Below are 57,671 nucleotides of genomic sequence, written 5' to 3' on the forward strand. Positions count from 1 at the left end.
TTATATCTGGAGTATTAGGCCAAAAATTCGGTCTATAAAACTCTTTTTGAGAAGATTGCGTCAACTCCGTAACATACTCTATTAATTCATATTTGGTATTTCTCCAAGTAAAATAGGTATACGATTGACTAAATCCTTGTTTTGCTAATTCATTCATAATTTTAGGTCGCGTAAAAGCTTCGGCCAAAAACAAAACATCAGGATGTATTTTCTTAATTTCACCAATCAACCATCCCCAAAAATAAAACGGTTTGGTATGTGGATTATCTACACGAAATACTTTGATATTACATTCTTCAATCCAAAACAAGGCCACATCTAGTAACTCTTTCCAAAGGTTTTTCCAATCTTTTGTTTCAAAATAAATAGGTTGAATGTCTTGGTATTTTTTGGGTGGATTTTCAGCATATTGAACCGTCCCATCGGGTCGCCACTTAAACCATTGTGGGAATTCCTTAACATAAGGATGATCGGGAGCCGCTTGTAAAGCATAATCCATGGCAACCTCAATACCTAAATCTTGGGCTTTTTTTACTAAAGATTTAAAATCTTCTATAGAACCTAATTCGGGATGGGTTGATTTGTGACCTCCATATTGCGAACCAATCCCCCACGGAGAACCGACATCACCTTCTTGTGCATTAGTGGCATTGTTTTTCCCTTTTCGATTGATTTCTCCAATAGGATGAATCGGCGGAAAATATAAAGTGTCAAAGCCCATAGCAGCAACTCTAGGCAATAATCTTTCGCAGTCTTTAAAAGTACCATGTTTTCCTTGTTCTTGTGATGAGGATCTAGGAAAAAACTCGTACCAAGTACTGAACAACGCTTTTTTTCTGTCCACATAAACCTTTAATTCTAAGGATTTATTTTCGATGTAACGAACAGGATATTTTTTGAAAATACTCTTCAATTCATAAGAAGTAGCCTCTTTAATGGCTTCATCGTAGTCCGCTTCGGACTTGAAAAGCTGAATTAACTTTTTTAAATATTCTTTCTCTGATGCCTCTACCTTTTTTATGATAGCTTCTATATATTCAGCTCCTTCAAGTAATTCAGATTTTACATATTGATGATCTTGAATTTTGCGCTCGGTCCCATGTTGCCAATTGAGTGCATAATCAACCCATCCTTCAACAAAATAGCTATAAAAACCTTGTTTTTCAACTTTAAAACTTCCATTCCATACATCATTATGAGTAGGCCACATTCTGACTTCTTGCCATTTTTTTTCCGATTCATGTTTGTATTTGATACAACATTCAATTACATCATGACCATCCGAAAAAACATCAGCTGTAAGGGCTACTGTTTGTCCCACTATTCTTTTGATAAAATGAGCACCTCCATCAAGTTGGGGCATCACATTTTCAATAACAATTCGAGTTTGCTTTTGCATAATATTTAAAAAAATTAACTCATTTTCTATTCTCTAGAAACTGATACTATATTCATAAATTTATAATACTTTGCTGTATTATTCGATTCTAAAATTATCAGGTAAGGTTTTTCCTTTTTTGATTACCACAATACCATCTTTGATAGCGTACAACTCCTCAGAACAATTGGCTAGATGTTTTCCTCCATTAATATATACGTCATTACCAATTCTACAATTCTTATCTACTAAAGCATGATTAATGTAGCAACGTTCGCCAATACCTATCAGTTGGTTGTTGTTTTCGATATCGTCTTTCATATCAGTTAGACTTTGATAAAAATCATTACCCATAATATAAGAATTCTCAATTACGGTCCCTTCCCCTATTCTGGAACGATTGCCAATGACTGATCTTTTGATAGCTTTGGCATTGATAATACACCCTTCTGATATCAACGAATTGTCCAATTGAGTGCTTTTAAACTTCGATGGGGGTAATAATCTTGGTCTGGTGTAAATTTTATTATCGTTATCGAATAAATTAAAGTCCGGAATATCATTTGTCAAACCAATATTGGCATCAAAAAAAGACTCAATATTTCCGATATCCGTCCAATAACCCTCGTATTGATAGCTCAGTATTTTTTTATTACCAACTGCTTGAGGAATAATTTCTTTTCCAAAATCCTTCGTTTCTGGATTTTTCATCAACTCGACCAATAGTTTTTTGTTAAAAATATAAATTCCCATCGATGCCAAGTAATGCTTTCCTTGTTGTTTCATTTCATCGCTAACATCAGATTCCCATTGTGGCAAAAGTTCGGCGGCTGGTTTCTCGATAAACGCTTCAATAAAACTTTGGTTATTGGTTTTTAAAATTCCAAATTCTGGAGCGTCTTTGGCATTTACGGGTAATGTCGCTATAGAAATATCAGCATCATTATCGATATGAGCCTCAAGCATTTCATTAAAATCCATTTGATACAATTGATCCCCCGATAAAATCAAGGCATATTCAAAATCATGATTCAAAAAGTGAGGCATGCATTGTCTCACGGCATCAGAAGTTCCTTGAAACCAAGTAGGGTTATCTGGAGTTTGCTCTGCTGCTAAAATATCAACAAAAGCATGACTGAAAATACTAAAGTTATAGGTGTTTTTAATGTGAGCATTTAAAGATTTGGAATTGAATTGCGTTAAAACAAACATTCTAAAAATATCCGAATTCATACAATTCGAAATAGGGATGTCAACTAAGCGATATTTCCCAGCAATAGGGACCGCAGGTTTTGAACGAAATTCCGTCAATGGATACAATCGAGAGCCTTGACCCCCTCCCAAAATAATAGCAATTACATTCTTTTTTTGCTGTTTCATTTTCTTTTAGTTAAAAATATTACACCTAATAAACGCTTGAATAAGAAATTAATAATTTGAACAAAAAAATCATACAAATCCTAGTTATCCAGACATTCATCAAAAAAATGGGAGATAAATTAGATTTTATATTACTTTTATGTTTCTTAAATTTAGTAAAAAAGAACGTCACTACAACTTTTTAAAAAAAATTAGTAAAATGCCAAAAAGAAAGACTAGTTCGCCAAAAAATTTGCGAATTCCAAAAGTAATTTTATCAACCGCTAAAATATTCGCTTTTATTTCAACAAAATTAGTCACACGTTTTGCTGCCAAACTTTTTGTAACCCCCATCAAACATAAGACTCCAAAAAGAGAACATGAGATGGAATCCAAATCCAAAAAACAAATCATAAAAGTTGCAACAATTGATAAAGAAATAATGACCTACCACTACGGAAATGCTGACAAAAAAATACTATTGGTACACGGCTGGTCAGGGAGGGGTACTCAGTTATTCAAAATAGCCGATGAACTATTAAAACATAACTTTGCAACAGTAAGCTTTGATGCACCTGCGCACGGAAAATCACCCGGTCGAACTTCTATCATGACCGACTTCATTGAATCTATATTAGAAATCGACAAACAATTTGGTCCTTTCGAAGCAATTATTGGCCATTCTTTAGGAGGCATGTCTACATTGAATGCAATAAAAAAAGGTCTAAAAGTAAAAAATGCAACCGTTATTGGAAGTGGTGACGTGGTTCAAGATATCGTTGATGACTTTGTTTACAAACTAAAAATTAGACCAGAAATAAGCAACCATCTCAGAGATTATTTTGAAAAAAAATATGGCAGTGTCATGGATGATTATTCTGCTTACAAGGCTGCTGCTAGTATCGAACTTCCAATTTTGGTCATTCACGATCACAACGATTTAGAAGTACCCGTTTCTGCTGGAATCCATATCCATGAACATTGTAAAAATGGGACGCTTTTGTTAACCAATAATCTAGGGCATCGCAAGATTTTAGGAGATAAAGATGTTATCGATACAATAGTTGCTTTTATAAACAAAAACTGATCAAAGAAGCAGTAATTCACCTCATAACCATCAATATTCTTCTTCAGGAATAAGACCTTCTTGATTTTTCTTGGGTTTTTCAGGTGCTGGTTTTTTTGATTTATTAAAGTTAATATAATCAGGGCTTAATGAGGAATCATCATCCACATGTGTTGTTTTGGATGGGATAACCAATTTATGCTTTTTAAATATTTGCTGAACAAACTCTTTGAACGTATCAAAATCGACATCATACGAAATACCGACACCTTGGGTATATCCTATTCCTTGTCCAATATAATTGATATCATTCTCTTTATTGAACAATCTCAGATTAAAATTACCCGCTTCATTTACTCTATATAAAATTTCTACGTCACCTATAATCGCGGATTCATTTACTCCCCCAAAAGGCACCCCGACTTTACCGTTAATGGTTATTCTTTCATTCAATTGTGAAGAAAGGGTAGCTACAAAACGCCCGTCTGTCTCCCGCCCTGCTCTTCTATCAGCTGTAATAACATTTACACCAACTTTAAATTTATCATTATCGGATTTAATTATATCTCCCAAGAGTCCAGAAGCTGTTTCAAAAAGACTCGTTGAAAAATCTGACTGACTTATACCTTGGGCACTCAAAAAACTTCCCGAAGACAACAAATAAAGTGCTTGCGTTTGTCTGGTGTCCTTGTCATTCAATTTATATTGGATTTCGGATTCTAAAACAGAACTCACCGTTGGAAATACAATATTAAAATCGGGCTCAGGTCTTGCTAAATCGCCTCTGATACCTACTACCACTTCAACAGGTACTTTGGTATTAAATGAAGAATTTTCTAGTAACACCGAAGGATTTGCTGTTGTTTTGTACACCGCTTCAAGATTCAACTGTGCTTTCATAGGGTTTCCTTCCCATATGATTGAACCTCCTTTTTTAACAGCAAACTTTTTATCGATTAGTCCTCCATATTTAAAATTATAGGTCCCTTCGTACGCTTGAAAATCACCCCACATATTGAATTTTCCTAAAGTATTGATTTTAAAAAGTAAAGAACCATAACCCTTACCTTTCATTCCATGCCCCGTATTTCTATCCAGAATTACTTCAACTTCAGCGTTGGGGTTGATATCAAAATCAAATTCTAATTCAAGTCCGTTATAATCTCTTAAACGTTCCGTAATTCCGTTTTTGCTATTGCTTTTTTCTTTTGCAGTAACAAAATGAATGAACCCATTTTCACTAACACTTTCGGCATTATTTATCGGAATTTTAACCGAAGTACCTTTCTCAGATTTCGCTTCTACTTTTATAAACAACCCATCAACGGGTCCTTTTATCAAAGCTGAACCATCTATAAAAGCTGTTCCAAAGTAAGCTGCGTCTTCGCTATCTTTTGTATCTAAGGCCAAAAATCGTTTAGAATCAATTGTCAAATCTAATTTCCAATCCGAAAATTGATTGTGCTCCACCACGCCATTCAAAATCCCTTTGGTATTGAATTTCGTATCTATAATAGCATTATTTCGGAACAAAAACTTTTCGTTAGATAAATCAACAATAGTTCTGTCTGCCAATTCATAATCAACATTTAAATAAGGAATATTCATTCCTGCTCCTTCTAAATACAAACGTCCATTTATATCTGGCTTAGCGGTTGTACCTTGAACTTTAGTGTTTCCAGAAGCTAATCCTCTTATATTTTTAATAACCTCACCGCCTACTGGACTCAAAAAAGCCAAATTAAATTTATCCAATTTAATATCTAGATCAAGAAGAGTTTCATTATTTACAATTTCAAAGTGACCATTTGCACTAAAGGATTCGAAACTATCGTTCTCTAAATTAGATTGTATGGTAAACTTTTTAAAACTCTGATCACCCTGAATATCAAAAGCTAAATCTCCAAAAAAAGTATCATTTATTTTCAATCGTTCCACAAAAACAGAAGCTGTTGGCTTATAAATAGCGACCTCTTGCTCAAAATTCACCTCTCCACTAATATTTCCATTAAAAGCAAATTGATCGCTCGAAGGGGTTATCTTTTTTAAATCAACTCCCTTAAAATTAAGATGCAGGTCTTTATAATTACTTCCTTTGATAAAACCACTTAAATCTATCTGCTGATCTTCATGGGTCAATACAATATCATTTATGGCAAAATTCTTTAGTGCTTTATCAAAAATAATTTGGTTACTTTTGGTATCCACTTCATTCAGATTCCACACATAATTTTTGAATTTTATATCTGATTTACTAAAACCAATAACATTATTTTTACTCTTATCAATAGTATGATAAAGATTAAGATTAAAAACATCTTCTCCTTTTTCGCCCCCTTTAAACTCAGTTCTTATTTTCAAAGAATCCTTCATGGTAACATTGATCAAACTGAAATCTCTAATTTTATAAACACCTGTTTTAATGCTATCCAATTCAACAAAGGTGTTGAATAAAGGGTTTTTATTATCGATTGCAAGTCTAACATTATCTAGAGTTGTTCCGGAGGCTGTAATCTTCTCTGCATTTAAACTCATTTTGAATTCTTTGTTATCTGCATTGATTAATCCCTTTACTCTTGCATCAGAGGCTAAAGCGACTTCAGGATACAAAACCTCGACTATTTTATTAAATATAGTAAAATCAAATTTCAAGTATTGTCCTTTTGCAACAAGTATAGGCTTGTAATTTCCATAAAGGCTTCCTAAAGAATTTTGAACTAAGGCCTCTAATTGATTAAACTTAAATTTACCTATTACTTGTCCTTGACCAACATCCGTAGAATTAATACTTAACGTTCTTACATTATCAGCATCAAATACTGAAGAAACATGCACATCGTCAAAAACATAGGTTTTTTTTGAATTTACATAACTGGCATTTCTTAAATAAATATCCCCCGATGTATTATCTATAGAATTGCCTTTGGCATTCACCACTACATCTCCTTTGAAATTAGAAATTACATCTTTATCAAAATGCAATTGATGCAGATGAGCTTTATCAATGGCAATATGAAAATCATAATTGTTTTGTTTGCCACTTAAATCTACTAAACCGTCAAATTTCAAGACCAAATTTGGATCGTTTACAGTTGCAGTACCCTTATATAAAGGCATTTTAAAATGACCATCCAAAACCACATTACTGTAGTTATAATTATTATACTTAATTTTTGTAACTGTACCTTTTACATCGGTATCAAGGCTTTTTTCAGTAAAACCTAAACCGTCAATCGCAAGATTCAAAGTAGTTTGCCCCATATCTTTCTGTTCGAACAAGGCGCCCAGATCAAAATTAAGCAAATCAACATTTCCTTTATACTTGGCTATATCAGATTGATCCATATTCAAAATAACCAAGTCTGATGTAACAGTTCCAATAGAGGTATTCATCCTAAAATTGGCCTCAATATTTTGCGTTGTCAATTCGGTATCACCAACCAAATCAACTTTCCCTAATTTTTGTAAAACAGTAGGGAGACTTTTGCCTAAAACATTAGGCAAAATTGTAACCAAATCATCGTAGCTAGTAGTCAATGATTTGAACTTCCCCTTCATATAAAACTCTTGCCCTTTTGAAGGAAATAAATTTTTGAAATTGATACTTCCAATTATCCTTGAACCTTTTTTGTCAAAGAGAAAAAGATCTGTCAAACTCAAATTGTTTAAAGTTCCTTCAATTCTAGAACGTGCTTTAAAAAATAGGTTTTGTCCCAATTCATTGTAAAAAAAACGGATATCATTAGAAGCAATCGAGGAAGATTTCAACTTAACATCAAACTTTACTTTGTTATTGAAATCTGCAAAATCCTCAATCTTATAATTTAATTGTACATCAGCCTTAAGCGTTGACTCTTTTGTAGCCAAATCTAGATTCTCTAAACGAATGCGTTTTTTGTTGTAACTAAATTTAGCACTTAACCTTTTTACAAAAACGCCGCGATGGTCCTTAAAAGAAAGTTGATTAATATTAGTATGCACTTCGGGCCCAAGAATTTGAAAATTACTGATCTGAGCATACAGTTTTGTAAAGTCTACATCCTTTGGAATTGCTCTATTTTCATCGATCATAACAAAATGCCCGTTAGCAATAAAAACTTCCCTAGCAGTCATTAAAAAAGGCTTAGTTGAAGGTTTTCCTGTTTCAAAAGCTTCAATGAAAACATCTAAATTGGTAAATTTTTCTTTTTTGTAGGTCTTTAAATTAAAAAGCAATCCGTCCAAACGGATATCATTAAAAATCAAATCGCCATCTAGGGCTTTTTTCATCCCTATAAGATTTGTTTTAATTCTATTGGCATAAATCAAAGTGTCTTTATGATGGTCTAGAATCAGTACTTTTTTCAATTTTACTCCACCAAAAATAGAAATTGCTACTTCGTCAATAACAATAGAAGTACCATAAGAGGAATTGATTTTATTCATTACCTCTTTGGCTATGCTTGTTTGAACTACAGGAAGCGAAAGAGCAATTCCTGCTACTAACAATAGAAGCAAAAGAGCCAAAGCAGCACGTAATAGTATTTTTTTTATTTTTTTGATAACCGAAATATTAAATATTCATTTGGTAAACCGCATAGCACTAGAGAGACCTAAAGACACTCATAGACTTAATAAAGCTATAAAACTAATGACTTGAGGTGCCATTTCATAAAAAATAGCTAATTTTGACCAAGCGGTAAAATTAAAGAATTTTACTGCCATTAATCAAAATAAATTTAAAATTTGTCCCTTTTTATGCAAAATCAAGACGTTTTTATTCTTGCTATTGAAAGCTCTTGTGATGATACCGCAGCAGCGGTTCTTTATAACGACAAAGTCTTATCAAATGTTGTAGCCAATCAACTTATACATAATCAATATGGAGGTGTGGTTCCAGAATTGGCATCAAGGGCACATCAACAAAATATAGTTCCTGTTATTGATGCTGCGCTAAAAAAAGCCAATATTACCAAAGAACAACTGTCAGCCATTGCCTTCACGCAAGGTCCTGGATTGATGGGTTCATTACTTGTAGGGAGCTCGTTTGCTAAATCTATGGCGACAGCTCTTTCAATCCCTTTGATTGCTGTAAACCATATGCATGCTCATATTTTAGCACATTTTATTGATGAAGAAGGATATCAAAAGCCAAAATTTCCGTTTTTGGCTTTAACGATAAGCGGAGGACACACTCAGATTGTTCGTGTTGATGGCTTTTTTGATATGACCATAATTGGAGAGACAACAGATGATGCCGTAGGAGAAGCATTTGATAAAAGTGCAAAAATTCTAGGATTACCCTATCCTGGAGGTCCTTTAGTAGATAAACTAGCACAATCTGGTAATCCTAAAGCCTATACATTTACCAAGCCTAAAGTTGCTGGATTAGATTTTAGTTTTTCAGGTTTAAAAACAGCTATTTTGTATTTTATTCAAAAGAATCAAAAAGATAATCCGAACTTTATTGAAGAAAACAAAAATGACATTTGTGCTTCTATACAATACACAATCATTGCTATTTTGATGGACAAACTAAAACAAGCCGTCAAAGAAACAGGGATAAAGCAAGTAGCAATTGGCGGTGGTGTCTCTGCCAACTCAGGAATTAGAACTACTTTACAAGAAGCAGAAAAAAAATACGGTTGGAAAACCTTCATTCCTAAATTTGAATACACCACAGACAATGCCGCAATGATAGGAATAGTTGGTTATCAAAAATATTTATCGCAACATTTTGAAGCAGCTTCGGTTGTTTCAAAAGCAAGAATCCCATTTTAATCATGCAACTATTTTACAATTCCTCGATAAACGAAAACAGTACTTCTTTTGTATTTGACAAAGAAGAAAGCAAACATATCATCAAAGTCCTTCGAAAAAAAGACGGCGATATTCTTTTTGTTACCAACGGATTAGGTTATTTATTTAAAACAGCTATCACTTTAGCTTCAGATAGCAAATGCAATGTTTCGATTTTATCCTTCGAAAAAATTCCGCCTTCGCTTCACCCCTTGCATCTAGCTGTAGCACCTACCAAAATGAATGATCGCTTTGAATGGTTTCTAGAAAAAGCTACTGAAATTGGTATTCAAGAAATAACTCCTATCTTTTGTGATCGCTCTGAAAGAAAAGTAATCAATAAAGAACGATTTGAAAAGATAATCTTGACAGCAATGAAGCAATGTAATACTTGCTATTTACCCAAATTAAATGAGGCGATTTCATTTAAAGACTTCATAAAACAAGAACACGATGGGTCTTTATTGATTGCACATTGTGAAGAAACCGATAAAAAATCATTAAAATCTGTTTTAAAAAAGAATACAAAAACAACCATACTTATTGGTCCTGAGGGAGATTTTTCTGAAAAGGAAATTGAAACTGCACTAGCCAATAACTTTATTGCTGTGACATTAGGCAAAACTAGGTTAAGAACAGAAACAGCGGCTGTTGTAGCTTGTCATAGTGTAGCTTTTTTTAATGAATAACAATATTTGAGATAAATTCTCTTTTAATAATTTTGATAATGATAAAACCTCTTTTATTATTTATTTTTTTAATTTCTTTCGGAAGCAATGCGCAAGAAATTGCACTACTGAAGTACAATGGCGGAGGCGATTGGTATGCTAATCCTACCTCCTTACCCAATTTGATTCGGTTTTGCAATAACAACATCAATACCAAAATAAAAAACAAACCAGCTACTGTTGAGCCCAATAGTCCTGATTTATTTTCCTATCCATTTATTCACATGACAGGGCACGGAAATGTTGTTTTCAATGATTCGGAAGCAGAGAATTTAAAAAAATATCTTGAAGCGGGTGGCTTTTTGCACATTGATGATAATTATGGAATGGATCAATACATTAGAAAAGAAATAAAAAAATTATTTCCTAATTATGATTTGGTTGAGATACCTTCTGGTCATCCAATATTCCAAAAACCCTTTGTTTTCAGTTCTGGCTTGCCAAAGATTCACGAACACGATGGCAAAAGACCTCAAGCCTATGGAATATTTATAGCCAATCGTTTAGTGTTACTTTATACCTACGAATGTGATTTAGGCGACGGTTGGGAAGATGCCGAAGTAAACAATGACCCAATAGAAGTTCGACAAAAAGCACTAAAAATGGGCGCAAACATCATTAATTATATTTTCAATAATTAAAACTATTTTCATGCAATTAAATCATGAATCGGTTCCTTTTCAAAACCAAGAATTTCCTATAATTTTAGTGTGTGACCACATTATTTTTCAGCCCAACATTGGTTCCTTATTTAGAATAAGTGAAGCTTTTGGTGTAAAAAAAATTATTTTTCTAGGCATGGGAAACCAAATGAATCCAAGAAAAATTAATAAAACCTCTCGAAATACTCATCTTCATGTACCCTATGAATTATTCGAAACAAAAGAAGCTGTTTCGGATTACTTAATGGCAAATGATTTTGAAATTATTGCTTTAGAAATAACAGCAAACAGTAAACCGTTAGCTGAAATTGAAATTCCAAAAAATAAAAAAATAGCAGTACTAATTGGAAATGAAATTGATGGAGTTTCAGATTACTTTTTAAAAAAATCTCATCAAATTGCTCATATTGAAATGTTTGGCAAAAACAGCAGTATGAATGTAGTTCAGGCCACTGGAATTGCGCTATACGAGATAACTAGAAAAATAACACAACAGCTAAACTCCTGAATAGCAAACAAATATTTTAAAAAATTTTATTCAAAAAATTGGTAGTTTAAAAAATATGTTATAAAATTGTTAAACAATTAACCAAATTAACTTTTTTATAACAATTTAACAAAACCCAAATTATGAAAAAAATTTTATTAAGTGCAGGGCTTTTATTAATGCTTTTTTCTTGTCAAAACGAGGAAACATTAAACACTAGTTCAAATGGTCAAGCAGTAGCTAGAAGAGGATGTGCAACAAACGAAGTGTTTCAAGCACAATTAGCAGCTGATCCATCTTTAGCAATTCGAATGAACCAAATCGAAGAGTTTACACAAAAAGCTAGACTAACAGGTAAATTAGTAAACGGGAAAGTGGTAATTCCTGTTGTTGTAAATGTACTATATCGCACTGCAGCAGAAAACATTTCTGATGCTTTAATTCAATCTCAAATTGATGTTTTGAATAAAGATTTTACAGCTACAAATTCTGATTTTTCTAGTACCCCTGCTTTATTTGCGGGCGTTGCTGCTAATGTTGGAATAACTTTTGAATTGGTTAAAATCAACCGTAAATCAACCACCAAAACATCTTGGGGAACTAGAGATGCTATGAAAAAAACCAATCAAGGCGGTATTGCTCCAACTTCTCCATCAAACACGTTAAACTTATGGGCTTGCACCATTGGTGGAGGTATTTTAGGATATGCACAATTCCCTGGAGGTGCTGCGGCAACAGATGGAGTTGTAATTGATTCTAAATACTTTGGAGTAACAAGTAACTCAGGACCAAGCTATCCATACAACTTAGGAAGAACAGCTAGCCATGAAGTAGGACACTGGATGAATTTGAGACATATTTGGGGTGATGCTACTTGCGGAAGTGATTTAGTATCTGATACACCTACACATGACTCTCCAAACTACGGAGTTCCAACTTATCCACACTTAAGTACTTGTACTGGAACACCAGTAGAAATGACCATGAACTACATGGATTATACTGATGACAGAGGAATGTACATGTTTACCAATGGACAAAAAGCTAGAATGGCTGCTCTATTCGTAAGCGGAGGTGCAAGATCTGGATTCGGAATCTAATCCTAAACAAAATAATTGTATTTAAAACTCGCTAGACCTAGCGAGTTTTTTTTATATTTATGAACAAAATTACCCCAATATGATTACTTCAAAACTAATTGCCAACGGAATAATTAGAGCATTAGCTATCATAGTAGCTTCTGCATTAGGTCTTTATTTTTTATATCAAATACAATCCGTTTTAGTTTACCTTGTGGTCTCCTTAATTTTGACCTTGATTGGTAATCCCTTTTTGGATTTTTTCAAAAAGAAATTAAAATTTTCACATAACCTCGCAACTATTACAACCATAGTAATTTTTGTGGCGATTATATTTGGGATTGTTATCTTATTCGTTCCTTTAATTACCTCACAAAGCCAAAATCTTTCTCTTTTAAATACGAAAGAAATAGAGAAAAATGCCATTGCACTCATTAATCAAATCAATGCCTTTTTAGAAAGTCATCACATTAATGCCAAAAAACTCCTTAATTTCAATAACATTACTTCAAAAATAAACTTTGGCATCATTCCAAATTTTTTAAACTCAATTCTTGGGACCATCAGCAGTTTCGGGATGGGATTAGCTTCAGTTCTATTTATAACTTTTTTTTTCTTAAAGGATCGAGTATTATTTATAGTAGGCGCTAAAAAATTAATTCCTGACAGCCATGAAGAACAAATATTGAATTCATTAGAAAAAATCAACCATTTGCTCTCACGCTATTTTATTGGTATATTACTACAACTCTTTATAGTGTTTCTTTTGTATTTGATTGTATTATTAATTTTTGGCATTCCAAATGCAATAATCATTGCATTTTTATGTGCTGTCTTAAACATCATTCCTTACATTGGACCGCTAATCGCGTCTGTTTTAGCAGCAATTCTTTCTATGATTAGCCATCTTGGTAGCGATTTTCAAACCGAAATTTTACCTACAACTATTTATGTCTTGATTGGGTTTTGGATCGTACAACTTATCGACAATAACCTATCGCAACCTATTATTTTTTCGAAAAGTGTAAGCTCACATCCATTAGAAATCTTCTTAGTAATACTTATAGCTGGTTTTTTGTTTGGTATTTTGGGAATGGTAATTGCCGTACCTTTGTACACTATTTTAAAAGTAATTGGGAAAGAATTTTTTCCAGAAAATAAAATCATTCAACTGTTAACCAAAGACATTTAAACTTGGATTTCGACTTTTTACACATTGACGTTCAAAATTTTATCAACGATCAAGTAGAACAAAATATTACTAAACTCGCTTTACAAAAAAATCCATTTCCGAATATTGAATGGAAAACAATTATAGGTCAAATTGAAAGCAAAGCCAAAGCTAAAGAAAAACTTCCAACTTGGTTTTCAACGACAAACATTATATACCCTCAAAAAATTTCTATTGAACAAACTTCCTCTGAAGTTACAGCAGCTTATAAATCTGATTTAATTTCTGGAACAAGCTTAATAGATTTAACCGGTGGACTTGGGGTAGATGATTTTTATTTCGCTAAAAAGTTCAAAAAAGTAATGCATTGTGAAATAAATCCAGAACTTTCAGCAATTACATCGCATAACTTTCAGCAATTAAAAAGCTTAAATATCGAATGTAAAACAGGCGACAGTCAACAGATCCTTATTAGTTCTGACGTAACATGGGATTGGATATACATCGACCCCTCAAGAAGAAGCGAAAGTAAAGGAAAAGTTTTTATGCTTAAAGATTGCCTTCCTAACGTACCCGAAAATATTGATTTATACTTTTCAAAATCAAAATCAATCCTAATAAAAACAGCTCCATTATTAGACATAACAGCTGGTCTAATAGAATTAAAAAATGTAAAAACTATCCATATTATTGCTTTAAATAACGAAGTAAAAGAACTTTTATGGGAACTTCATAAAGGATATTCTGGACACACCTTCATTAAAACGGTAAACATACTTAAGGATAAAACAGAAATATTTGATCTTCCCGAAAATAGTAGCCAACCAAGTTATGGTTTACCAGAAGAATACCTTTATGAACCCAATAGTGCCATTATGAAATCTGGCGGTTTTGATGCCGTTGGTTATGCATACAATTTAAAAAAATTGCATCACCATTCCCATTTGTATACAAATAAAGAACTAATTGACTTCCCTGGCAGACGATTTAAAATAAACAAACAACTGAATTACAATAAATTAGAATTAAAAAACAATTTAGTCAATCAAAAAGCAAATATTACTACCCGAAATTTTCCTGAAACCGTAGAAAACATTAGAAAAAAATGGAAAATAAAAGATGGTGGAAATACCTATTGTTTTTTTACAACGGATGTAAATAATAACAAAATAGTTTTAATTTGCAGCAAAATTTAAAAAAACATGAAACATCTATTACTTATCATTTTTACCCTTTCTAGCTTTTCTTTATTTGCACAAAAACAATGTGAGTATAGCACCAATGTTGTAGACTCAATTGGAAGTTATAAAGTCACAAAAGAATATATGATTAGTGAAAAAAATTTCGCTGGTACCTCGAGTTACATTTTCTTGTCGTTAGCTTTAACAGACGGTGTACCCACTTTAAATATTCAGTTAATACAAAAAAGCAAAGGCTTCATCAAAGCCAACTGTTTTGATAAAAACTCAAAATTATTCCTTCAATTAAATGATGGAAATATTATTACTTTAATCCATAAAGATCAAGAAAATTGCGGAACACTTCTGAGAGACGATAAAGGTTTTGACAATAGAGTTACTACTGGAGAATTTTACTTTTTGAAAGATAGCTTTGAGAAGTTAAAAAACTCACCTTTATCACTGATGCGAATAAAATATTTGACAGATTTAGAAGATTATATCATAAAAAAAGAATTCACATCCGAATTAGACAACAAAGTATACCAACCTGAAAACTATTTTATCAAAAATATTTCTTGCATAGAAAATTAATTACAATTCCATTTTGTATTAGCGACCTTATCAGTCATAGCCGATGCTAAGTTGTAATGCCACCACTCTGACTCAAATGCTTTAAATCCATTTTGAAGCATTATTTTTTTTAGCATTTTGCGGTTATCCATTACTTTTTTATCAGGAAATGGATAACTGTGACTAGCTTCTTTACCAAAAAAATCAAAAGGCGTTCCCATCTCCAATTCTTTACCCTCCAAAGTTACAAGAGTTATATCAACTGCCCCTCCTCTATTATGAATAGAACCTTTAGCGGGATCAGCCACATATTCTGGATTAGATACTATGGTCCACATTTTTCTTTGAATATCCAAAGGACGATAACAATCAAACAGTTTAATTCTATATCCTCTTTTTACAAACTTATCATTAGCCTTAATAAGGGCCTTTACCGTTTTTAATCTCAAAAAACACTCCGCACAATCATATACGTTTGACTTCAAAAAATTATCGGTTGTTGCATACTTCATGTCATACACAAAACCATCACTATAATCCTTGAGATTAACAAATGTTGTATCAGAAGCTTCAACTCTGACAAAATCTTTTTCTTTAGATTTAGTTGACTGAGCATGAATAGATGAGGATAAAAAAAAGAGTAAAAAATAGTACTTTAAGAGATGGCGCATGATCAAATGTTTTTATAAATATATACGATTTGAATCAAAAAAACATATAAAAACAAAAAAACGATACTATTTCTAGTATCGTTTTAAGTGAACGCAGAAGGATTCGAACCTTCGACCGCCTGCTTAGAAGGCAGGTGCTCTATCCAGCTGAGCTATGCGTCCATTGTTGTCGGGGTGGCAGGATTCGAACCTGCGACCTCCTGCTCCCAAAGCAGGCGCGATAACCGGGCTACGCTACACCCCGAGTGCAAAATTTGCGGAGAGACAGGGACTCGAACCCTGGCGACGGTTACCCGTCGACAGATTAGCAATCTGCTCCATTACCGCTCTGGCACCTCTCCCAAACCAAGAAAACTTTCCTGTTTTTCGGTTGCAAATCTAAGTCAACTTTATGTTTCTCACAACTATTTTGAAGGTTTTTTTAAAATAAAATTCAATATTTTCCTAAAATACTTCACTATCAAATAAATAGACTTTATCAAAATTTCATATCAACAAACCAATGCATATTATTTGATGAAAATATGAAATAGTAGCAAAAAAGATTAAATTTGCTAAACAAATCAACATATTTTTACATTATGAACAAGAAAGTAGTTATAGTTTCAGCTGTAAGAACACCAATTGGTAGTTTTATGGGTGGATTGTCTAATATTAGCGCACCAAAATTAGGCGCTGTAGCCATAAAAGGAGCATTAGAAAAAATTCAATTAGATGCCAATCTAGTTGACGAAGTCTACATGGGAAACGTGGTTCAAGCTGGAGTCGGACAAGCGCCAGCTAGACAAGCTGCATTGTTTGCCGGTTTATCAAACGAAGTTGCGTGTACCACAATCAACAAAGTATGCGCATCTGGCATGAAAGCTGTAATGCTAGCTTCGCAAGCTATTCAATGTGGAGATGCTGAAATTGTTGTAGCTGGAGGAATGGAAAACATGAGTTTAATTCCACACTACATGAATCTACGTTCAGGAACCAAATTTGGCCCTAATACTATGGTTGATGGCATGCAAAAAGATGGACTTACAGATGCTTATGACAACAACGCCATGGGGGTAAGTGCTGATTTGTGCGCCAGTGAATACAACATTACACGAGAGGAACAAGATGCATTTGCTATACAATCTTACAAAAGATCTTCTGACGCATGGAATTTAGGTAAATTTGATAACGAAGTAGTTCCTGTTTCTGTCCCTCAAAGAAAAGGCGAGCCAATTATCATCAATAAAGACGAAGAATACACCAATGTCAATTTAGATAAAATTCCAGCTTTAAACCCTGTTTTTACAAAAGACGGAAGCGTTACTGCTGCAAACGCATCAACAATCAATGATGGCGCAGCGGCTTTAATTCTTATGAGTGAAGAAAAAGCGTTATCATTAGGCATAAAACCTTTGGCATATATAAAAAGCTATGCCGATGCCGCACAAGAACCAAAATGGTTTACAACTGCCCCAGCAAAAGCACTTCCAAAAGCTCTTGAAAAAGCTGGATTAACTATTGCAGATGTTGATTATTTCGAATTCAATGAAGCTTTTTCTGTAGTTGGCTTAGCTAATGCTAAAATTTTAGGTTTAGACAATGAAAAAGTTAACATAAATGGTGGCGCAGTCTCTTTAGGACATCCTCTGGGTTGCTCAGGAGCAAGAATAATCGTTACCTTACTTAATGTTTTAGAACAAAACAATGCCAAAATTGGCGCTGCAGCAATCTGCAATGGCGGTGGTGGGGCTTCAGCAATAGTGATAGAGAAAATTTAAAACAAAAGTTAGATTGAGGTTGTTAGAAAAACAAACAACCTCAATCTTTAAATCAAAAAAAAATGTTTGGAATCTGTAATTTAGCCATCATTCCTCTTCGCTTTGAACCTAGTGATAGAAGTGAAATTGTTTCTCAAGTCCTTTTCGGAGAGCATTTTCAAATTATTGACACCCACAATCAATGGTCCAAAATAAAACTTCAATATGATGAGTATGAAGGCTGGGTAGACAGCAAACAATATCAAATAATTTCCGAACAAAATTACCATCAACTTTCTAACGATAGCATTGTTTTGAATGCTGATTTGATTGAATATATCACAGGACCAAACAATCTATTAATCCCTATACCATTAGGCACAAGTTTATCTTTTTTAAATTATCCTGAAATCAATATCTCCAACTTTAGTTTTGAAGGAACCAAAATAAGCGGCGTGAAGAAAAAAGATAGCCTAATCAAAACAGCATACATGTATCTACATGCCCCTTATCTATGGGGAGGCAAGACTCCTTTTGGAGTAGATTGCTCTGGATTTACTCAAATGGTATACAAACTAAATGGACATCGTTTACAACGGGACGCTTCTCAACAAGCCATGCAAGGAGAGGCCTTGAGTTTTATTGAAGAAAGCGAACCGGGTGATTTGGCTTTTTTTGATAATGAAGAAGGAAAAATTATTCATGTTGGCATTATTATGGCTGATAATTATATCATACATGCAAGCGGAAAAGTACGTATCGACCGCCTAGACCATCTTGGTATTTACAATACCGAAACTCAAAAACACACCCACAAATTAAGAGTTATCAAGAAAATTATTTAAAAAAAAAATGTTCCTCAATTGGGAACATTTTTTTTATGAACGTGTTGTTTTTTATCCTTTTGCTTTTAGCGCTTCATACTTATCTGTCATATCCAAAGAACGATACAAGTTAAGAAGCAGTTTAGAGATATCTTTATTACTTGGCTCCAAGCTCAAAGCTTTTTCAAGATAACCAACAGCAACTTTAACCTCCTCATCTTTCTTAATTTTTAACTCATCATATTTTTTCATATCCTCAGGCGAGGTTCCTAAGAGAGCCATTTTATCTGCAATTTCTTTTTTTCTATCAAGCTTAACATAAGCCAAATCCAAATATGTTTCAGCATCGTTTGGATTAATAGCTATGATAGCTTTGTAGTTACTTTCTGCATTTGCTATATCCCCTTTCTCGCTATAGATATAAGCAATACGTTTTAAAATATCTGTTTTCTTAGATTTTGCTTTTGCATTTCTTGGTTTTTCATGAGAACCTTGTTTTACACCTAAATCTCTATTAGCACCAGACACAAAAAGTTCTTCTTGTTTTGTAGACTTATTAACAGCATAGTATTCCATGCCATTTCCAGAATACTTCATCGTTTTTAACATCTCATATGTTTTTAATGCTAAATCATATTGTTTGGCATTGAAATAATTTGAAGCAGCATTATACAAGTTTACCGTATCTTTTTTATCCATTTCATAAAGATAAGTCATTTTAATTGCTGCATCTGAAAAACGCTGTGCATTGTTATCATCTGCAGAACTACGCTCTAACTCACTTTTTAATTCTTTCACAGCTTCGCGAGCCTGAACCGCATATTTCAAATTACCTGAATCAACTTCAGATAAAATCAATTCATTGTAACAACCAACAGCCAATGACATGTTTTTTGGACCATCAATTTTTTTATTTGCTAAAGCTGTGTAAGTTTTGGCCTTGGTGAAATAATAATCTGATTTGTCTTCATCCTTCGCATTAGTAATCAAATATTCGATTTCATTTAAAATAGTTAGTGCTCCTTGAACATTTCCTTTTGTAAGTTCTGCTTGAGCAGTTTTAATTTGCTCTTTTTGAGCCATAACTGAAAACGTAACGCCACAAAATAGTAGCGTATATAAGTACAATTTCTTCATAGCGGTTGTTTTTTTGGTAAGATTAGGTTTGATAATTTTGTAAAGTTGTTTTATATAAAAAGTTATTAAATTAATAAAATATTAACATGACCAAAATAGAATAATAATTTGATTTTACAAATACATTAAAAAAAAATATCGTCCATATTAATTAAAAATGCAAAAAAAATAGAATTATCATTTTTTTTGCCCAATACCATTTGGTTAAGCAACAAAAAACAAAAAAAAACCATTTAAATAAATAAATGGTTTTTTTTTAACAGTTAAGAAAACAAACTACTTAACAAACTCTATTTTTTGTTCCTCTTCTTCGTTTACGCTATCGAAGAAACCTTGTGCATTCATCCAATCGTCACTAAAAACTTTACTCATGTAACGAGAACCATGATCTGGAAAGATAGCAATTACGTTACTGTTTTCGTTAAACTCACCCTCTTCTGCATACTGTTTTATTGCTTGCATTACTGCTCCAGAAGTGTACCCTACAAAAAGACCTTCTTTTCTAGCCAATTCTCTTGTTGAATGTGCACTTTCTTCATCTGTAACTTTGATAAATTTATCAATAACATCAAAATCTGTAGCGGTTGGTATAAGATTTTTACCCAATCCTTCAATTCGATAAGGATAAATCTCAGAACTATCAAATTCCTTAGTTTCATGATACTTCTTCAATACAGAACCAAATGCATCAACTCCTAAAATTTTGATTGCTGGATTCTGTTCTTTTAGATATTTTGCAGTTCCAGATATAGTACCTCCAGTTCCACTACATGCTACTAAATGAGTAATCTTACCTTTAGTTTGTTTCCAAATCTCTGGACCCGTAGATAAGTAATGAGCATCGATATTTAATTGATTGAAGTATTGATTGATATAAACAGAACCTTTGGTTTCCTCATGAAGTCTCTTAGCAACATTGTAATATGATCTTTCATCATCAGCTGATACGTGAGCAGGGCAAACATAAACTTTAGCTCCTAAACTACGTAACATATCAATCTTATCTTTAGAGGATTTGGAACTTACAGCAAGAATACAATTATATCCTTTGATTATGCTAACCATAGCAAGACTAAAACCTGTATTTCCAGAAGTTGTTTCGATGATAGTATCTCCAGGTGATAATATTCCTCTTCGCTCTGCCTCTTCTAGTATATATAATGCGATTCTATCTTTTGAAGAATGTCCTGGATTGAAAGCTTCTATCTTTGCATAAAAATTACCTTCTATTTCCTGAGTAACTCTATTTAGTTTAATAAGTGGAGTATTACCTATTAGCTCTAAAATATTACTATAAGCGTTTATTTCTTCTTTCATAAAAAAATAGTTAATCTAAGCTGTGTTAAAAACTACACCTTAGATAGGTTGCAAACTTAACAAAAAAAATCGAATTACTTTTTAATTTTCTCCAAATCTAGCAAAAAACTAAACTCCCTTGCCAACTCTTTTAAAGACTCAAATCGACCAGAAGCTCCACCATGACCTGCGTCCATGTTAGTCACTAAATACAAAACTGTACTATCATCTTTCATAGTTCTCAATTTTGCCACCCATTTTGCAGGCTCCCAATATTGTACTTGTGAATCATGTAGACCAGTAGATACAAACAAATTAGGATATCGTTGTTTTTTTACATTATCATATGGTGAGTATGATAACATATAATCATAATATTTTTTATTATTTGGATTTCCCCATTCGTCGTATTCTCCTGTTGTAAGCGGAATACTATCGTCTAACATTGTTGTTACTACATCAACAAAGGGAACTTGAGCAATTACTCCGTTGTATAATTCAGGAGCCATATTTACCACTGCCCCCATTAACAATCCTCCTGCAGATCCTCCTTCGGCATACAAATGTTCTGGTGAAGTGTATTTTTCTTGAATTACATATTTTGAGCAGTCGATAAAATCAGTAAAGGTATTTTTCTTTTTTAGCAATTTCCCATCCTCATACCATTTTCTTCCTAAATCTTCACCTCCACGAATATGTGCAATAGCATAAATAAATCCCCTATCTAACAAAGTCAATCTTGTAGACGAAAAATAAGGTTCCATCGTATTGCCATATGAACCGTAAGCATATAATAACAAAGGATTTTTACTATCCTTTTTAATCGATTTATGGTATACCATAGAAATTGGCACTTTAGTACCATCCGCAGCCGTTGCCCAAACACGTTCTTCTATGTAGTTATTTTTATCAAACTTGCCGCCCAATACCTGTTGTTCTTTTAATACTTCTTTGGTTTTGGTTGCCATATTAAAATCGATAACCGAAGAAGGCGTTGCCATTGATTGGTATCCATATCTAAGAATATCCGTATCAAAATCAACATTTGTGGTAGTATAAGCACTGTAGGTTTCGTTATCAAAAGGCAAATAATAATCTCCTTTTCCGTTCCAAGGCATGATACGAATATGATTTAAACCATTAGAACGTTCTTCAACAACTAAGTAGTTTTTAAATATTTCGATACCTTCTAACAAAACATCTTTACGATGCGGAATTAAATCTTTCCAATTTTCTTTTGAAGTGGCATTTTCAGGCGTTTTCATCAATTTAAAATTGGTTGCTTTGTCCTTATTGGTCAAAATATAAAAAGAATCTCCATAATGAGAAATGCTATACTCCAAACCACGAACTCTTGGTTGGAATACTTTGAATTCTCCTTCAGGTTGGTCTGCATTCAAAATTCTGTACTCACTCGTTAGCGTACTTCCTGAACCAATTACAATATATTTTCTTGATTTTTCTTTACTCACATAAACATTAAAAGTATCGTCTTTTTCGTCAAAAACCAAAACATCACTTTTAGCGTCAGTACCTAATTTGTGTCTAAAAACCTTATCTGCTCTTAAAGTAACTTTGTCTTGTTGGGTATAAAATATAGTTGCATTATCATTGCCCCAAACAGACCCTCCAGTAACATTTTCAATTTTATCTGAAAGAATTTCACCAGTTTCTAAATTCTTGATTTGAATGGTATAAATCCTTCTTCCTTTAGTATCTATTCCAAACGAAGCATATTTGTTATTTGGACTAATACTCATTCCTCCTAATTGAAAATAAGATTGCCCTTTAGCCAATTCATTACAATTAAAAAGAATTTCTTCTGGAGCTGTTAAACTCCCTTTTTTTCTAGCATAAATAGGATAATCTTGCCCTTTTTCGTAACGTGTTATATAAAAATATCCGTTATAAAAATAAGGAACCGACTGGTCATCTTCTTTGATCCGAGCTTTCATTTCTTCAAAAAGCTCTTTTTGAAATTCCTTAGTATCTGCTGTTTTAGCATTATAATAATCATTCTCTTGATTTAAGTAAGCTATGACTTCAGGATTCTCTCTTTCGTTTAGCCAGAAGTAATTATCAATACGGGTATGATTATGTTTTACTAGAGTTTTAGGAATAATTTTAGCTATAGGTGCTTGTATATTTTCAGCCATTTTTTGTGCTTTTGCCTTAGAAATTGTTAGCACAAAAATAACACAAAGCAATCCCAAACGAATGATTTTTTTCATTATTTTTTCTATTGATTATCAATCAGCAATATAGTAATTTTGCATGTATAATTTTAAAAAAAACAAAATGGATTTAATGGGAATGATGGGAAAACTAAAAGAAACCCAACAAAAAATAGAGGACACAAAAAAAAGATTGGACACCGTTTTGATTGATGAACAGAGCTCAGATGGTTTATTAAAAATTACTATCACCGCAAATACCGCTGTAAAATCTATACATATAGCAGATGAATTACTAGAAGACAAAGAACAACTGGAAGATTATTTGATTTTAGTACTCAATAAAGCCATTGCAAGAGCTAATCAAGTAAACCAAACAGAACTTGATGCCGTTGCCAAAATGGATATGCCGATGATTCCAGGAATGGATAATTTATTCAAATAAAAACACAAAAAAAGGATTTATAGTTTTATAAATCCTTTTTTTTTATGCTACAAACAAACGCTGCAAGGTTTCTATGACATAAGAATGCATTACTTCTCGATAATCCAAATGTGTTACAATTCTAAGTTTCCCTTTTCCTAGTGAACTAATGGCTATGTTTTTTTGACGTAGTTTTTCAATTAAAAGTGCATCGCTCAAACTTGGAATCACTTTAAAAATCAAGATATTCGTCTCAACAGGTTCTACTGATTCTACCCAAGGAAGTCTGCTCAGTAGCAGTCCTAGTTCTTTGGCTCTGCGATGGTCTTCTGTCAATCGCATAATATTATTTTCTAAAGCATAGATTCCTGCTGCCGCTAAATATCCTACTTGGCGCATTCCTCCTCCTAAAATTTTACGCACTCGCAAAGCTCTATGTATGGTTTCTTTATCGGCCAACAAAACCGAACCAATTGGTGCTCCTAATCCTTTGGATAAACAAACTGAAATGGTATCAAACAACTTTCCATACTCCTTAGGATTTTGTCTTTTGGCTACCAAAGCATTCCAAATTCTAGCTCCATCCATATGAAACTTTAAATTATTGCTATCGCATACTTGCTTGATATGCTGCAAGGTTTCGAGGTCATAGCAGGCTCCGCCACCTTTATTTGTTGTATTTTCTACACACACCAAACTTGTTTTGGGGCTGTGATAAAATTCGGGGTCATTGATAGCTTCTGCAACTTGATTAGCTGTAATCATTCCTCGATTACCATCTAACAAACAACAAGAAACACCGCTATTAAACGAAACTCCACCACCTTCATAGTTATAAACATGAGCATATTTGTCAGCAATCAACTGCTCACCAGGTTGCGTATGTAATTTTATAGCTGTTTGATTCGCCATAGTACCTGAAGGAAAAAACAAACCAGCCTCCATTCCAAACATTGCGGCTACACGTGCTTCTAATTCAATTACTGTAGGATCTTGTTTGTAAACATCGTCACCAACAACTGCTCTAAACATATATTGCAACATTTCTGGAGAAGGTTTGGTCACAGTATCACTCACTAAATTAATTTCCATAAGTAGTATTTATATCAGCCACAGCAAGCCCTTAGCTTGTGCTGTGGTATTTTTTTTATATTTTTGCAAAACAAAATTAATAATAATTTATGACAACTACCGAACAAATTAAAGGTATTGTGGAGCGCCTTGGTGCGTTGAGGAGGTATCTTTGACGTTGATGCTAAACTCATTGAAATCACCAACGAAGAAGAAAAAACTTTTGCTCCTGACTTTTGGAATAATGCAAAAGAAGCAGAAATCATTGTAAAAAACTTACGTAATAAAAAGAAGTGGATTGAAGATTATGACAAAGCCGCTTCTCTTACTGAGGAATTACAGCTTGCTTATGATTTTTATAAAGAAGGTGAACTAAGTATTGAAGAACTCGACGAACAATATGCTTTAGCTGAAAATCACATAGAAGCTATCGAATTCAAAAATATGCTTTCGGATGAAGGAGATACACTAAGTGCTGTTTTGCAAATTACTGCAGGAGCCGGTGGAACCGAAAGTTGTGACTGGGCCGAAATGTTGATGCGTATGTACATCATGTGGGGCGAGAAATACGGTTACAAAATCAAAGAACTGAATTTTCAAAAGGGCGAATCGGCTGGAATCAAAACCGTTACTCTAGAATTTGAAGGTGATTATTCTTTTGGTTACTTAAAAGGAGAAAATGGTGTACATCGTTTGGTTCGCATCTCCCCTTTTGATAGTAATGCCAAAAGACATACTTCTTTTGCGTCGGTATATGTATATCCTCTCGCAGATGATACTATTCAAATTGAGATTAACCCTGCTGATATTTCATGGGAAACTATGCGTTCGAGTGGTGCTGGAGGACAGAATGTAAACAAAGTGGAGACCGCAGTACGTTTGCGCCACCACCCAACTGGAATTATTATTGAAAATTCAGAAACACGCTCTCAATTAGACAATAAAACCAAAGCCATGCAGTTGTTGAAATCGCAATTGTACGAAATTGAATTAAAAAAGAAGCAAGCGTTACGAGATGAAATCGAGGCTAAAAAAATGAAAATTGAATGGGGTTCGCAAATCAGAAATTATGTGATGCACCCCTATAAACTGGTTAAAGATGTCCGCACTGGCCATGAAACAAGTGATGTCGATAGTGTTATGAATGGAAATATCGACCCATTTTTAAAAGCCTTTCTGATGATGATGGGACAAAAAGAAGAAGAATAAACTATAAACCTCAAAAGCAATCTAACGACTACTCCCAACAGTAGTCGTTTTTTTCAAAAAAGAACTAACCAAGATTACCTTCTAAGCATCATTTATTTATTTACCCTTTCAAACGTTAAAAAATTAGGTATCGACAAAGTAATTCACTTTATTTGGGAAATAATATCACAAAATTCACTTCTCATTTAATGAAAACCTATTCCATTCAAGAAATTAATAATGTTCTAAAAGGCACACTAATTGGCACATTATCACAAAACATTACTTCGCCAGAACAATTAGAACTTGCCTCAGAAAATCAAATTTCTTTTATAGGTAATAAAAAATATGAAAAATACTGGTGCTCCTCTAAAGCAAGTGCTGCTCTAGTAAACGAAGACATTAGTATTGAACCAGGAACCAATCGGGCTTTTATCAAAGTAAAAAATGCCGAATTGGCTATGTCGCAATTACTCCAGCTTTTTGCCCCGGAACCACCACAATTTAATTTTGATGTACACCCAACAGCCACTATAGATGATAGTGTAATTATTGGTGAAGGCACCAAAATTGGTGCTGGCTGCTATGTAGGACCAAATGTAATTATTGGTAAAAATGTAACTATTTATCCCAATGTCACACTTTTAGATTTTTCAAGTATAGGAAACAACAGCACAATTTGGTCAGGTGTTGTTGTGAGAGAACGATGCCACATTGGCAATGATTGTATCTTACATCCCAACGCAACGATAGGTGCAGACGGCTTTGGATTTAGTTTTTGCCACGAAAAAGGATTAGTTAAGATTCCTCAAATTGGGAATGTTGTGATTGGTAATAATGTAGAAATTGGCGCCAATTCTTGTGTAGACAGAGGGAAGTTTAGTTCAACTGTTGTTGGCGATGGGTGTAAAATAGACAATTTGGTACAAATTGGGCATAATAGTAAATTGGGACGTTTCTGCATAATGGCTGGTCATAGTGGTCTTGCTGGCTCTGTCACTCTAGAAGACGGAGTTGTCATCGGCGGAAGCGCTTCTATTAAAGACCACACAACAATTGGCGCTGGAGCCACTGTTGGAGCAGGATCTGGCGTTACTTGCGATATCCCCGCAGGAAAAGTAGTTTTAGGCTATCCAGCTATCGCAGCCAAAGACACCCTTAGACAATGGGCTATTTTAAAGAGATTAGTAAACGACACTAGAAAATAAAGATTCCTTGATAGATTCACAAAAAAGCAGATAATCAATCCTGCTTTTTTGCGTTATATACAAAAAAATATTTCTTTTTTTACTCAAAACAAGTAAGCCATAGATAATATTTCAATCCTTTTCGTAAATTAGCTACATAAAAAAACTAGCTAACCAATTATGGATTTAAACTTCAATCAGAACGAAGACCACAATAAACTTCTGTTGTCACAACTACGCCATAAATTTGCAAAAGTAAAATTAGGCGGAGGCGAAAAAAGAATTGAAAAACTTCATGCCGAAGGCAAAATGACAGCCAGAGAACGTATCGATTATTTACTTGACAACCCTAATAAAAGTATAGAAATAGGAGCTTTTGTAGGAGACGGTATGTATCCTGAGCATGGTGGATGCCCATCGGGAGGAGTAATTGTAAAGATTGGCTACATACAAGGCAAGCAGTGTATTGTGGTAGCTAATGATGCAACAGTTAAAGCTGGAGCTTGGTTCCCAATAACAGGTAAAAAAAATCTTCGCGCTCAGGAAATTGCAATGGAAAATCGACTTCCAATAATCTACCTAGTTGATAGTGCTGGAGTATATTTACCATTACAAGATGAAATTTTCCCTGACAAGGAACATTTTGGGCGCATTTTTAGAAACAATGCCCAAATGAGTAGTATGGGCATCACTCAAATTGCTGCTGTGATGGGAAGCTGTGTAGCCGGTGGCGCCTACTTACCTATCATGAGCGATGAAGCTCTAATTGTAGATAAAACTGGGAGTATTTTTTTAGCGGGAAGTTATTTAGTTAAAGCGGCTATTGGAGAAAGTATAGACAATGAAACTTTAGGCGGAGCCACTACACATTGTGAAATTTCTGGAGTTACAGATTACAAAGCCAAAGACGACAAAGACGCTTTGGATAAAATCAAAAATATAGTGGGCAAAATTGGTGATTTTGAAAAAGCCGGCTACCATCGTATTCAAGCTGAAAAACCTGCTTTAGACGAAAAAGAAATTTACGGAATCTTGCCTAAAGCAAGACATGAACAATACGACATGCTTGAAATTATTAAGCGATTAGTTGATAATTCTGAGTTTGAAGCATACAAAGATGGCTATGGCCAAACTATATTAACGGGTTATGCTAGAATTGATGGCTGGGCAGTAGGTATAGTCGCTAACCAACGCAAAGTGGTAAAAACCAAAAAAGGTGAAATGCAATTTGGCGGCGTTATTTACTCAGACTCTGCTGACAAAGCAACGCGATTCATTGCGAATTGCAACCAAAAGAAAATACCTTTAGTTTTCATTCAAGACGTTACAGGATTCATGGTTGGCTCAAAATCCGAACATGGCGGTATCATAAAAGATGGAGCCAAAATGGTTAACGCGGTATCCAATTCTGTAGTACCAAAATTCACTGTGATTGTTGGTAATTCTTATGGAGCAGGAAACTATGCGATGTGTGGGAAAGCCTATGACCCTAGACTTATTTTTGCTTGGCCAAGTGCAGAATTAGCTGTTATGGGTGGAACGCAAGCTGCAAAAGTTTTAGCTCAAATTGAAGCTTCTTCTTTAAAAGCAAAAGGTGAATTGGTTGACGAAGCAAAAGAAGCCGAATTGTTTGCCAAAATAAAGGCTAAGTATGACGAACAAGTGTCTCCTTATTATGCTGCATCAAGATTATGGACCGATGCTATTATTGATCCTCTAGAAACTCGAACTTGGATTTCGATGGGAATTGAAGCAGCAAACCATGCTCCAATTGAAAAAAAATTCAATTTAGGAGTAATTCAAACATAAAAAAAAGAGCTGAAATTCAGCTCTTTTTTTTATGATATCAAATCATTTTACAATGAATCAATACTTTCTTTACGTACTATTTTACCAGTTGCAGTAACGGTAAATTTGGGGATAAAAACAATGTTTTTTGGTTTTTCATACTTATCCAAAACACTAAAAACTTCCTCATCAATTGCTATTGGCTCTCCTTCAACGTAAAGAACCACTTTTTCGCCCAACACATCGTCAGCTTGTCCGTAAACAAAATAACGTCTCGGAATATGTGTTGACAACTTCTCTTCGATTTTTTCAGGAATCAGTTTAATTCCCCCACTATTAATCACGTTATCAAAACGACCTAACCACACAAATTGTGTATCTGATACAAGTTCAACAATATCATTGGTAACTATAGGCTCAGGGTTTATCTTTTTAGCATGAACTACTAAACAATTATTCTCATTCGCAGAAACAGTCACATTTGGCAAAACAGTAAACGCTCTTTCTCCTACTCGCTTAGCAGCAATATGCGTGATTGTCTCAGTCATACCATAGGTTTCGTATATCTCATTAGGTAATTTAACCAATTCTTGTTCTAATGACTTATGAATTTTCACCCCACCAATTATTATTTTCTTGATGTTCGTCAATTTTGACAAAGAATTTTTAGCTTGTAAAGGAACCATTGCAGCAAAATCATACTTTACATCATTGTATTCCAAAGGATTTGAATTAGGTTCTACAAAGTCCATATCTAATCCAAGAATAAAAGAACGCACAAACATCATTTTCCCTGCAACATAATCAACAGGTAAACAATGTAACACTTTATTTCCTGGAGTCAAATCAAAGAAATCTCCAGTTGCCAAAGCAGAACTCACCATTGCAGCTTTCTCTACGCGAATTAATTTAGGAGTTCCAGTTGTTCCAGAAGTATTCATCTCGATGTAAGACTTATCATCAAACCAATCAATTAGGAAATCACCAAGAGCTTTTTGAAAATCGGCACCTTCTTTAATAAAAGAATAGGCAACCATACAAAGTTGTTCACGATCTAAGTGAACACCATTAAATTTAAAATGATTATGTACATTCTTATATGTTACTGTTTTCATAGTAGTAGTAATTTATTCTAGTATATATTAATTTTTTATATTTCCTGTAAGTTTTTCTTTCCAATTATTCCAACCATATTTTCTCCCAAAGATAAGCAAAAGTATCGGGTATATTAATACTAAAGGTAAGATAACGTCAAAACCAAAAGTAGGTTCGGAAACATCTTTCAAGATAGAATTCGTTTGAAAAGCTGTCCAATCAGAAGTGACCAACAAAGCACCTATTAAGTTATTTGCAGCATGAAACCCAAGGGCTAACTCCATTCCCTCATCCATTAAGGTAATAACACCCAGAAACAAACCTGTACCTATGTAAAAAAACATAATGGAATTTCCCATTTTCCCAACTTCGGGATTAAACCAATGCAACAAACCAAAAATAAGAGAAGTCATTACTAAAGGAGCCCATTTATTGCGAAACAAATTAGCAAAACCTTGCATTAAGTATCCTCTAAAGACATATTCTTCTGTTGAAGTTTGAATTGGAATTAGTACAATACCAATTATAAATAGTAGAATGAACGAGTCAAAATTGAAATTTACTTTAAAGAAATTAGGATTCAAATACCATTCAATTCCGGTAGTTACAACTCCTATTACTGCCCATAATCCAAAAGAAAAAAACACGCGTTTCCAATCTATTTTTGGTCTTGCAGTAGTGACAGATAGTATGGTTTGATTATGAAACAATCGAATTACCAAAAACATCGCACCTAATGCAAAAACAAAAGAAACCAACATTAAAAATAAAGTTGTATTGGAATCAAAGAAATGCATAATCGCTTCATTTGTAGAAGGAAAAGCAACACCTTGATTGACGGCTTTAAAATAAATTGCAATCAACATGGGCAATTGACCAACTGATGATGCTATAATCACAGCAAGTGAACCCAATAAGTACTTATAAAAATGATTTTGGTTAGTAACTCCTTGTTCTAAAAACATAGTATTAACAATTTGTTAAATAGATTTATGATACAGTTCATATACATTTGCACTCCCTAAAAGTACCCATTTATTTCGCATAATTTCTATAAAAAAATCAAAAAAATGTTACAAATTTTTCATAACAACCGCTGTGGCAAATCTAGAAATTGCTTGACATTAGTCGAATCATCAGGAAAAGAATTCGAAATCATTTCTTATTTAACTACTCCTCCTTCAGCTGAGGAGTTGAAAGTAGTACTAAACAAATTAAATATCTCACCAATTGAATTAATTCGTCAGAAAGAAAAAATATGGATAGAAAATTACAAAGGGCAAAATTTCACTAATGAAGAACTCATTAGCATCATGATAACCAACCCAATACTAATCGAAAGACCCATTTTAATTTCTGAAGAAAAAGCAATTATTGCTCGTGAGGAGGCTAAAGTAATTGACTTTCTTAAGAAATAGAGTCTTTTTTTTAACAAATTTTTATCATTTGAACATGAAACCTATTTTACCATCTCTAGTCTAAGGAGGGTAAACAAAAATTAAACAATGAAAAAACTAACTAGTATCATTACCTTATTCTTACTTTGTTTTGGTGTATTAAGCCATGCTCAACCAGGAAAAGCCAAACTAAAAGTTACCGGAAAAGTAATCGAAAAAAATTCTAAACAACCCTTAGAGTACGCAACTATTACTCTTAAAAACACTTCAAATCCTAAAATAATTGCAGGTGGAGTTACCAACAATAAAGGAGAATTTACAGTTGATGTAACCTCTGGAACTTATGACATAATTATAGAATTTATTTCCTTTAAATCTACTGAAATAAAACAAAAAAACATTACAGATAATCTTTCTTTAGGTGTTATTGGCCTTACTGAAGATGCCGCACAATTGAACGAGGTAGTAGTTCGAGCTGAAAAAACAACCGTAGACATTAAATTGGATAAAAAAGTATACAACGTTGGTTCTGATTTAATGGTTAAAGGAGGAACCGTAAGCGATGTGTTGGACAATATTCCTTCTGTGGCGGTGGATGCCGAAGGGAACGTGAGTTTGAGAGGAAATGAAAATGTAAGAATCCTTATTGACGGAAGACCTTCAAACGCTATTAATATTACAGAAGCGTTACGATTAATTCCTGCTGACGCTATTGAAAAAGTAGAGGTTGTAACCAATCCTTCTGCTAGATACGACGCTGAAGGTGGCGGTGGCTTACTGAATATCATTTTGAAAAAAGGAAAAAACCAAGGTTTTAACGGAACAATCATTGCCAACACAGGTTATCCAGATAACCATGGTTTGAGCGGAACTTTGAATTACAAAACGGAAAAGTTTAACTTGTTTACCACTCAAGGTTACAGCAACAGAAATAACCCAGGAAACGCTTTTAATAATTCAAAATACTTGAATGCTGACGGTTCAGCAAAGAATTATGTATATGAAAATCGTGAAAACGACCGATTTAGCAATGCTTACAATGGAACTGCTGGACTAGAATGGTTTATAGATAAATCTACTTCTTGGAGCAATAGCATCAATTACCGAAAAAGTAATGGCAAGAATGAGGATAACGTATTCCAAAACTATTATGACAAAGACTTTGTATACGATTATACTCGTAATCGTTTAAATAAAGAAGATAGCGATAGCGAGAATTTTGAATTTGCTTCAAATTTTATCAAAAACTTCAAAAAAGAAGGACATAAATTGAGTTTTGATATTTCCATCTCAAACAATGATGATAAAAACACTGCTTTGATAACCGATACCAATTCTGGTAATTCTAATTTAGGATTAGACAACACTATCAATAATCAAGTACAAAAAAGAAATTTATTTGTGGTTGATTATGTTTTACCACTTGGAAAAGGACAACAGTTTGAAGCAGGTTATCGAGGAGATTTCACTAATCTAACAACAGATTATCGAGTTGAAAATGGCGGTGTTGTAAACCCAAATTTCACTAATATCCTTGAGTACAAAGAAAAAATAAACGCTGTTTACACACAGTATGGAATCAAAGTAAACAAACTCTCAATGCTTTTTGGTTTACGTTTTGAGGATTCTAATATTGACATCAATCAATTAGTTACTAGTGATTTCAACAATAAAAAATATAATAACTTCTTTCCAAGTGCTTTTTTTACCTACGAATTATCTGATATGAGTAGCACATCGATAAGCTACAGTAGAAGAATTCAAAGACCAAGAGGTAGGATGCTAAATCCATTTAGCAACTTATCAAGTAACATTAACATTTTTGTTGGAAATCCAGATTTAGATCCATCATTTACAGATGCTATTGATTGGGGATACATCAAAAGATGGGAAAAAATCACACTTAATACTTCTCTTTACGTAAACAAGACCACAGATGTATTTCAATTCGCTAGAAGAGAATCGGGAGATTTCGTAAATGGAGTTCCATTAATTATTAGTTCACCAATTAATATTGGTGAGGAATACCGTACTGGATTTGAATTTACTTTAAACTATTCTCCTTACAAATGGTGGAAATTGAATAGTAATTTTAACTTCTTTGCCGTACAAACAAAAGGCGATTTCACCTATACTGATTTCAATGGCAACAAAGTAGTTCAGAATTTCGATAATGATGCTACCTCTTGGTCGACCCGATTGACATCAAAAATTACCTTGCCAGCCAAAATTGATTGGCAAACCAATATGTCTTACAACGGACCACAAGCCAATGCACAAGGCAAAAGATTAGGTGTATTTGCAATGAATTTAGCTTTCAGTAAAGACATCTTAAAAGACAAAGGAACTCTTGCTTTCAATATAAGCGATGTATTTAACTCAAGAAAGATGATTTCCGAAACATTTTTACCAGGAATAGTAAGTTCCTATTCAGAAATGCAGTGGAGAGAAAGACAGTTTACACTTTCCTTTACTTATCGTTTCAACAAAGCTAAAAACGAAAGAGAAAAGCCTAAGAAAAACATGAATGAAGGCGAGATGGAATTCCAAGGATAACCCAAATTGTGAATTAAAATTAAGACTCGTGAAAACGAGTCTTTTTTTGTTTAGCATTCAATGGTATGCATAAAAAAAAGGACTCGATTGGAGTCCTTTTTTTATAGAGATAATTAGATTATCCTAATTCTTCTTCTTGCTTTTGTTTTGCTTTTTTCTCTTTATATGCTTCCCAAGACGCACCTCCTACCCAGTAAGATAAGAAACCAACTAAGAAAAACATTAACCAAAATCCCATTGTAAGGATGGTTAAGAAAAGCAAGAAGCCTAAGTACTGTGAAAATTCAAACATGTTTTCCGGAATTTTGAATGTTGCGACAAATATAGTGGGAATATTTTTTTAAACCAATTAATTCGATAAAAAGTCCTTTTTATTTTTAGCTGTAAATCAAGAAAATTTTATAACCTATTTTTATTGAATCACATCCCATTCAAAACCTATTCTTTTCCGTCTACATAATCTTGTAAATACTGGAATCTTTCGGTTAATTTGCCGTTATGAGTCATTTTGGCTCGTTCTAAAATTCCATCAACATCATTATTGAAAAATGCTGGAATTACGTGTTGTGTAAACATTTCACCAAAACCTTCACTAGCATCTTTAGGCAATTCACAAGGTAAATTATCTACAGCCATTACCACAATAGCTGCTGGATGAAAAACATCAACTTCTTTATGCTCACTAGGCAAATAACCATACAAAGGTTCTGCAATGGTCGAAGCTCTCAAAGTACAAGCTATAGGTCCGTTTACATCACAAGAAACATCGGCAACAATTTTTATCTTACAATCTCTTGCCTGAAGCATTTTTTGCGATAAAATTTCGGGAGCCTCATTAGCGTGAAAATGACCTGAAATATAAATATCTGCCACCTTTGTAAAACGCTCAAAATCTGACTCATATTCTTTTGGATTCTTATAAAAATCTAGTGTATCCAACTTTTTACCATCGATTCTTTTGTTATAATCCAAAACATCAATTTGAGTAAATACGGGTTGCGTAAAAGTTTTGGTCAAAAAATTCTCCACAGAAACTTCCTTAACTTTCATTGCGGTCAAAATTTCTTTAACACCACTTCCTACTTTTCCTGTTCCTGTAACCACAATCTTAATAGGCGGAATAATTTGTCTCTTGAGTTGCTTTACTAACGCCTCTTTTCCATTCAAAGACTCTGCTTTTGGCATTTTGAATAATTCAAATTTAATTCCAAAAGCTCTAATAGCGTTATACCCTCCAACGATTCCGGCATAACGTCCAAAACCTATTAATCGTTTATGGGCCCCATCAACTATCGTTTCATGATCATACAACTCAATATTTTTTTCTAAAATTGTTTGCAACAATTTTCTATTGTAAGGTTGTTTTTTTATGGTATGCGAAAAAAAGAAGTATTTTTTATTTGGAATCAAAGCATTAACCGGAACCTCTTTTACACCAAACAATACTTCACAATCAGACAAATCTTCAGTAACTTCAATACCAAGATTGCGGTATTCCTCATCCATAAAAACTCGAATATCGGAAGGTTCAACTTTAAATGTCAATGCTGGAAATTGTTCTTGAATGGTTTTGACTTCATTGGGAGAAAAAACTACTCTTCTATCTGGTGGGTTTTTTCTTTCTTTGATAATTCCAAACTTCATTTTTATAGTATTTAAATTATGTAATTATTTAACTTTATTCATTTTAATTGTTACAAATATAACAATATAAAGCAAAAACAAGTGTTTTAAACCCATTATTATCAAAACACCAAAACATTAATTATTGAACACCAATAAACTATACGTAAGATATGTTTCAAAGCAAATGAAAAAGGGGATTTTTTGAAAAAAAACTAGAAACAAAAAGCAATTGATTCTATATATTTGTTTTTTTCAATTTTGATCCGATGACACTCATAAAAAAAGCAAATATAGCACAATTACTTGTCCTTTCTTTGGCCATTAGTTCTTGTGCAAAAGAAATAAAAAAGGTAGAATTAACAGACGCACAATTACCTAAAAACGTTCTTCCTATCGTAAAACCAGCACCTCAAGACAGCACAACATTACCTGTGGATTATATTAGTGCAAAAAAAGCCAAAATTGAAGCATTTTACGAGAAAAATTGGCCCAACGGAACCATGAATGGCAGTTTTCTAGTTGCTCAAAATGGACAAATCATCTTTGAAAAATATAATGGTTATACCCATATTAGAGACGAGAAAAAAATAACTCCAGATACACCATTACATATAGCTTCTGTCAGTAAAGTTTTAACAGCGACAGTTGTTTTAAAACTTGTTAATGCCAAGCGATTGGATTTGGATCAAAAAGTGAATACCATTTTACAATCGTTTCCCTATCCAGAAGTTACCGTTAGAATGCTATTGAATCATCGTAGTGGTATGCGAAATTATGCCTATTTCACAGATAGAAAATACAACATTTGGGACCGAAAAAAAACACTAACAAATCAAGATGTGTTAGACTTGATGGCCACTAAAAATGTAGGTTTAGAAGCTAGAACAGGAACCCGTTTTGCATATTGTAATACTAATTATGCAATGCTAGCTTTAATTATAGAAAAAATCACAAAACTTTCTTATATCGAAGCTATGGATAAAATGTTGTTTCAACCTTTGGGGATGACACATTCCTTTGTCTGTGACATCAAAAAAGATAAAAAAAGAATTGTACCTTCTTATAAAGCAAACAAAGTAGAAATTGGTATCGATTATTTGGATGGGGTTTATGGAGACAAAAATATTTATTCTACTCCCAGAGATTTACTCAAATTTGATCTTGCAAGAAATGCTAAAAACTTCTTAGAACCTGGATTATGGGAACAAGTTTTTAAACCCTATAGTAATGAGCGAAAAGGAACCAAAAACTATGGCCTCGGAATCAGGATGATTAATTGGGAAACAGGACAAAATTTTTATTTCCACAATGGTTGGTGGCACGGTAACACCTCATCTTATATCACTCTGCCTAAAGAGAAAGTTGTTATTATTGCTTTGTCAAATAAGATGACAAAAAACACCTATGCCGTAAGAAAACTTGCTAAATTATTCGGAGATTACCCATTTAAACTAGAAGACGAAGAATAAAATTTTTCCTTTAATAATTTAAAAACAGACCCCCCTTCAGCGATCAAATGAAGGGGGTTCTTTTGTAAAAAACTAATACTATTTTTAATTCGAAATAATCATTTTCGAAGTAAGTACTTCACCTGATCGAATCACTTTTACAATATAATGACCAGGAACCAAACCATTGGTTGTTGTTCTAATTCTATTCGCCCCTTTCTCTGATTTTACTTCTATATTTTTCTCTTCATTGCCATTTAAAGAAAAAATACGAATCGACACCTTGTCCTCTTTTTCACTATCAAACTCAATAGTAAAATCTTCTCTTGCAGGGTTAGGATACACAGCTATTTTTTTGGAAGTTGCATCATTCTCAACCACAACAGTATCTTCATTGATTGCATCTTTCAAGGCTATAACTTTGGCTGCAGAAGTAGTAATGTTTAAGGTGTAATCTTCTGTCTCACCATAGTTGTATGTCCCACAAGGAGAAGTAATCGAATTGTAACTAACAATAACACGCATTCTTACTGCACCTGTAACCGCAGTCGTAGGAGCTGTTATTGAAGGTGTTAAAATATTTCTACTAAAAATACTATATACTTCCTCGCCAGCATCAGTAAATAAACCGTTGTTGTTATAATCTATATAAACTTTCCAGTACAAACTTCTTCTAGCACTATAACCTGGTGTCAATGTTAATGTAGCTGCAGTTCCTTTAGTTATTGTAGCCGATTGCGTAGAGAAATCAGCATAGCCTCCGTTGATTCCAGAAGCATTGTTTATCGTTCCGATAGCTACTTTATCAATCCATTCACTAGTAGCACTATTTCCTTTAGAGGCACAATAAGTAACTGTTGGTGTTCCTCCTGTAGTTGTAAATGAAGTTGTTCCAGCCGAAGAAGCTCCCGATGTACAATTCCCAATTACCTCCACATTATACGCTGTTCCTAAATTAAGTCCCGATAATGTTACTGATGTAGCAGTCGTATTTGACAAAGTAGTCCAAGTAGTGGCAGCTGTTGTTTTGTAACGAACCGTGTAGCTTGTTGCCGCAGTTGATGACCAAGAGATGGTTGCACTAGTATTAGTAATTGCACTTGCCGCTACTCCTGTAGGAGTTGCACAAGAAGTTGTTCCTCCTGGAGGTGTACCGCCAAGTGTTTCTGTCAAAGTTCCGCTAATTACTTTGATATTACCCCAAGAGATTTCAGTTCCCGAAGTCGTAACCCAATTGTTTAAATCAAAAGTATTGGAACCAGCGGTATTACCCGGAATCTTAACAATCTTAACCCCTTTTCCCGCATTATTCCAAGTTAAAGGCGTTCCTGAAACAACCGTTTCTGGAGTAGAATTGGATTCGATTTGGTAGAAATAAGCGAAACTTGCCGTGGTTGGAGCAAAAACGCGTGCCAATCCGTTTTGATCGATACACACGGCTGTCTTTTCAAATACACCAATCCCTTTTGCATTCAATCCAGCTCCTAAATCTTTCCACATCCTTGCTAAAAAAGCAGTTTGCCTTCCTCTTCGATCAGGATTATCATAATGTGTATCTGTAATTACATTGGCCAAGTATGGACTGGACAAAAAATCATTTACACCTATTGTAACTCCGCTAGCGTAAGGATTTGCTAATGCTTGTGCAGAAGTAACACTAGAATTTGCTGCACTATAATAGTATTGTCCCAAAATAGCACAGCCCGCACTAGTTCCACCAACTGGTACTTTTTTGGTATTGATTAAATAATTGATTGCGTCTTCTACTGGGGTATCTTTCCAGTAGGAAACATAAGTCGCTTGATCACCACCAGCAATAAATAGCGCTTCTGCATTTCTGATTTTGGTCGCTATCGCTGCAATACTTGCTTTTGCTCTAGTATCTATAATTATCGTCTCCACTGAATTTACAGGCACACCCAATTCAGAATACATATAAGTATTATAACCATCGGTTCCCGCGGAACGCAAAACCACTACATCGCCTCCCCCAGCTTTTTGAAACATCCATCTAATAGCATCATCATTGTCAATTCCTCCACCCATCAAACACATACCACCAGTAGTTGTTGTTGTAACATCTGTGGTACTACCCACTTTCCAGCTTGTATAGGTCTGTGCTTGAACAGTTACTCCTAAACACAAGGCAAAACACAGTTGCCGAAGATTCTTGAATGTAAAATAGTTTTTTCTCATAATTATTTGTTTTTGGTTAATATTTTTTTATAAAAATAACAATAATAAAATGATATTCATTTTTTTATCTTAAAATTAAAGTCAAATTTATTATTTTTGTGATATTGATAAAAAATAACATTACTACCACCTAAGCTTTTGAGTGATTCTTAAAAAGGAATTCATTTTTTTGTTGAATTTTTCACAAATAGTATATTATTAAAACATTTTAAAACACAAACAAGGCTTTAAAAAAAAATTTTAACCAAAAACATCTTTATTTAAGTTAAAACAGAAAAAAGCAATACAAGTTTTAATAAACACAACAAACACTTATTCTCATATAGATTGTTCACTATTTTTTGTACAAACAAATACTTTTGATTTGGGTAATAAAACCTTATATTTGCAGTCCAATAAATGGGGTCGACTGGTTTTGACAGCAAGTCGAATTGAAAAGTAAGCACGTCGAGCATTGAGACCTTGCTCGGAAATATAAGATCTCACACTTTTAAACGGCGAAAATAACTACGCTTTAGCTGCATAATCCGAATTATAGTACGATTACGCCACGTTCCTACAAGGTAGGAAAGCTGGATTCTCCTTGAAAGCCTTGGTTTGTGGCGGTCAGTACAGGGGAACCGTAAAAATAAACCTAGATTACTATGAGCTTCGGGTAGTAGTCGAAATTAAGAAGATAAGTTGGATGTGGCTGTTTCTGGCCAAGCATTCAATCGAAAATTCAAGCAGAAACTAAGCGTGTAGAAAGCTTTTTAGTTGCTTGTTTGGACCCGAGTTCGATTCTCGGCGACTCCACTTTTACAATTTCAAATCAGAGCAAAAGCCTGTAAATCGTAGGATTTACAGGCTTTTTTTTATCATAAAAAATTAATCAAAAAAACACTATATAATAAAGTTTGTATACTTAAGCAACAACCTATACCTTTTTCCTTTTATTTTCCTCACCCTATTTTTAAGCATTAGAATAAACCTAATAATAACATTTTTTTTCATTCTCCGAATTTCTCTCTTTAGGTTTTGATTTTCAGCTTTTGCAGCTTGTAATTTGTTTAAAAAAAAGGTGTACTGATTATGATGAACTACCAAATCATCAAAATTGGCATAGAGGTACTCTACTCTTTCCTTAATGATTGAACCAATTGTAAAAAAAGACAATCTATCTTTTACAAATTGGCTTGCATTTATAGCTTTCATTTCTCTTAGCGCTACATTTTCAAAAACCATTCGAAGTTGTTCAACTGCATCATCAAGTAAAGGATTACCCCAAAGGGTTTTGGAACAAAACGTCGCATCTGAATTTTCAATATATCCAAGTTCAAAATCTACTAAAAAGCTATTATCTTCATTCATGAACTCAGTGTTTCCTGAATAATTCGTTGCGACAACTGGTTTGCCTAGATACATAGCCTCGGCTAAAGTTAATCCAAATCCTTCGGCATGATGCATAGAAACATAAGCATCGCAAGATTGAATTAATTGATTAACACCATCTTTATCTAGTGCAAGCTCGTAAATTTTAATATTATTAGAGAGGCATTGTTCCAAACGTTGTCGGCTTTTTTTATGTTTTGATGCACCAACGGTCTTGATAACCAATTCTACATCATCTCTATCACCAAAAGCTTTTTTGAATGCTTCAATCAAAAAAAAAGGATTCTTTCTTTCTACCGAACTGTGATAACTGAATATGAATAAAAAGCTAAACTTAGTGTTATCGATATATTCTACTACCTGCTGGTTCAAAACGGACTGAATTTCAACTTCAACAGGGTGTGGTACTATCTTTATAGGATTAGGAAATGTTTTTTTGAATATGTTTTTGCAATATTCTGAGGTGGTCCAAATTTCATTAAACAGATTTAAATTTTCTGCTAATTCAGGAGCCATATATTCTGATTCCCAAACCATAAAAAGAATGGAATATCTTTGTTTAAAAAAATAAGGATCAATTAGACCAAAAAAGGATTCCAAATCATTTAACGAGATTTGCACTAAATTGATGGCATACAGCAATGCATACTGATAATCCGAATCGTTTTTAATCTTATCATAATTGATTAAATTGACTGGAATATCGTGTTTTTGTGCGGCTTTTATATTCAACCTTACCGCCTCTCCTAGTCCAAACATACCTTCTGTATATCCTACTACGTTAATTCCTTTTTGATAAGTTTGCATACTTTATAAAAATAGTTAGTTGACTTCTAAAGATTGAAGGGAAACCAAGTTTTTATATGTCCCATTCATTTTTAATAACTCTTCATGATTTCCTTGTTCTACAATCATTCCATTATGCATTACAACAATTAAATCCGCATTTTGAATGGTAGATAATCTATGAGCAATCACTATTGATGTTCGATTTTCCATCATATTTTCTAGAGCATTTTGTACCAATTTTTCAGATTCTGTATCCAAAGCAGAAGTCGCTTCGTCAAGAATCATGATGGGGGGATTCTTCATTACAGCTCTACTAATTGCAATTCGCTGACGCTGACCTCCCGAAAGCAAAGAACCACCATCACCCACATTGTTTTGATACTGTTTAGGGAAATCCGAAATAAAACCGTGAGCATTGGCAATTTTGGCTGCTTCTATAATTTTTTCTTCACTGCTATTTTCGATTCCCAAAGAAATATTATTCGCAATGGTATCATTGAATAGAATAGAATCTTGGGCTACAATTCCCATTTGTTCTCGTAGCGATTTAGTTGCAACATCTCTAATATCGATTCCGTCAAAAGTGATACTTCCTTCGGTTACATCATAAAAACGGGTAATTAAATTGGCAATAGTAGATTTTCCGCTACCAGATTGTCCAACAAGAGCAATAATTTTCCCTTTTGGAATAGTCAAATTAAAGTTCTTCAACACATAGTCATCCTTGTACTTAAAGCTTACATTATTGAATTTTATTTCGTGTTGAAAATCTGTTATTTGCTTCGCATCGGGTTTGTCTTGGAGTGGATTTACAGCATCCAAAATAAACGCTACTCGTTCATAAGCCGCGCTACCTCCTTGAAAGTCATGAAGTGCCCGAGTAATCGCTTTGGCTGGTGTTAAAATTTGATAAGCCAATCCCATGTAAGCCAAAAAAGCACCGCCACTCAGGGACTTATCGATAAGCACCAGCGATCCTCCGTAGACCAGTAAAATCGAAATAACAAGTATTCCCAAGAATTCACTTATAGGAGAGGACAAACTCATGATTTTTCCAACAGTATTGTTTAGTGAATTGATGTCGTTAGTAAAAGCATTAAATTTTTTGGTAAAAAATTGTTCCGAGGTGAAATTTTTAATGATTTTTATGCCTCCCAACGTTTCTTCTATATTCGAAATCAAATGACCTTCTAACTCAAAAATGTTACCCGACTGGCTTTTGATACCTTTCCCAAGCTTTGATATTAAAAATCCAGAAATTGGGATAAAAAAGAACACAAAAATGGTTAATTTCCAGCTGATAGCAATCATCCCCACCAAAGTAAAGATGATCGTCAAAGGCTCTCTAATCATCATCAAAACGTTCATAAACGAGACTTTAATTGTATTGATATCAGAAGTCATTCTAGCAATAAGATCTCCTTTTCTTTCATTAGAAAAAAAACCAACATTAAGCGAGATTACTTTTTTATAAACATCTTGTCTTAAGTCTTTTAAAATACCATTGTTTAGATACGTCATATACACTATCGAAAGGTAACTGAACAAATTCTTTAGCAAAAAGGTACTCAACACAAAACCAACAATGGTAATGAGAGTAACCAATGGTCCACTAGTTTCGTTAAGGTGCGTAATGTAGAAATTGAGATAATTTTCTATGTAATGAATATCAAAATCTTGAATTCCGTTAAAGGCTGGTTTTACTCTTATTTTTTCACTCTCTTCGAAGAGTACTTTCATCATTGGAAGCAAAGAAAGCATAGAAATAGAAGAAAAAAGAGCGTATAGAATATTAAAAATGATACTTAAAATTTGGAACTTTTTATAGGGAATTAAATATTTAAGAAAGCGTTTAAAATTCTTCATTTACTAAAATTAAAATAGAGTTTATTGACTTAAAATACTTTTATAAACCGTCATGTATTCTTTGGCAGCCGATTCCCATGTAAATTTTTGAGCTCTTTTTTTATAGGCTAATACATAATATTCTTTGTCTTGCGAATAGCTATTCATACCTTCAACAAAAACATCGGCCATAGTCTCGGGATCAAAATTGTCCCAATAAAAAGCCTGTTTCCCACCTATCTCAGGCAAAGAAGTCTTATTGGATAAAAAAACAGGCTTACCAAATGTCATGGCTTCAAGGACCGGAAGTCCAAAACCTTCTCTCAAGGAAGGAAAAGCAAAAGCAAGGCAATTTTTGTAATAATAGATTTTGTCTGATTCTGAAATTGTTCCAAGTAAAAAAACTCTATCTTCTAATCTATGATGTTCTATTCTTTGCTTTAAAACCTCAGCATATCCTGTTTTCAATTCTCCTGCAATAACCAATTGTATATCTGGCAAAAATCTCAACATATCGATTAAAGTGTGAAAATTCTTTTTCTCTACCACCTGACCAATTGAAAAAATAAATGGCTTTTGAGGAATAAAACCCGAACAAACATTATCGAAATGATTCGCACAATCATAATTTAGATTATTACCATTGTAAATTACATACTCAGGAACATTAGGAATATCAAAATGAGCATGTGTACTCGTTTTGGCATATTCAGAAATATAGACAATAGCATCACTTCGTTGGATTTTATTTTTGAATTGATTAATTCTAAAATCTAATTTATCACCTTTATCTTCTTCTAAAAAGTTGACATCGTGTATGGTCAAAAGATAGGGTACTGACAAGGAAGCGGGTTCAATTTTTGTATTTTGGTTTACTGAATGCCATAAATTAACATTCTTTTTAATTCTAAAAAAAGGATATCGGGTAATGGGTAAATAAGTATTGTAAGAAACACGTGCCCCTAACGCTTTCTTCACCATGTTGTTGTTACAATTCAGTATAACTTCATGTTCATTTAAAAATTCGGTTTCGTAGCTTAAAGCTTTGGCTAAATTAAAATTGAATTGACCAAAACCCGTATGTAATTTTTTGATGTTGTGTGTTTCAAGAAATATTCTTTTGGTTGCTTTAGTTTCTTTCATACTACTTAGTGTATTGGGGTTAGTATAGCTCACACCTTGTAATTACTTGATAAAAACTAAATGTTTACATCACAAATTTGAAGGTATATGCTGTAGAGAAGTAAAAAACCAAATGGTTGCGTCGAAAAAAAACTGTAGTGTGTAAAAAAACCATAAAATGAATTACGTTTTACATTAAAAACAGAAAATAATTAAACTGAAAAGCAATACAAACAGTCCTAAATGTTTTTTATAGAATACCAAATAAGCACTGAAAAAGGAACATTCTTTGGTTTATATTGGTTCCAAACGAGCTATAGTTCTCCTGTTTTTTTGTACCTTACAACAAGTTATATCTAATACACTACCATGTCAAGACGAGATCGACTACAGCAAATGCCTTTGTATCAAAAGGCTGAACAAATTTTAAAAATCACGATGGGTCTAGTAGAAATTGTTCCAAAAGACAATGAATTTTTGCAAGAAACCACCGTGCGTTTTATGATGGAAAATGCCATGATTATTCCAGCGAAGATTGCTGGCGCTAGCGCTATTGATTTGTATGATTTAAAAATGGAAAATGCTACGCTAATACGAAAAGCTGCCAGAGAATTATATGTTCAAGCGGGCAGTTTACGCTATGAAGAAGGTATCACAGACAAAGATTACATTCGGTTATTAAGAAGCGAAATAGAGGAGTTCAGACTTTTGTTTGTGGACTGGGTAGAAAATTTTGATCAATGGAATTATATCAAAGACAATTGGGGCTTGTTTAATCCGCCAGGCGTAAGTGCTCACGACAAAGATCCTGACGAGGATATTCCTTTTGACCCTAACGCTTTTTTTGAAAATATGGGTGATGACGAAGATAATGAGGAGGAAAATGATGAGGAATGAAAACTCTTTGATTTCCTAAATCTGTCAAGGATAGTAACGGAAAGCCCGTAAAGGAAGCTGTTTTTTTTTATAAAACAAACCCCAATAGAGCGACCAACGGAAGCTCCTTTTGGGGTTATGTTTTATGAACGGGTTCCTGCGGACTTGTAGTGGATAGCCTGCCCGGACAGCCAACTACTTATCTTAAAGTAATAAAGTAGAAAAACCTTGTCTTAAAAAAACAATTAGGTATTGTTATTTGGAAAATTCTACTTTTTTTAGTTTTTCCCATCCGCCACGTGTGAAATCAGGAATTTGAACAGGTGCCGAATTATTATCTAATGATAGCTCGGTAAGCGGCGCCAAACATGACCACTCAGCCAAATCGTAAACGTCCATATCTAGTGGTAATCCGTTTTGCAAACAATAGATCAAACGATAATCCATGATGTAATCCATTCCGCCGTGCCCTCCTACTTTCTTAGCTTTTTCTTCGATATCGACTACAATTGGGTTTTTGTACTTTTTCATTAAAGCTTCTTTTACTTCTTTGGGTACGAAACTATGGGCGTTTAAATTTTCATGATTTGGCGCTACATCTTTGTCTAGGTTTTTAGAATCCAGAGCATAACCTTCTAATGGATATTTGTTGGCAAACCCTTTGGTACCCGTTAATTGATACATTCTTGAATAAGGTCTTGGGTTAGCCACATCGTGTTGTATGTGAATAGTTTTGCCTTTTTCGGTACGAATCATGGTCATGGTATGATCGCCATTGCGAAAATCTTTCAACTCTTGTCCTTTGGTTTCTTTTATGAATGCAGGAATCCCCACCGCTTTGGTATCCATAGACACTAAATAATTCATTTTGTCGCCACGATGGATATTCAAGGCCAAACAAGCTGGTCCCATACCATGAGTTGCATAAATATCGCCACGATGTTTGGTATTGTAATCTAAGCGCCAATTGTTCCAATATTCACCCCAAAACGGTTCTAAATTATGAATGTAAGCTCCTTCAGCGTGCAAAATTTCACCAAAAACTCCTTGCTGTGCCATATTCAATGTGGTTAATTCAAAAAAATCGTAGACACAATTTTCTAACTGCATGCAATGTTTACGGGTCTTCTCGGAGGTATTGATTAAGTCCCAAATTTCGTCCATCGTCATGGCACCAGGTACTTCAATGGCAACGTTTTTTCCATCTTTCATAGCTTGTACTCCAATTTGTGCATGATGTTTCCAATCGGTAGCAATATATACCAAATCTACATTGGGAAGAGCTGTTACTTGACGCCAAGCGTTTTCATTGCCAAAAAATTCTTTGGCCTTTGGGAAACCATTTTTTACTAAAGTCTCGTTGGATGCTTTTGTATTGGATTCGAGCATATCACAAAGTGCCACTATTTCTACACCTGGAATTTGTGTCATGCGCTCTACTGCCCCAGAACCTCTCATACCTAAGCCTATAAAAGCTATCCTTACCGTTGGAATTGGAGCAATAGCCAAACGCAATACATCGGTTTGTCCTTTGGGACGTTTGGGAGTTGGTGTTTTTATCATCTGCGCATTGACATGCGTCCATCCAAGAAAAAGACAAAAAACAAGAATAAAATTAATACAACGCGTTTTCATAATGATTTATAGTTAGTTGATTTATTGTTAATGATAGACTAAAACTCAAAAGCTAACAGCATAAAAATACAAATAATTGATATCGAATAAATTACAACAAAACAATCTCTTGGTAATTTAAAAAAAGCATTTATTCTAAGTTTCTTTTTGCAATGCTAGGGAACGAAACTAGCTATTCTAAAGTAAAAAAACAAGGATTTCTACAAATAATGTGTTCGAACACATTGTACAAAAAAAGGAAATCGAAGGTAGTTACATAAAACAGAACTTAAGAGCGATTTTTTGAAAATTAATCAATATAAAAAGAAGCGTTTTCTGTATTTATAATATCGATGGGTAAAAATTTTTGTGAAGGAATATTTTTTTCAAAAAGGAAATTTTCAACCAATGCATTGATGGCTAAGTAGACTTGTTCTTTGGGTTTTTGATGGATCAGAAATTCAATCACTTCATCATTTAGGTATTCGATATTAGCCGCAATCAAGTCATACCCAATGATACGCAAACCTTTGTACTGGTGTTTTTTAACAATTTTAGCGACTTGATAAGCTTTGGATGTAGTCACAAAAAAACCGACAATATTTGGATTAATGCTCAAAATTTGTGTCAATTGTTTTTCTATAGTAACACTTTCGAGTATTAAGGTTGATATTCTCAAACCATGATTTTGTTTTTCATCAAAATAGGCTCTGAATCCTTTCTCCTTTTCTTGCATATGAACCGCATTTTGAAAGGTTTCGTCTAAATGCACAATGAAAATTTCACCAGTATCTACTATAGCATTCATCAATTTGGCAGCTACTCTTCCGCTTAGATACAAATCTTGACCAACAAAACTTTGGATACAATCTGATTCTACTTGAGTATTAAATACTGTAACTCGAATACCTTGTGCATAAAAATCGGCTACCGCATCTTTGGTCTCTTGATGAAACAAAGGTGCCAACAAAACAACATTAGGTGTTAGTGCCAATACCTCTTTGCAAATTGCTAAAAATGAAGCTGTGCTATTGGGGTCGAAGTAAAAAGCTTCAATCACCAAACTATACATTTTAAACTCTTTTATAGCCTGTTCTATTCCAGTCAAACAAGGCGCCCAAAAAGGATCTTTTTCAGGATCTGGAAGAATGACACAAAGGTAAAGTGTTTTATTGTTTTTTAAATTCCGTGCTATCAAATTGGGTTGATAATCAATTTCACTTAGCACTCTATTGATGTTTTCTAAAGCTTTAGAAGAAACTTTGCCTCGATTATGCAATACTCTATCAACAGTTCCTTTCGAAACTCCTGCTAGTTGCGCAATATCTTTAATGGTGTATTTTTTATTCATTCAAAGAATACTATCAAGCTTTTGAAAACAGTTAAAAATAATTTTTGATTAGCAATCTATGACATACGTCAAAGGCCAGACATTAGATAACAAAAACATTACAAATCGACCAATGAAGCAATAGTAATTTGTTGCATAGATTTGAGTGTTTCTTCGCGAACAGAAATTAAACCGTGACGCAAATGACAGGTTGCTTCATTTTTGCAATCTGCGCAAGGTTCGTAGAAGTTAAGCGAAGCGCAAGGCAATAAAGCAATGGCTCCATCAAACAAACGGTGAACATCGGCTAACGTAATATCGTGTTTTGATTTCAAAAGATAATACCCGCCTAATTTACCTTGTCTACTTCCTACAAAATGTGCTCGTTTTAAATCTAATAGAATTTGCTCCAAAAATTTTTTGGGAATATTGGCTCCTTCAGAGATTGCAAAAGTCTTGGCTATTTCACCATCCTTTTGTTGAGCCAAATACAAGAGAGCTTTTAAAGCATATTTAGTTTTTTGTGATAGCATTTTGATTATTTTCTGCTAAAATACAAAAAAACCAATACAGCGAATAGAAATTAGTAAAGTGTAATCACTTAGTTTTATAATACTCTATGTATAATAACTTCTTAGGAATCAATAAAAAAACCGTCTCTTTTTTGGTATTCGTAGAGACGGCTTATATAATGACCATTAGCTGATTCTTATCTATAGGTACTAATTCAAATGATAAAATAATTTAAGAACAAATTTACAAAGCCAATAGACTAGTATTGAAACTATAGCTCCTGCTAGCAAAAATGCGAGAAGATTAATCATCACATTCGGAATCAATCGCCATCGATGAGGCACGTACTTGGGCTCACGACTCAATTGTTCCTGTAACTTGGTGGTCACTATTTTTATTTTCTTCTTGATAGGATTTCGATTTATTTTTCGAGTTCACGAATGTAATTTACCAATTCCCATCGTTGATCCTCTGTTAACAACTCTTCATAAGCAGCCATTGGAGGTTTACCATTAGTTATTTTCCAAAAAATTACACCGTCGGATTCTTTTTTTACTTTGAAAGCCAAAAAGTTGGCTGGCTTTTTATCTAATGTTAGTCCTGCTTCTCCATTTCCTTTTCCTTTTATTCCGTGACACAGTACACACATTTGTTCATAAATACGTTTTCCTTCTGCTGCGGCTTTAGCATTTCCTTTGAAAGGATTTTTGAGTGCATCAGCAGTTTTTGGAGCTTTCCAATCTGACTCTTGAGCAAAAGCAAATTGTCCTCCGATGATAAACAAAACCACAACTAATAAATAAGAAAAATTGGTTTTCATAGCGAAATCGATTTAGTATTATTACTCAAATTTATAACAAATACTACTCGAAAAGACTGATAAATATCATTAAAACAAAAATTAGTAAAGATTTATAACATTTTTAGTATAAGAAAATATAAAAAAACGCCTCAATACCAAGGTACGAGGCGTTTAGTTAAGTAAAAAATTAATTTACAATATATAATCCGTATTGATAAAATTGGATTCTTTGCTATTTAATAAATCTTGCAGAATCGCATTATTGTAAGCATTGTCTTTTGACGCTACAAAAGTTCTGATAGAAAATGAACGCAACGCATCATGAATACTCAATGTAGCAACAGCTGAATCTTTTCGTCCAGTAAATGGGAACACGTCTGGACCTCTTTGACAAGAGCTATTTAAGTTTACTCTACAAACCAAATTGACCAAAGTATCAATTAGTGGCGCAATGGTTTTGATGTCTTTTCCAAACAAACTTACTTGCTGTCCGTAATTGGATTCCGCCATGTCATTCAACGGCTCCTGAATGTCTTTGAAAGTTAGAATAGGAACGATTGGTCCAAATTGCTCTTCATGATACACTCGCATGTCTTTATTTACTGGAAAAACAACCGCAGGAAAAATTGAATTTTCGGTTTTTTGCCCCCCTTTGGCATTGATAACTTTTGCCCCTTTGGCGACAGCATCATCAATTAATTCTTGAATATAATTGGGTTTTTCAACTTCTGGAAGTGGTGTAAGCATTACCCCTTTTTCCCATGGATTTCCATATTTTAATTCGTCAACTTTGGCTGCAAAACGCGTATTAAATTCACTTGCAATCGATTCGTGAACATACAATACTTTCAAAGCAGTACAACGTTGTCCGTTGAAGGAAAGAGCACCTGTTATACATTCTTGAATTGCCAAATCCAAATCGGCATCAGGCAAAATGATTGCTGGATTTTTAGCTTCTAAACCTAAAATCAAACGCAAGCGGTTTTTATTTGGGTGCTGGTCTTGTAGAGCAATAGCTGATTTACTGTTACCAATCAAAGCCAATAAATCTACTTTTCCAGATTGCATTACTGGGGTTGCTACCTCTCTTCCACGTCCATATAAAATGTTGATGGCTCCTTTTGGAAAACTACTTCTAAAAGCTTCTAATAAAGGAGAAATCAATAAAACTCCGTGTTTTGCAGGTTTAAAAATTACTGGATTTCCCATAATCAAAGCGGGAATCAGCAATGAAAAAGTTTCATTTAAAGGATAATTATAAGGTCCTAAACAAAGTACAACACCTAGTGGACCGCGACGAACCATGGCATGTATTCCTTGTACTTTTGAAAAATGAGCACTACGACTGTTTAGTTCTTTCAAACTTTCGATGGTGTCATAAATATATTCTACAGTTCGGTCAAACTCTTTTTCGGAATCGCCCAAGGACTTTCCAATTTCCCACATCAACAATTTCACCACTTCTTCTCTTGTTGATTTCATTTGAGAAACGAAGTTTTCCATACATTTGATACGGTCTGCAACCTTCATAGTAGGCCATAAGCCCTGACCATTATTATAAGCCTTGTGTGCAGCATCTACAGCCTCTAAAGCTTCGGCTTCTCCCATAAATGGAATAGAACCTAATAAAGTTGGAGCATAATCTTCAGTAGAGGAAATAGTTGAATATACGGGAGTTGTTTTTCCTGTCCATTTTTTTAACTCACCATTTACGAGATAAGTATCTTGATTGACTAAAGTAGTTATTTGATATTCTTGAGGTATTACATTCATTGATAATAATTTAAAAATTAATATTTAGAAAAACGGCAACGCTTTAGTCTGGCGCTACAATTTCTCCGTTCCAGGCCAAAATACCTCCTAATAAATTATAGGCATTTTCAAAACCTAATTCGTTCATGATTTCACAAGCTTTTGCACTTCTTGCACCAGAACGACAGTACACATAATAATTTTTAGACTTATCCAAAGCTTCTATAGCCGAGATAAACGCCGGACCTTGGTGAATATCTATATTTATAGCCGAAGCAATAATCCCATCATTGTATTCGTCTTCAGTTCTTACATCAAGTATAACTGCATTTGAATCGGCTTCTAATTGCTCAATCCAATCTTCTTGTGTTAAATTCATAGCTCTCTTTTTTTGTAAAATTACAATGTTTTGTAGAAACAAAAAGGCGAAAAAATGTTAAATGGATAATATTTCGTAGAAAACGATATCGTAAATTACAAAAAACAACAAAATTGCATTTTTACAAAATTATCATCAATAAAGCATTATAAATCATAAATAATTGAATTATTTTTTGAATAATAACACAAAAAAAGACATTTACACAACAAAGCTGAAACATTACAATCAATCGATTTTGTGCTATATTTGTAGTACAAAAAAACAACACAACACAACCCCATGAGCTCTTCCCTAAAACAAACTTTTCCCTCATTTTCGAATACATTAATCGACGCAATTGATGAAAATGCCAACGAACAATTTATTTCAGCTGGAACAGTAATTATGCGTACCGGACAGTACATCAAGAATACAATGCTTGTAATTAGTGGGAAGATTAAAATTTATCGCGAAGATGAGGATGGAGGAGAATTTTTCATGTATTATTTACAACCGGGTCAAGCTTGTGCTCTCTCTATGGTGTGTGCTACCAAAAGTGAAAAAAGTCAAATTATGGCCAAGGTAGTCGAAGATGCCGAACTCATTTCGGTGCCTTTAGCATTGATGGACAAATGGATGATGGAGCACCGTTCTTGGTATGAGTTTGTGGTTGCTACGTACCGCAATCGTTTTGAAGAAGTCCTAGAAGTATTGGATAGTGTAGCATTTAGAGCCATGGACGAGCGTTTAGAATTTTATCTAAAACGCCAAGTTGCTTCTTGTGGTTGCAAAGATTTAAAATTATCCCATCAAGAAATTGGCATGGATTTAAATACTTCGAGAGAAGTTATTTCGAGACTCTTAAAAAAAATGGAGCAAAGAGGTTTAGTAAAATTGCATCGCAACCATATCGAAGTTTTGACTAAGTAAATTCCAAAACAACTTCAACTTCCTACTCTAAATTACAAACATTGTGACTTAAAATTCGAATGTGACAAAAATTACCAAAGACTAAAAAGTAAAGTCACATCTTTGCAGCACAAAAAAAAGAAACATGGAATATATTGGCTATTTTGCTTCAATTATTATTGGTCTATCATTGGGACTCATTGGCGGTGGGGGTTCTATATTGACAATTCCTATTTTGGTTTATTTATTCAAAATCGACCCAGAATTGGCAACAAGCTATTCCTTGTTTATTGTTGGATTATCTGCCTTATTTGGTTGTTATAGCCATTATAAAATGGGAAATTTAAAAATAAAAGCCGCTTTATATTTCGCCTTTCCATCGGTCTTTTCAATTCTGATAATACGTGAAGTTATCTTTCCGCAGATTGCTTCTACCTTATTTTCTATTGCTAGTTTTCAAGTTTCGAAAGACTTTTTAATCATGATTGTCTTTTCGGTTTTGATGATATTGGCTGCTGTCTCAATGATAAGAAGAAAGTTACCCGAAATTGTATCGACTTCTACTAATTATGTTCAATTAGGACTTATTGGATTTGTCGTTGGCATTATTACGGGTTTCTTGGGTGCTGGTGGTGGTTTTTTAATTATTCCAGCCTTGCTCTTTTTTGCTAATTTACCTATGAAACAAGCCGTTGGCACTTCGCTTTTAATCATTTTCATCAATTCAGCCATTGGCTTTGGAGGTGATTTATACATCGGAACCCCAATCGATTATACTTTTTTACTCACTATAGCCGCTATGGCTTTTATCGGAATTCTAATTGGGAGTCAGCTCTCTAAAAAAATTGACGGAGCCAAACTCAAACCTCTCTTCGGTTGGTTTATTTTGGTGATGGGCATTTACATCATTACCAAAGAAGTCTTTTTTTAGTCCATAAATATGTAACATTTATCACTTTTTCTATAAAAAATCAATAGTACCTTTGTGTACTCAATAAAACAAAATACCATGCAAATAGAACAAATATATACAGGTTGTTTGGCTCAAGGAGCCTACTATATTACTTCAAATGGAGAAGCGGCTATCATTGACCCGTTGAGAGAAGTACAGCCGTATTTAGACCGTTTGAAACGAGATAACGTTCGTTTAAAATATATTTTTGAAACGCATTTCCATGCTGATTTCGTTTCGGGCCATTTGGATTTAAGCAAAGCTACTAATGCGCCCATTGTATATGGTCCAACTGCAAAACCAGAATTTGAAGCCATTGTAGCTACAGATAAACAGATTTTTGAAATTGGAAACATCAAAATTAAAGTATTGCACACTCCAGGACATACCATGGAAAGTGCAACCTATTTGTTGATTGACGAAACAGGTAAAGAACATGCTATATTTTCTGGAGATACTTTATTTATTGGGGATGTAGGCCGCCCAGACTTGGCACAAAAAGCCTCAGGAATGACACAGGAACAATTGGCAGGCATTTTATTTCATTCGTTAAGAAATAAAATCATGACACTCGCTGACGATGTGATTGTATATCCTGCGCACGGTGCTGGAAGTGCTTGTGGCAAGAACATGAGCAAAGAAACGGTTTCTACAATTGGACAACAAAAAGCCACCAATTACGCCTTAAGAGCCAACATGACCGAAGCCGAATTTATAAAAGAAGTAACCGATGGTTTGCTTCCTCCTCCAGCCTATTTTGGGATGAATGTAGCGATGAATAAAAAAGGCTACGAAAGTTTTGACAAAGTTTTGCATAACGGTATGCAAGCACTTTCTGCAGATGATTTTGAAAGAATTGCTGATGAGACTGGCGCCTTGGTTTTAGATACTCGCAATAGTGGTGATTTTTATAAAGCCTTTATACCACAATCTATTAATATTGGGATTAATGGCGATTTTGCCCCTTGGGTTGGCGCTATGATTGCCGATGTGCAACAACCGCTTCTTTTGGTCACTGAGAAAGGACGTGAAGAAGAAACTGTAACCCGATTGAGTCGTGTGGGTTTTGACCATATTTTAGGGCATCTTGAAGGTGGTTTTGAGTCATGGACAAAAGCCAATAAAGAAATTGACACCATCCATAGGATTTCAGCTGCTGAGTTCGAACAAAAGGTAAACACCGATAAAGATGTTATCATTGATATTAGAAAAGAAAGTGAATACAGTGCAGAACACGTAGCTGATGCATATAATAAACCCTTATCCGCCATAAATGACTGGATAACCACTATCGACCCGAAACAACATTTCTTTATGCATTGTGCAGGTGGATATCGTAGTATGATTGCGGCTTCTATTTTGCAAGCGAGAGGATTTAGAAATTTCACAGAAATTGAAGGCGGTTTTGGCGCTATAGCAAAAACAACAGTTCCTAAAACAGATTTTGTTTGCCAAAGCAAAGTGTTGAAATAAGGTAGAGGTTAGAAATTAGAAGTTAGAAGTTTTGCATTCTTTGCGTAATCCTTAGCGAACCTTGCGGTTAGAAATACAAGAAGTAGATAAAGCTTGGAAAAGACAGTTCTTGAACAAATAGTACATTAACAACTAAAATTAATCATCATGAAAAAAAACATGGGTGTTACCGACAAAAGAATTCGAGTTTTTATAGCCGTCTTGCTTTTTGCGCTATACTATTTCAAAATAATTGAAGGAACTTTAGGGATGATTGGATTAGGATTAGCTTTGATATTTGTGTTAACGAGTTTTATTAGTTTTTGTCCGTTGTATGCGCCATTTGGAATTACAACTTGTAAATGAAAATAAGAATGGAAGGTATTACTTGTTGTGTAAAGAGTTGCGAGAAACCGCTAGACGAATCCTATTGGGATTTACAATACCAATCTGAAACTACGGGTTGGGATTTGGGAACGATTTCTCCACCTATCAAAGCGTATGTTGACCAATTGAAAGACACTACAATTTCGGTATTGATTCCGGGTTGTGGGAATACGTATGAAGCGGAATACCTTTTAGAAAAAGGGTTTACCAACATTACAGTGATTGATATTGCCCCGACTCTGGTTCAAAAATTAAATGAAAAATTCAAAAATACTAATGCTATTCGTGTTATTCACGGGGATTTTTTTGAACATAAGGGTAGCTATGATTTGATTTTGGAACAAACTTTCTTTTGTGCTTTGCCTCCGCAAATGCGTCAAAAATATGTTTGGAAAATGCATCACTTGTTATCCAAAAATGGAAAAATTGCGGGACTACTTTTTAATCGCAGTTTTGAGGTAAGTCCGCCTTTTGGAGGAAATACAACCGAATATGAACAGCTATTTTCGGAAGCTTTTCACCTTAAAATTCTAGAAACATCCTATAACTCGGTTACGCCAAGAGCGCAATCGGAATTGTTTTTTGTCTTTGAGAAAAAATCGGAAGTGATTGTGCAATGTTTCGCTTTGAGTGGCATCACTTGTTCGAATTGCACGAAAACGGTGCTTCAGAAAATTGGAGTTATTCCAGGAGTAATTAATGCACAAATCAACAGCACCTTCAGTGATTTGATTGTTATGAGTACCAACGAAATTTCACTGGAACAATTGAAAGAGGTACTTGCTTATGAACCAGAGTACAGTATTGCGCTTGTTGATTAAACTTTCGTATTGTTGTTTACTTTTAAGAAGATGATTTTTTTACAAGTTTAAGGCTTAAAGTATTTAAAATATACCTACAAGGTTTTGAAATCCTTGCAGGTTGTGAAGCCTACATTTTTTGATATCGGATTTCCTGCAAGGTTTTTTTTGAACCTTGTAGGTATTTATAAAGTATAGATTAGAAATGAAGACCTTTAAGGTTTCAGAAACCTTGAAGGAAATGGAGTTTCAAAAAAGGCCTACAATTTTTTGAAAACCTTAAAGGAAATTGAACTCAAAATATACCTACAAGGTTTTGAAAACCTTGCAGGAAATTGAACTCGGGTTTGCAATATAAAGAATAGCAACAATGAATACTAAGATGCAAATTGCTGCTCCTTAACCCCGATAGCAGCGGCATCCTTTGCTTTTTTTCTTTAAAAAAGCAAAGATATAGCGGATAGCGGGACGATGTTTCCTGAAAAGTCCATTTGTTGCTGTTCCTAAAAAACAATGATTCTGTATGACTATTTATATCTCATACCAAGATAAAAATACCAAAATTAACTTAGCGTCTCTGCGGCTTAGCGAGCCAAAGTTCACGCAAAGACGCAGAGACGCTAAGAACTGAAAATAAAAGTTTGTACATAACTTTCGATTATTAATGTACTCTGTGAGACGGTACCCATTATGAATAATTCTATACTTATAAATCATTGACACGAAAATGAAAACACTTTTATTTACCAATTGGCATTTGATGCGCTGGATACGCTTGGCTTTTGCCCTATTCTTATTTGGAGAGGCTTATGCTACTCGAGAATGGTTTTTTATTGTTTTTGGTTTGTTTTTCTTGCTACAAGCTTTGTTTAACTGGGGTTGCGGGACAAATGGTTGCGCTATTCCTAAAAAATAAATAGACTATGAATGCTTTTCAACAATTGATACAGAAAGACCAACCTGTTTTGGTTGACTTTTTCGCTACTTGGTGTGGTCCTTGCCAAATGCTCGCTCCTATTCTAAAACAAGTAAAGGAAAGCCTTGGAGAACGTATCACGATTATCAAAATTGATGTGGACAAAAATCAAGCGATTGCGGCTCAGTACCAAGTTCGCGGCGTACCCACTATGCTTTTGTTTCAAAACGGGAAACAATTGTGGAGACAATCTGGGGTGGTGAGCAAAGAAGAATTGGTCAAAATTATCGTAGAAAAAAGCAACGCATGAGTAAACAAGGCATAATAGTAACTGCGGTTGGAGTCGCCATTGGATTACTCGCGGGATATTGGTATTATGCAGCCATTGGTTGTTCTTCTGGGAGCTGCGCTATTACCTCAAAACCAATCAATAGCACTTTATACGGTGGGTTATTAGGAGGATTAATTGGCAATTTGTTTGAGAAAAAGCCCAAAAAATAGCTCCAATTTTATCTTGAACAAAAGTTACTTTTTTGATAAATGGCTAAAAAAAGCGGTAATATTTGATAGAAGTCAACTAAATTTGTAGGACTACTAAACACAC

49 protein-coding genes, 3 tRNA genes and 1 other RNA gene (1 of these 53 only partly in view) are annotated in these 57,671 nt (G+C 34.0%); 28 read left to right on the plus strand and 25 right to left on the minus strand.

Annotated elements, in window-relative coordinates:
- Positions 1-1,399: the 5' portion of an alpha-1,4-glucan--maltose-1-phosphate maltosyltransferase gene (locus tag ACZ1AQ_RS02900; protein ID WP_489631449.1), read on the minus strand. 536 nt of this gene lie to the left of the window's left edge; the window shows 1,399 of its 1,935 coding nt (coding positions 1-1,399); its start codon is at positions 1,397-1,399; its stop codon lies off the left edge, out of view.
- A 78-nt stretch (positions 1,400-1,477) separates the two neighbouring features.
- On the minus strand, positions 1,478-2,758 hold the full coding sequence (locus tag ACZ1AQ_RS02905; RefSeq protein WP_489631450.1) for a glucose-1-phosphate adenylyltransferase: 1,281 nt from the start codon (positions 2,756-2,758) through the stop codon (positions 1,478-1,480).
- 199 nt (positions 2,759-2,957) lie between these two features.
- Here ACZ1AQ_RS02905 and ACZ1AQ_RS02910 point away from each other — a divergent pair, with 199 nt between their 5' ends.
- The gene (locus ACZ1AQ_RS02910; RefSeq protein WP_489631451.1) at positions 2,958-3,824 is read left to right on the plus strand and encodes an alpha/beta hydrolase; all 867 of its coding nucleotides are present in this window, start codon (positions 2,958-2,960) and stop codon (positions 3,822-3,824) included.
- A 30-nt stretch (positions 3,825-3,854) separates the two neighbouring features.
- Here the strand turns inward: ACZ1AQ_RS02910 and ACZ1AQ_RS02915 are convergent, their stop codons facing one another.
- Entirely contained in the window at positions 3,855-8,300 is a 4,446-nt protein-coding gene (locus tag ACZ1AQ_RS02915) for a translocation/assembly module TamB domain-containing protein (RefSeq protein WP_489631452.1), read from the minus strand.
- Between the two features lie 240 nt (positions 8,301-8,540).
- On the opposite strand from ACZ1AQ_RS02915, the gene tsaD reads away from it, so the two are divergent.
- The 8 genes from tsaD (at position 8,541) to ACZ1AQ_RS02955 (ending at position 15,480) form a co-directional block, all read left to right on the plus strand.
- Complete coding sequence (tsaD, locus tag ACZ1AQ_RS02920) at positions 8,541-9,563, plus strand: tRNA (adenosine(37)-N6)-threonylcarbamoyltransferase complex transferase subunit TsaD (protein WP_489631453.1); 1,023 nt, start codon at positions 8,541-8,543, stop codon at positions 9,561-9,563.
- 2 nt (positions 9,564-9,565) lie between these two features.
- Entirely contained in the window at positions 9,566-10,270 is a 705-nt protein-coding gene (locus ACZ1AQ_RS02925; RefSeq protein WP_489631454.1) for a 16S rRNA (uracil(1498)-N(3))-methyltransferase, read from the plus strand.
- 38 nt (positions 10,271-10,308) lie between these two features.
- A complete protein-coding gene (locus ACZ1AQ_RS02930; protein ID WP_489631455.1) occupies positions 10,309-10,950 on the plus strand; it encodes a DUF4159 domain-containing protein in 642 nt (213 codons plus the stop codon).
- Positions 10,951-10,960: 10 nt separating this feature from the next.
- Positions 10,961-11,479 carry a TrmH family RNA methyltransferase gene (locus ACZ1AQ_RS02935; protein WP_489631456.1) on the plus strand — a complete coding sequence of 173 codons (519 nt, stop codon included), beginning with the start codon at positions 10,961-10,963 and terminating at the stop codon, positions 11,477-11,479.
- Between the two features lie 122 nt (positions 11,480-11,601).
- Positions 11,602-12,558, plus strand: coding sequence for a zinc metalloprotease (locus tag ACZ1AQ_RS02940; protein ID WP_489631457.1), 957 nt, complete (start codon positions 11,602-11,604; stop codon positions 12,556-12,558).
- 79 nt (positions 12,559-12,637) lie between these two features.
- A complete protein-coding gene (locus ACZ1AQ_RS02945) occupies positions 12,638-13,729 on the plus strand; it encodes an AI-2E family transporter (protein ID WP_489631458.1) in 1,092 nt (363 codons plus the stop codon).
- Between the two features lie 2 nt (positions 13,730-13,731).
- The gene (locus tag ACZ1AQ_RS02950; protein WP_489631459.1) at positions 13,732-14,904 is read left to right on the plus strand and encodes a THUMP-like domain-containing protein; all 1,173 of its coding nucleotides are present in this window, start codon (positions 13,732-13,734) and stop codon (positions 14,902-14,904) included.
- Positions 14,905-14,910: 6 nt separating this feature from the next.
- The gene (locus ACZ1AQ_RS02955) at positions 14,911-15,480 is read left to right on the plus strand and encodes a hypothetical protein (protein ID WP_489631460.1); all 570 of its coding nucleotides are present in this window, start codon (positions 14,911-14,913) and stop codon (positions 15,478-15,480) included.
- Here ACZ1AQ_RS02955 and ACZ1AQ_RS02960 read toward each other — a convergent pair.
- The 4 genes from ACZ1AQ_RS02960 to ACZ1AQ_RS02975 form a co-directional block, all read right to left on the minus strand.
- Positions 15,477-16,130, minus strand: coding sequence for a M15 family metallopeptidase (locus ACZ1AQ_RS02960; RefSeq protein ID WP_489631461.1), 654 nt, complete (start codon positions 16,128-16,130; stop codon positions 15,477-15,479). The two genes, ACZ1AQ_RS02955 and ACZ1AQ_RS02960, sit on opposite strands and share 4 nt — an antisense overlap.
- 88 nt (positions 16,131-16,218) lie before the next feature.
- Positions 16,219-16,292, minus strand: a tRNA-Arg gene (locus ACZ1AQ_RS02965).
- A 7-nt stretch (positions 16,293-16,299) separates the two neighbouring features.
- Positions 16,300-16,374: transfer RNA gene (locus tag ACZ1AQ_RS02970), tRNA-Pro, on the minus strand.
- A 13-nt stretch (positions 16,375-16,387) separates the two neighbouring features.
- Positions 16,388-16,471: transfer RNA gene (locus ACZ1AQ_RS02975), tRNA-Ser, on the minus strand.
- 240 nt (positions 16,472-16,711) lie between these two features.
- Here ACZ1AQ_RS02975 and ACZ1AQ_RS02980 point away from each other — a divergent pair.
- Together ACZ1AQ_RS02980 and ACZ1AQ_RS02985 are read left to right on the plus strand one after the other, a co-directional pair.
- Positions 16,712-17,890, plus strand: coding sequence for an acetyl-CoA C-acyltransferase (locus ACZ1AQ_RS02980; RefSeq protein WP_489631462.1), 1,179 nt, complete (start codon positions 16,712-16,714; stop codon positions 17,888-17,890).
- Positions 17,891-17,952: 62 nt separating this feature from the next.
- Positions 17,953-18,714, plus strand: coding sequence for a C40 family peptidase (locus ACZ1AQ_RS02985; RefSeq protein ID WP_489631463.1), 762 nt, complete (start codon positions 17,953-17,955; stop codon positions 18,712-18,714).
- Positions 18,715-18,765: 51 nt separating this feature from the next.
- On the opposite strand, the gene ACZ1AQ_RS02990 is transcribed toward ACZ1AQ_RS02985, so the two are convergent.
- The 3 genes from ACZ1AQ_RS02990 to ACZ1AQ_RS03000 form a co-directional block, all read right to left on the minus strand.
- Positions 18,766-19,830: a tetratricopeptide repeat protein gene (locus ACZ1AQ_RS02990; protein WP_489631464.1), complete on the minus strand. Its 1,065-nt coding sequence runs from the start codon at positions 19,828-19,830 to the stop codon at positions 18,766-18,768.
- A 276-nt stretch (positions 19,831-20,106) separates the two neighbouring features.
- On the minus strand, positions 20,107-21,147 hold the full coding sequence (capA, locus tag ACZ1AQ_RS02995) for a cysteate synthase (RefSeq protein ID WP_489631465.1): 1,041 nt from the start codon (positions 21,145-21,147) through the stop codon (positions 20,107-20,109).
- A gap of 74 nt (positions 21,148-21,221) precedes the next feature.
- A complete protein-coding gene (locus ACZ1AQ_RS03000) occupies positions 21,222-23,282 on the minus strand; it encodes a S9 family peptidase (protein ID WP_489631735.1) in 2,061 nt (686 codons plus the stop codon).
- Between the two features lie 118 nt (positions 23,283-23,400).
- Between ACZ1AQ_RS03000 and ACZ1AQ_RS03005 the strand changes: the two genes are divergently transcribed.
- Positions 23,401-23,745: a YbaB/EbfC family nucleoid-associated protein gene (locus tag ACZ1AQ_RS03005; RefSeq protein ID WP_489631466.1), complete on the plus strand. Its 345-nt coding sequence runs from the start codon at positions 23,401-23,403 to the stop codon at positions 23,743-23,745.
- A gap of 42 nt (positions 23,746-23,787) precedes the next feature.
- On the opposite strand, the gene ACZ1AQ_RS03010 is transcribed toward ACZ1AQ_RS03005, so the two are convergent.
- Positions 23,788-24,816, minus strand: a complete 1,029-nt coding sequence (locus ACZ1AQ_RS03010) for a threonine aldolase family protein (RefSeq protein WP_489631467.1) — start codon at positions 24,814-24,816, stop codon at positions 23,788-23,790.
- An 89-nt stretch (positions 24,817-24,905) separates the two neighbouring features.
- On the opposite strand from ACZ1AQ_RS03010, the gene prfB reads away from it, so the two are divergent.
- The 3 genes from prfB to ACZ1AQ_RS03025 all read left to right on the plus strand — a co-directional run bounded on the left by prfB (position 24,906) and on the right by ACZ1AQ_RS03025 (position 28,979).
- Positions 24,906-26,004, plus strand: a protein-coding gene (gene prfB / locus ACZ1AQ_RS03015) for a peptide chain release factor 2 (RefSeq protein WP_489631468.1) whose coding sequence is annotated in 2 segments (ribosomal slippage) — positions 24,906-24,968 and positions 24,970-26,004 — 1,098 coding nt in all. Because the reading frame shifts where the segments join, the coding sequence is not laid out codon by codon here.
- 188 nt (positions 26,005-26,192) lie between these two features.
- Positions 26,193-27,191 (plus strand): UDP-3-O-(3-hydroxymyristoyl)glucosamine N-acyltransferase, encoded by a 999-nt coding sequence (gene lpxD / locus ACZ1AQ_RS03020; RefSeq protein ID WP_489631469.1) that lies wholly within the window; start codon positions 26,193-26,195, stop codon positions 27,189-27,191.
- Positions 27,192-27,350: 159 nt separating this feature from the next.
- On the plus strand, positions 27,351-28,979 hold the full coding sequence (locus tag ACZ1AQ_RS03025; protein ID WP_489631470.1) for an acyl-CoA carboxylase subunit beta: 1,629 nt from the start codon (positions 27,351-27,353) through the stop codon (positions 28,977-28,979).
- Positions 28,980-29,026: 47 nt separating this feature from the next.
- Here the strand turns inward: ACZ1AQ_RS03025 and ACZ1AQ_RS03030 are convergent, their stop codons facing one another.
- Complete coding sequence (locus tag ACZ1AQ_RS03030) at positions 29,027-30,073, minus strand: AMP-binding protein (protein ID WP_489631471.1); 1,047 nt, start codon at positions 30,071-30,073, stop codon at positions 29,027-29,029.
- 27 nt (positions 30,074-30,100) lie between these two features.
- Positions 30,101-31,018: a CPBP family intramembrane glutamic endopeptidase gene (locus tag ACZ1AQ_RS03035; RefSeq protein ID WP_489631472.1), complete on the minus strand. Its 918-nt coding sequence runs from the start codon at positions 31,016-31,018 to the stop codon at positions 30,101-30,103.
- Between the two features lie 105 nt (positions 31,019-31,123).
- On the opposite strand from ACZ1AQ_RS03035, the gene ACZ1AQ_RS03040 reads away from it, so the two are divergent.
- Positions 31,124-31,471, plus strand: a complete 348-nt coding sequence (locus ACZ1AQ_RS03040; RefSeq protein WP_489631473.1) for an ArsC/Spx/MgsR family protein — start codon at positions 31,124-31,126, stop codon at positions 31,469-31,471.
- An 87-nt stretch (positions 31,472-31,558) separates the two neighbouring features.
- Positions 31,559-34,006: a TonB-dependent receptor gene (locus tag ACZ1AQ_RS03045; protein ID WP_489631474.1), complete on the plus strand. Its 2,448-nt coding sequence runs from the start codon at positions 31,559-31,561 to the stop codon at positions 34,004-34,006.
- 118 nt (positions 34,007-34,124) lie between these two features.
- Here the strand turns inward: ACZ1AQ_RS03045 and ACZ1AQ_RS03050 are convergent, their stop codons facing one another.
- Positions 34,125-34,298: a hypothetical protein gene (locus ACZ1AQ_RS03050; RefSeq protein ID WP_489631475.1), complete on the minus strand. Its 174-nt coding sequence runs from the start codon at positions 34,296-34,298 to the stop codon at positions 34,125-34,127.
- A 146-nt stretch (positions 34,299-34,444) separates the two neighbouring features.
- Positions 34,445-35,650: an NAD(P)-dependent oxidoreductase gene (locus ACZ1AQ_RS03055; protein WP_489631476.1), complete on the minus strand. Its 1,206-nt coding sequence runs from the start codon at positions 35,648-35,650 to the stop codon at positions 34,445-34,447.
- 248 nt (positions 35,651-35,898) lie between these two features.
- Here ACZ1AQ_RS03055 and ACZ1AQ_RS03060 point away from each other — a divergent pair, with 248 nt between their 5' ends.
- Complete coding sequence (locus ACZ1AQ_RS03060; protein ID WP_489631477.1) at positions 35,899-37,101, plus strand: serine hydrolase domain-containing protein; 1,203 nt, start codon at positions 35,899-35,901, stop codon at positions 37,099-37,101.
- An 84-nt stretch (positions 37,102-37,185) separates the two neighbouring features.
- Here ACZ1AQ_RS03060 and ACZ1AQ_RS03065 read toward each other — a convergent pair whose 3' ends face one another.
- A complete protein-coding gene (locus ACZ1AQ_RS03065) occupies positions 37,186-39,276 on the minus strand; it encodes a GEVED domain-containing protein (RefSeq protein WP_489631478.1) in 2,091 nt (696 codons plus the stop codon).
- 401 nt (positions 39,277-39,677) lie between these two features.
- Between ACZ1AQ_RS03065 and ssrA the strand changes: the two genes are divergently transcribed.
- Positions 39,678-40,074: a transfer-messenger RNA gene (ssrA, locus tag ACZ1AQ_RS03070) on the plus strand.
- An 84-nt stretch (positions 40,075-40,158) separates the two neighbouring features.
- On the opposite strand, the gene ACZ1AQ_RS03075 is transcribed toward ssrA, so the two are convergent.
- From ACZ1AQ_RS03075 to ACZ1AQ_RS03085, 3 genes are read right to left on the minus strand one after another with little or no spacing between them, the layout of a single operon-like run.
- The gene (locus ACZ1AQ_RS03075; protein ID WP_489631479.1) at positions 40,159-41,454 is read right to left on the minus strand and encodes a glycosyltransferase family 4 protein; all 1,296 of its coding nucleotides are present in this window, start codon (positions 41,452-41,454) and stop codon (positions 40,159-40,161) included.
- A gap of 15 nt (positions 41,455-41,469) precedes the next feature.
- Entirely contained in the window at positions 41,470-43,302 is a 1,833-nt protein-coding gene (locus ACZ1AQ_RS03080) for an ABC transporter ATP-binding protein (protein ID WP_489631480.1), read from the minus strand.
- 21 nt (positions 43,303-43,323) lie between these two features.
- Positions 43,324-44,424, minus strand: coding sequence for a glycosyltransferase family 4 protein (locus tag ACZ1AQ_RS03085; RefSeq protein WP_489631481.1), 1,101 nt, complete (start codon positions 44,422-44,424; stop codon positions 43,324-43,326).
- A gap of 348 nt (positions 44,425-44,772) precedes the next feature.
- Here ACZ1AQ_RS03085 and ACZ1AQ_RS03090 point away from each other — a divergent pair, with 348 nt between their 5' ends.
- Positions 44,773-45,300 carry a hypothetical protein gene (locus ACZ1AQ_RS03090; protein WP_489631482.1) on the plus strand — a complete coding sequence of 176 codons (528 nt, stop codon included), beginning with the start codon at positions 44,773-44,775 and terminating at the stop codon, positions 45,298-45,300.
- A 234-nt stretch (positions 45,301-45,534) separates the two neighbouring features.
- Here ACZ1AQ_RS03090 and ACZ1AQ_RS03095 read toward each other — a convergent pair whose 3' ends face one another.
- The 6 genes from ACZ1AQ_RS03095 to ACZ1AQ_RS03120 form a co-directional block, all read right to left on the minus strand.
- Positions 45,535-46,914 (minus strand): Gfo/Idh/MocA family protein, encoded by a 1,380-nt coding sequence (locus ACZ1AQ_RS03095; RefSeq protein ID WP_489631483.1) that lies wholly within the window; start codon positions 46,912-46,914, stop codon positions 45,535-45,537.
- Between the two features lie 289 nt (positions 46,915-47,203).
- Positions 47,204-48,244 (minus strand): LacI family DNA-binding transcriptional regulator, encoded by a 1,041-nt coding sequence (locus tag ACZ1AQ_RS03100; protein WP_489631484.1) that lies wholly within the window; start codon positions 48,242-48,244, stop codon positions 47,204-47,206.
- A 98-nt stretch (positions 48,245-48,342) separates the two neighbouring features.
- Positions 48,343-48,756 (minus strand): RrF2 family transcriptional regulator, encoded by a 414-nt coding sequence (locus ACZ1AQ_RS03105; RefSeq protein ID WP_489631485.1) that lies wholly within the window; start codon positions 48,754-48,756, stop codon positions 48,343-48,345.
- Between the two features lie 401 nt (positions 48,757-49,157).
- A complete protein-coding gene (locus ACZ1AQ_RS03110) occupies positions 49,158-49,556 on the minus strand; it encodes a c-type cytochrome (RefSeq protein ID WP_489631486.1) in 399 nt (132 codons plus the stop codon).
- Between the two features lie 174 nt (positions 49,557-49,730).
- On the minus strand, positions 49,731-51,311 hold the full coding sequence (locus tag ACZ1AQ_RS03115; protein WP_489631487.1) for an NADP-dependent glyceraldehyde-3-phosphate dehydrogenase: 1,581 nt from the start codon (positions 51,309-51,311) through the stop codon (positions 49,731-49,733).
- A 43-nt stretch (positions 51,312-51,354) separates the two neighbouring features.
- Positions 51,355-51,669 carry a rhodanese-like domain-containing protein gene (locus ACZ1AQ_RS03120; protein WP_489631488.1) on the minus strand — a complete coding sequence of 105 codons (315 nt, stop codon included), beginning with the start codon at positions 51,667-51,669 and terminating at the stop codon, positions 51,355-51,357.
- Between the two features lie 282 nt (positions 51,670-51,951).
- On the opposite strand from ACZ1AQ_RS03120, the gene ACZ1AQ_RS03125 reads away from it, so the two are divergent.
- The 8 genes from ACZ1AQ_RS03125 (at position 51,952) to ACZ1AQ_RS03160 (ending at position 57,568) form a co-directional block, all read left to right on the plus strand.
- Entirely contained in the window at positions 51,952-52,581 is a 630-nt protein-coding gene (locus tag ACZ1AQ_RS03125) for a Crp/Fnr family transcriptional regulator (RefSeq protein WP_489631489.1), read from the plus strand.
- A 124-nt stretch (positions 52,582-52,705) separates the two neighbouring features.
- Positions 52,706-53,491, plus strand: a complete 786-nt coding sequence (locus ACZ1AQ_RS03130) for a sulfite exporter TauE/SafE family protein (RefSeq protein ID WP_489631490.1) — start codon at positions 52,706-52,708, stop codon at positions 53,489-53,491.
- 78 nt (positions 53,492-53,569) lie between these two features.
- Entirely contained in the window at positions 53,570-54,985 is a 1,416-nt protein-coding gene (locus tag ACZ1AQ_RS03135; RefSeq protein ID WP_489631491.1) for an MBL fold metallo-hydrolase, read from the plus strand.
- A 147-nt stretch (positions 54,986-55,132) separates the two neighbouring features.
- Positions 55,133-55,330 (plus strand): YgaP family membrane protein, encoded by a 198-nt coding sequence (locus ACZ1AQ_RS03140; RefSeq protein ID WP_489631492.1) that lies wholly within the window; start codon positions 55,133-55,135, stop codon positions 55,328-55,330.
- The gene (locus ACZ1AQ_RS03145; RefSeq protein WP_489631493.1) at positions 55,327-56,172 is read left to right on the plus strand and encodes a methyltransferase domain-containing protein; all 846 of its coding nucleotides are present in this window, start codon (positions 55,327-55,329) and stop codon (positions 56,170-56,172) included. Before ACZ1AQ_RS03140 ends, ACZ1AQ_RS03145 begins: the two co-directional genes overlap by 4 nt.
- A 706-nt stretch (positions 56,173-56,878) precedes the next feature.
- Complete coding sequence (locus tag ACZ1AQ_RS03150) at positions 56,879-57,067, plus strand: hypothetical protein (RefSeq protein ID WP_489631494.1); 189 nt, start codon at positions 56,879-56,881, stop codon at positions 57,065-57,067.
- Positions 57,068-57,074: 7 nt separating this feature from the next.
- Positions 57,075-57,377 carry a thioredoxin gene (trxA, locus tag ACZ1AQ_RS03155; protein ID WP_489631495.1) on the plus strand — a complete coding sequence of 101 codons (303 nt, stop codon included), beginning with the start codon at positions 57,075-57,077 and terminating at the stop codon, positions 57,375-57,377.
- Complete coding sequence (locus ACZ1AQ_RS03160; RefSeq protein WP_489631496.1) at positions 57,374-57,568, plus strand: DUF6132 family protein; 195 nt, start codon at positions 57,374-57,376, stop codon at positions 57,566-57,568. The genes trxA and ACZ1AQ_RS03160 overlap by 4 nt, the downstream gene beginning before the upstream one ends.
- Positions 57,569-57,671: the final 103 nt, after the last annotated feature.

The organism is Flavobacterium sp. UM26 (genome assembly GCF_057922445.1).

What these genes read in the sequence shown, in the direction of transcription:
- ACZ1AQ_RS03040 (WP_489631473.1), top strand. Translation starts at nt 31,124, where the DNA reads ATGTTACAAATTTTTCATAACAACCGCTGTGGCAAATCTAGAAATTGC.
- ACZ1AQ_RS02930 (WP_489631455.1), top strand. Translation starts at nt 10,309, where the DNA reads ATGATAAAACCTCTTTTATTATTTATTTTTTTAATTTCTTTCGGAAGC.
- ACZ1AQ_RS03045 (WP_489631474.1), top strand. Translation starts at nt 31,559, where the DNA reads ATGAAAAAACTAACTAGTATCATTACCTTATTCTTACTTTGTTTTGGT.
- lpxD (WP_489631469.1), top strand. Translation starts at nt 26,193, where the DNA reads ATGAAAACCTATTCCATTCAAGAAATTAATAATGTTCTAAAAGGCACA.
- ACZ1AQ_RS03010 (WP_489631467.1), bottom strand. Translation starts at nt 24,816, where the DNA reads ATGGAAATTAATTTAGTGAGTGATACTGTGACCAAACCTTCTCCAGAA.
- ACZ1AQ_RS03025 (WP_489631470.1), top strand. Translation starts at nt 27,351, where the DNA reads ATGGATTTAAACTTCAATCAGAACGAAGACCACAATAAACTTCTGTTG.
- ACZ1AQ_RS03120 (WP_489631488.1), bottom strand. Translation starts at nt 51,669, where the DNA reads ATGAATTTAACACAAGAAGATTGGATTGAGCAATTAGAAGCCGATTCA.
- ACZ1AQ_RS02960 (WP_489631461.1), bottom strand. Translation starts at nt 16,130, where the DNA reads ATGCGCCATCTCTTAAAGTACTATTTTTTACTCTTTTTTTTATCCTCA.
- ACZ1AQ_RS02980 (WP_489631462.1), top strand. Translation starts at nt 16,712, where the DNA reads ATGAACAAGAAAGTAGTTATAGTTTCAGCTGTAAGAACACCAATTGGT.
- ACZ1AQ_RS03085 (WP_489631481.1), bottom strand. Translation starts at nt 44,424, where the DNA reads ATGAAAGAAACTAAAGCAACCAAAAGAATATTTCTTGAAACACACAAC.
- ACZ1AQ_RS02940 (WP_489631457.1), top strand. Translation starts at nt 11,602, where the DNA reads ATGAAAAAAATTTTATTAAGTGCAGGGCTTTTATTAATGCTTTTTTCT.
- ACZ1AQ_RS03130 (WP_489631490.1), top strand. Translation starts at nt 52,706, where the DNA reads ATGGAATATATTGGCTATTTTGCTTCAATTATTATTGGTCTATCATTG.
- ACZ1AQ_RS03135 (WP_489631491.1), top strand. Translation starts at nt 53,570, where the DNA reads ATGCAAATAGAACAAATATATACAGGTTGTTTGGCTCAAGGAGCCTAC.
- ACZ1AQ_RS03080 (WP_489631480.1), bottom strand. Translation starts at nt 43,302, where the DNA reads ATGAAGAATTTTAAACGCTTTCTTAAATATTTAATTCCCTATAAAAAG.
- ACZ1AQ_RS03035 (WP_489631472.1), bottom strand. Translation starts at nt 31,018, where the DNA reads ATGTTTTTAGAACAAGGAGTTACTAACCAAAATCATTTTTATAAGTAC.
- ACZ1AQ_RS02985 (WP_489631463.1), top strand. Translation starts at nt 17,953, where the DNA reads ATGTTTGGAATCTGTAATTTAGCCATCATTCCTCTTCGCTTTGAACCT.
- ACZ1AQ_RS03095 (WP_489631483.1), bottom strand. Translation starts at nt 46,914, where the DNA reads ATGAAAACGCGTTGTATTAATTTTATTCTTGTTTTTTGTCTTTTTCTT.
- ACZ1AQ_RS03065 (WP_489631478.1), bottom strand. Translation starts at nt 39,276, where the DNA reads ATGAGAAAAAACTATTTTACATTCAAGAATCTTCGGCAACTGTGTTTT.
- ACZ1AQ_RS03115 (WP_489631487.1), bottom strand. Translation starts at nt 51,311, where the DNA reads ATGAATGTAATACCTCAAGAATATCAAATAACTACTTTAGTCAATCAA.
- ACZ1AQ_RS02925 (WP_489631454.1), top strand. Translation starts at nt 9,566, where the DNA reads ATGCAACTATTTTACAATTCCTCGATAAACGAAAACAGTACTTCTTTT.
- ACZ1AQ_RS02990 (WP_489631464.1), bottom strand. Translation starts at nt 19,830, where the DNA reads ATGAAGAAATTGTACTTATATACGCTACTATTTTGTGGCGTTACGTTT.
- ACZ1AQ_RS03005 (WP_489631466.1), top strand. Translation starts at nt 23,401, where the DNA reads ATGTATAATTTTAAAAAAAACAAAATGGATTTAATGGGAATGATGGGA.
- ACZ1AQ_RS02935 (WP_489631456.1), top strand. Translation starts at nt 10,961, where the DNA reads ATGCAATTAAATCATGAATCGGTTCCTTTTCAAAACCAAGAATTTCCT.
- ACZ1AQ_RS03145 (WP_489631493.1), top strand. Translation starts at nt 55,327, where the DNA reads ATGAAAATAAGAATGGAAGGTATTACTTGTTGTGTAAAGAGTTGCGAG.
- ACZ1AQ_RS03075 (WP_489631479.1), bottom strand. Translation starts at nt 41,454, where the DNA reads ATGCAAACTTATCAAAAAGGAATTAACGTAGTAGGATATACAGAAGGT.
- ACZ1AQ_RS03055 (WP_489631476.1), bottom strand. Translation starts at nt 35,650, where the DNA reads ATGAAGTTTGGAATTATCAAAGAAAGAAAAAACCCACCAGATAGAAGA.
- ACZ1AQ_RS03150 (WP_489631494.1), top strand. Translation starts at nt 56,879, where the DNA reads ATGAAAACACTTTTATTTACCAATTGGCATTTGATGCGCTGGATACGC.
- ACZ1AQ_RS03160 (WP_489631496.1), top strand. Translation starts at nt 57,374, where the DNA reads ATGAGTAAACAAGGCATAATAGTAACTGCGGTTGGAGTCGCCATTGGA.
- ACZ1AQ_RS03105 (WP_489631485.1), bottom strand. Translation starts at nt 48,756, where the DNA reads ATGCTATCACAAAAAACTAAATATGCTTTAAAAGCTCTCTTGTATTTG.
- ACZ1AQ_RS03125 (WP_489631489.1), top strand. Translation starts at nt 51,952, where the DNA reads ATGAGCTCTTCCCTAAAACAAACTTTTCCCTCATTTTCGAATACATTA.
- trxA (WP_489631495.1), top strand. Translation starts at nt 57,075, where the DNA reads ATGAATGCTTTTCAACAATTGATACAGAAAGACCAACCTGTTTTGGTT.
- ACZ1AQ_RS03100 (WP_489631484.1), bottom strand. Translation starts at nt 48,244, where the DNA reads ATGAATAAAAAATACACCATTAAAGATATTGCGCAACTAGCAGGAGTT.
- ACZ1AQ_RS02945 (WP_489631458.1), top strand. Translation starts at nt 12,638, where the DNA reads ATGATTACTTCAAAACTAATTGCCAACGGAATAATTAGAGCATTAGCT.
- ACZ1AQ_RS03000 (WP_489631735.1), bottom strand. Translation starts at nt 23,282, where the DNA reads ATGGCTGAAAATATACAAGCACCTATAGCTAAAATTATTCCTAAAACT.
- ACZ1AQ_RS03030 (WP_489631471.1), bottom strand. Translation starts at nt 30,073, where the DNA reads ATGAAAACAGTAACATATAAGAATGTACATAATCATTTTAAATTTAAT.
- ACZ1AQ_RS02955 (WP_489631460.1), top strand. Translation starts at nt 14,911, where the DNA reads ATGAAACATCTATTACTTATCATTTTTACCCTTTCTAGCTTTTCTTTA.
- ACZ1AQ_RS03050 (WP_489631475.1), bottom strand. Translation starts at nt 34,298, where the DNA reads ATGTTTGAATTTTCACAGTACTTAGGCTTCTTGCTTTTCTTAACCATC.
- tsaD (WP_489631453.1), top strand. Translation starts at nt 8,541, where the DNA reads ATGCAAAATCAAGACGTTTTTATTCTTGCTATTGAAAGCTCTTGTGAT.
- ACZ1AQ_RS03110 (WP_489631486.1), bottom strand. Translation starts at nt 49,556, where the DNA reads ATGAAAACCAATTTTTCTTATTTATTAGTTGTGGTTTTGTTTATCATC.
- ACZ1AQ_RS02905 (WP_489631450.1), bottom strand. Translation starts at nt 2,758, where the DNA reads ATGAAACAGCAAAAAAAGAATGTAATTGCTATTATTTTGGGAGGGGGT.
- ACZ1AQ_RS03090 (WP_489631482.1), top strand. Translation starts at nt 44,773, where the DNA reads ATGTCAAGACGAGATCGACTACAGCAAATGCCTTTGTATCAAAAGGCT.
- ACZ1AQ_RS02910 (WP_489631451.1), top strand. Translation starts at nt 2,958, where the DNA reads ATGCCAAAAAGAAAGACTAGTTCGCCAAAAAATTTGCGAATTCCAAAA.
- capA (WP_489631465.1), bottom strand. Translation starts at nt 21,147, where the DNA reads ATGAAAGAAGAAATAAACGCTTATAGTAATATTTTAGAGCTAATAGGT.
- ACZ1AQ_RS03140 (WP_489631492.1), top strand. Translation starts at nt 55,133, where the DNA reads ATGAAAAAAAACATGGGTGTTACCGACAAAAGAATTCGAGTTTTTATA.
- ACZ1AQ_RS03060 (WP_489631477.1), top strand. Translation starts at nt 35,899, where the DNA reads ATGACACTCATAAAAAAAGCAAATATAGCACAATTACTTGTCCTTTCT.